51 protein-coding genes and 3 tRNA genes (1 of these 54 running past the window's edge) are annotated in these 54755 nt (G+C 65.0%); 33 read left to right on the top strand and 21 right to left on the bottom strand.

Annotated features, from left to right (window positions below):
* The 4 genes in view from AC27GT_RS11860 to AC27GT_RS11845 are tightly spaced (at most 36 nt apart) and all read left to right on the top strand, a layout consistent with a single transcriptional unit that may run on beyond the window.
* Positions 1 to 1312, top strand: partial view of a molybdopterin oxidoreductase family protein gene (locus tag AC27GT_RS11860; protein ID WP_487224197.1) — the 3' portion only. 698 nt of this gene lie to the left of the window's left edge; only the last 1312 of its 2010 coding nucleotides appear in the window; the start codon falls outside the window, past its left edge; it ends in the stop codon at positions 1310 to 1312.
* A 36-nt stretch (positions 1313 to 1348) separates the two neighbouring features.
* Entirely contained in the window at positions 1349 to 1777 is a 429-nt protein-coding gene (locus AC27GT_RS11855) for an NUDIX hydrolase (protein ID WP_487224196.1), read from the top strand.
* A gap of 2 nt (positions 1778 to 1779) precedes the next feature.
* Positions 1780 to 3009 (top strand): tRNA uracil 4-sulfurtransferase ThiI, encoded by a 1230-nt coding sequence (gene thiI, locus AC27GT_RS11850; protein WP_487224195.1) that lies wholly within the window; start codon positions 1780 to 1782, stop codon positions 3007 to 3009.
* On the top strand, positions 2990 to 4294 hold the full coding sequence (locus AC27GT_RS11845; RefSeq protein WP_487224194.1) for an amidase: 1305 nt from the start codon (positions 2990 to 2992) through the stop codon (positions 4292 to 4294). The genes thiI and AC27GT_RS11845 overlap by 20 nt, the downstream gene beginning before the upstream one ends.
* Before the next feature lie 56 nt (positions 4295 to 4350).
* Here AC27GT_RS11845 and AC27GT_RS11840 read toward each other — a convergent pair whose 3' ends face one another.
* Genes AC27GT_RS11840 through AC27GT_RS11825 form a run of 4 tightly spaced genes read right to left on the bottom strand, consistent with a single transcriptional unit; the run spans position 4351 to position 10098 of the window.
* Positions 4351 to 7386: an SBBP repeat-containing protein gene (locus tag AC27GT_RS11840; RefSeq protein ID WP_487224193.1), complete on the bottom strand. Its 3036-nt coding sequence runs from the start codon at positions 7384 to 7386 to the stop codon at positions 4351 to 4353.
* A 26-nt stretch (positions 7387 to 7412) separates the two neighbouring features.
* Positions 7413 to 8282, bottom strand: a complete 870-nt coding sequence (locus AC27GT_RS11835; RefSeq protein ID WP_487224192.1) for a hypothetical protein — start codon at positions 8280 to 8282, stop codon at positions 7413 to 7415.
* A gap of 57 nt (positions 8283 to 8339) precedes the next feature.
* Complete coding sequence (locus AC27GT_RS11830; protein ID WP_487224191.1) at positions 8340 to 9542, bottom strand: SLC13 family permease; 1203 nt, start codon at positions 9540 to 9542, stop codon at positions 8340 to 8342.
* Positions 9508 to 10098 carry a GNAT family N-acetyltransferase gene (locus AC27GT_RS11825; protein ID WP_487224190.1) on the bottom strand — a complete coding sequence of 197 codons (591 nt, stop codon included), beginning with the start codon at positions 10096 to 10098 and terminating at the stop codon, positions 9508 to 9510. Before AC27GT_RS11825 ends, AC27GT_RS11830 begins: the two co-directional genes overlap by 35 nt.
* Before the next feature lie 9 nt (positions 10099 to 10107).
* Between AC27GT_RS11825 and AC27GT_RS11820 the strand changes: the two genes are divergently transcribed.
* Genes AC27GT_RS11820 through AC27GT_RS11810 form a run of 3 tightly spaced genes read left to right on the top strand, consistent with a single transcriptional unit; the run spans position 10108 to position 12790 of the window.
* A complete protein-coding gene (locus AC27GT_RS11820) occupies positions 10108 to 11169 on the top strand; it encodes a M28 family peptidase (RefSeq protein WP_015716065.1) in 1062 nt (353 codons plus the stop codon).
* Positions 11170 to 11172: 3 nt separating this feature from the next.
* Positions 11173 to 11667: a MogA/MoaB family molybdenum cofactor biosynthesis protein gene (locus AC27GT_RS11815; protein WP_015716064.1), complete on the top strand. Its 495-nt coding sequence runs from the start codon at positions 11173 to 11175 to the stop codon at positions 11665 to 11667.
* Positions 11660 to 12790, top strand: a complete 1131-nt coding sequence (locus AC27GT_RS11810) for an aminotransferase class I/II-fold pyridoxal phosphate-dependent enzyme (protein WP_015716063.1) — start codon at positions 11660 to 11662, stop codon at positions 12788 to 12790. The genes AC27GT_RS11815 and AC27GT_RS11810 overlap by 8 nt, the downstream gene beginning before the upstream one ends.
* 27 nt (positions 12791 to 12817) lie before the next feature.
* On the opposite strand, the gene AC27GT_RS11805 is transcribed toward AC27GT_RS11810, so the two are convergent.
* The 5 genes from AC27GT_RS11805 to aceE are packed head-to-tail and all read right to left on the bottom strand — an operon-like array spanning position 12818 to position 19410.
* Positions 12818 to 14059: a bifunctional folylpolyglutamate synthase/dihydrofolate synthase gene (locus AC27GT_RS11805; RefSeq protein WP_015716062.1), complete on the bottom strand. Its 1242-nt coding sequence runs from the start codon at positions 14057 to 14059 to the stop codon at positions 12818 to 12820.
* A 22-nt stretch (positions 14060 to 14081) separates the two neighbouring features.
* Positions 14082 to 14477 carry a manganese-dependent transcriptional regulator PerR gene (perR, locus tag AC27GT_RS11800; protein WP_015716061.1) on the bottom strand — a complete coding sequence of 132 codons (396 nt, stop codon included), beginning with the start codon at positions 14475 to 14477 and terminating at the stop codon, positions 14082 to 14084.
* A gap of 42 nt (positions 14478 to 14519) precedes the next feature.
* The gene (hemC, locus tag AC27GT_RS11795; protein ID WP_038070927.1) at positions 14520 to 15425 is read right to left on the bottom strand and encodes a hydroxymethylbilane synthase; all 906 of its coding nucleotides are present in this window, start codon (positions 15423 to 15425) and stop codon (positions 14520 to 14522) included.
* Between the two features lie 40 nt (positions 15426 to 15465).
* Positions 15466 to 16722: a 2-oxo acid dehydrogenase subunit E2 gene (locus AC27GT_RS11790; protein WP_015716059.1), complete on the bottom strand. Its 1257-nt coding sequence runs from the start codon at positions 16720 to 16722 to the stop codon at positions 15466 to 15468.
* Between the two features lie 21 nt (positions 16723 to 16743).
* Positions 16744 to 19410, bottom strand: coding sequence for a pyruvate dehydrogenase (acetyl-transferring), homodimeric type (gene aceE, locus AC27GT_RS11785; protein ID WP_049775656.1), 2667 nt, complete (start codon positions 19408 to 19410; stop codon positions 16744 to 16746).
* 174 nt (positions 19411 to 19584) lie between these two features.
* Between aceE and AC27GT_RS11780 the strand changes: the two genes are divergently transcribed.
* Positions 19585 to 20442 carry a LysR family transcriptional regulator gene (locus AC27GT_RS11780; protein ID WP_015716057.1) on the top strand — a complete coding sequence of 286 codons (858 nt, stop codon included), beginning with the start codon at positions 19585 to 19587 and terminating at the stop codon, positions 20440 to 20442.
* Here AC27GT_RS11780 and AC27GT_RS11775 read toward each other — a convergent pair.
* Positions 20439 to 20696 carry a hypothetical protein gene (locus AC27GT_RS11775; RefSeq protein WP_015716056.1) on the bottom strand — a complete coding sequence of 86 codons (258 nt, stop codon included), beginning with the start codon at positions 20694 to 20696 and terminating at the stop codon, positions 20439 to 20441. The two genes, AC27GT_RS11780 and AC27GT_RS11775, sit on opposite strands and share 4 nt — an antisense overlap.
* Positions 20693 to 21007 carry an FtsB family cell division protein gene (locus AC27GT_RS11770; protein ID WP_015716055.1) on the bottom strand — a complete coding sequence of 105 codons (315 nt, stop codon included), beginning with the start codon at positions 21005 to 21007 and terminating at the stop codon, positions 20693 to 20695. Before AC27GT_RS11770 ends, AC27GT_RS11775 begins: the two co-directional genes overlap by 4 nt.
* 156 nt (positions 21008 to 21163) lie before the next feature.
* On the opposite strand from AC27GT_RS11770, the gene AC27GT_RS11765 reads away from it, so the two are divergent.
* On the top strand, positions 21164 to 21607 hold the full coding sequence (locus tag AC27GT_RS11765; RefSeq protein ID WP_015716054.1) for a Fur family transcriptional regulator: 444 nt from the start codon (positions 21164 to 21166) through the stop codon (positions 21605 to 21607).
* Between the two features lie 45 nt (positions 21608 to 21652).
* On the opposite strand, the gene AC27GT_RS11760 is transcribed toward AC27GT_RS11765, so the two are convergent.
* The gene (locus tag AC27GT_RS11760; RefSeq protein ID WP_015716053.1) at positions 21653 to 23050 is read right to left on the bottom strand and encodes a leucyl aminopeptidase; all 1398 of its coding nucleotides are present in this window, start codon (positions 23048 to 23050) and stop codon (positions 21653 to 21655) included.
* 39 nt (positions 23051 to 23089) lie between these two features.
* Here AC27GT_RS11760 and AC27GT_RS11755 point away from each other — a divergent pair, with 39 nt between their 5' ends.
* From AC27GT_RS11755 to AC27GT_RS11705, 11 genes are all read left to right on the top strand, one after another.
* A complete protein-coding gene (locus AC27GT_RS11755; RefSeq protein ID WP_015716052.1) occupies positions 23090 to 23974 on the top strand; it encodes a DUF1385 domain-containing protein in 885 nt (294 codons plus the stop codon).
* Positions 23971 to 24264, top strand: a complete 294-nt coding sequence (locus AC27GT_RS11750; protein WP_015716051.1) for a nucleotidyltransferase family protein — start codon at positions 23971 to 23973, stop codon at positions 24262 to 24264. Before AC27GT_RS11755 ends, AC27GT_RS11750 begins: the two co-directional genes overlap by 4 nt.
* Complete coding sequence (locus tag AC27GT_RS11745) at positions 24257 to 24613, top strand: HepT-like ribonuclease domain-containing protein (protein WP_015716050.1); 357 nt, start codon at positions 24257 to 24259, stop codon at positions 24611 to 24613. Before AC27GT_RS11750 ends, AC27GT_RS11745 begins: the two co-directional genes overlap by 8 nt.
* Entirely contained in the window at positions 24606 to 25724 is a 1119-nt protein-coding gene (mnmA, locus tag AC27GT_RS11740; protein ID WP_015716049.1) for a tRNA 2-thiouridine(34) synthase MnmA, read from the top strand. The genes AC27GT_RS11745 and mnmA overlap by 8 nt, the downstream gene beginning before the upstream one ends.
* A 35-nt stretch (positions 25725 to 25759) precedes the next feature.
* On the top strand, positions 25760 to 26839 hold the full coding sequence (pstS, locus tag AC27GT_RS11735; RefSeq protein ID WP_054391637.1) for a phosphate ABC transporter substrate-binding protein PstS: 1080 nt from the start codon (positions 25760 to 25762) through the stop codon (positions 26837 to 26839).
* A gap of 64 nt (positions 26840 to 26903) precedes the next feature.
* Entirely contained in the window at positions 26904 to 27851 is a 948-nt protein-coding gene (pstC, locus tag AC27GT_RS11730; RefSeq protein WP_224065403.1) for a phosphate ABC transporter permease subunit PstC, read from the top strand.
* The gene (gene pstA, locus AC27GT_RS11725; protein ID WP_487224189.1) at positions 27851 to 28720 is read left to right on the top strand and encodes a phosphate ABC transporter permease PstA; all 870 of its coding nucleotides are present in this window, start codon (positions 27851 to 27853) and stop codon (positions 28718 to 28720) included. Before pstC ends, pstA begins: the two co-directional genes overlap by 1 nt.
* The gene (pstB, locus tag AC27GT_RS11720; RefSeq protein WP_081892760.1) at positions 28721 to 29512 is read left to right on the top strand and encodes a phosphate ABC transporter ATP-binding protein PstB; all 792 of its coding nucleotides are present in this window, start codon (positions 28721 to 28723) and stop codon (positions 29510 to 29512) included.
* Positions 29513 to 29522: 10 nt separating this feature from the next.
* Complete coding sequence (locus AC27GT_RS11715) at positions 29523 to 30695, top strand: MFS transporter (RefSeq protein ID WP_015716044.1); 1173 nt, start codon at positions 29523 to 29525, stop codon at positions 30693 to 30695.
* Positions 30696 to 31718 (top strand): DNA replication/repair protein RecF, encoded by a 1023-nt coding sequence (gene recF, locus AC27GT_RS11710; RefSeq protein ID WP_487224188.1) that lies wholly within the window; start codon positions 30696 to 30698, stop codon positions 31716 to 31718. It abuts the gene before it with no gap.
* A 19-nt stretch (positions 31719 to 31737) separates the two neighbouring features.
* Complete coding sequence (locus AC27GT_RS11705) at positions 31738 to 32499, top strand: DciA family protein (RefSeq protein ID WP_487224187.1); 762 nt, start codon at positions 31738 to 31740, stop codon at positions 32497 to 32499.
* A 70-nt stretch (positions 32500 to 32569) separates the two neighbouring features.
* On the opposite strand, the gene AC27GT_RS11700 is transcribed toward AC27GT_RS11705, so the two are convergent.
* The 3 genes from AC27GT_RS11700 to AC27GT_RS11690 form a co-directional block, all read right to left on the bottom strand.
* A tRNA-Val gene (locus AC27GT_RS11700) sits at positions 32570 to 32646 on the bottom strand.
* 1 nt (position 32647) lies between these two features.
* A tRNA-Glu gene (locus AC27GT_RS11695) sits at positions 32648 to 32722 on the bottom strand.
* A 6-nt stretch (positions 32723 to 32728) separates the two neighbouring features.
* Positions 32729 to 32804: transfer RNA gene (locus tag AC27GT_RS11690), tRNA-Lys, on the bottom strand.
* A 124-nt stretch (positions 32805 to 32928) separates the two neighbouring features.
* Between AC27GT_RS11690 and AC27GT_RS11685 the strand changes: the two genes are divergently transcribed.
* The 6 genes from AC27GT_RS11685 to AC27GT_RS11660 are packed head-to-tail and all read left to right on the top strand — an operon-like array spanning position 32929 to position 37240.
* Positions 32929 to 33723, top strand: a complete 795-nt coding sequence (locus tag AC27GT_RS11685; RefSeq protein ID WP_015716041.1) for a cytochrome c oxidase subunit II — start codon at positions 32929 to 32931, stop codon at positions 33721 to 33723.
* 9 nt (positions 33724 to 33732) lie between these two features.
* Positions 33733 to 35493 carry a cytochrome c oxidase subunit I gene (locus AC27GT_RS11680; protein ID WP_015716040.1) on the top strand — a complete coding sequence of 587 codons (1761 nt, stop codon included), beginning with the start codon at positions 33733 to 33735 and terminating at the stop codon, positions 35491 to 35493.
* A complete protein-coding gene (locus tag AC27GT_RS11675) occupies positions 35468 to 36055 on the top strand; it encodes a cytochrome c oxidase subunit 3 family protein (protein ID WP_015716039.1) in 588 nt (195 codons plus the stop codon). The genes AC27GT_RS11680 and AC27GT_RS11675 overlap by 26 nt, the downstream gene beginning before the upstream one ends.
* Positions 36056 to 36067: 12 nt before the next feature.
* Positions 36068 to 36742: a cytochrome c oxidase subunit 3 gene (locus AC27GT_RS11670; RefSeq protein WP_015716038.1), complete on the top strand. Its 675-nt coding sequence runs from the start codon at positions 36068 to 36070 to the stop codon at positions 36740 to 36742.
* Positions 36743 to 36750: 8 nt separating this feature from the next.
* Positions 36751 to 37089 carry a cytochrome C oxidase subunit IV family protein gene (locus AC27GT_RS11665; RefSeq protein ID WP_015716037.1) on the top strand — a complete coding sequence of 113 codons (339 nt, stop codon included), beginning with the start codon at positions 36751 to 36753 and terminating at the stop codon, positions 37087 to 37089.
* Positions 37079 to 37240, top strand: coding sequence for a hypothetical protein (locus tag AC27GT_RS11660; RefSeq protein WP_015716036.1), 162 nt, complete (start codon positions 37079 to 37081; stop codon positions 37238 to 37240). The genes AC27GT_RS11665 and AC27GT_RS11660 overlap by 11 nt, the downstream gene beginning before the upstream one ends.
* A 9-nt stretch (positions 37241 to 37249) precedes the next feature.
* Here AC27GT_RS11660 and AC27GT_RS11655 read toward each other — a convergent pair whose 3' ends face one another.
* From AC27GT_RS11655 to pgi, 6 genes are all read right to left on the bottom strand, one after another.
* Positions 37250 to 37951: a hypothetical protein gene (locus AC27GT_RS11655; protein ID WP_038031788.1), complete on the bottom strand. Its 702-nt coding sequence runs from the start codon at positions 37949 to 37951 to the stop codon at positions 37250 to 37252.
* 58 nt (positions 37952 to 38009) lie between these two features.
* Positions 38010 to 40385: a cytochrome c oxidase subunit I gene (gene ctaD, locus AC27GT_RS11650; protein WP_054391635.1), complete on the bottom strand. Its 2376-nt coding sequence runs from the start codon at positions 40383 to 40385 to the stop codon at positions 38010 to 38012.
* 14 nt (positions 40386 to 40399) lie between these two features.
* Entirely contained in the window at positions 40400 to 41413 is a 1014-nt protein-coding gene (gene coxB, locus AC27GT_RS11645) for a cytochrome c oxidase subunit II (RefSeq protein ID WP_038070895.1), read from the bottom strand.
* A gap of 12 nt (positions 41414 to 41425) precedes the next feature.
* Complete coding sequence (locus AC27GT_RS11640; RefSeq protein ID WP_054391634.1) at positions 41426 to 43249, bottom strand: heme o synthase; 1824 nt, start codon at positions 43247 to 43249, stop codon at positions 41426 to 41428.
* A gap of 167 nt (positions 43250 to 43416) precedes the next feature.
* Entirely contained in the window at positions 43417 to 45006 is a 1590-nt protein-coding gene (gene pckA, locus AC27GT_RS11635) for a phosphoenolpyruvate carboxykinase (ATP) (RefSeq protein ID WP_487224186.1), read from the bottom strand.
* A gap of 52 nt (positions 45007 to 45058) precedes the next feature.
* The gene (gene pgi, locus AC27GT_RS11630) at positions 45059 to 46324 is read right to left on the bottom strand and encodes a glucose-6-phosphate isomerase (protein ID WP_015716030.1); all 1266 of its coding nucleotides are present in this window, start codon (positions 46322 to 46324) and stop codon (positions 45059 to 45061) included.
* Positions 46325 to 46356: 32 nt separating this feature from the next.
* Between pgi and AC27GT_RS11625 the strand changes: the two genes are divergently transcribed.
* The 7 genes from AC27GT_RS11625 (at position 46357) to groL (ending at position 54719) form a co-directional block, all read left to right on the top strand.
* Positions 46357 to 48654, top strand: coding sequence for a GNAT family N-acetyltransferase (locus AC27GT_RS11625; protein WP_487224185.1), 2298 nt, complete (start codon positions 46357 to 46359; stop codon positions 48652 to 48654).
* Positions 48632 to 49405, top strand: a complete 774-nt coding sequence (locus AC27GT_RS11620) for a TrmH family RNA methyltransferase (RefSeq protein WP_126164613.1) — start codon at positions 48632 to 48634, stop codon at positions 49403 to 49405. Before AC27GT_RS11625 ends, AC27GT_RS11620 begins: the two co-directional genes overlap by 23 nt.
* Positions 49402 to 50721, top strand: a complete 1320-nt coding sequence (locus AC27GT_RS11615; RefSeq protein ID WP_038031776.1) for a DUF4129 domain-containing protein — start codon at positions 49402 to 49404, stop codon at positions 50719 to 50721. Before AC27GT_RS11620 ends, AC27GT_RS11615 begins: the two co-directional genes overlap by 4 nt.
* Positions 50673 to 51587: an AAA family ATPase gene (locus AC27GT_RS11610; RefSeq protein WP_015716025.1), complete on the top strand. Its 915-nt coding sequence runs from the start codon at positions 50673 to 50675 to the stop codon at positions 51585 to 51587. Before AC27GT_RS11615 ends, AC27GT_RS11610 begins: the two co-directional genes overlap by 49 nt.
* 11 nt (positions 51588 to 51598) lie before the next feature.
* Complete coding sequence (locus tag AC27GT_RS11605; protein WP_487224184.1) at positions 51599 to 52675, top strand: DUF58 domain-containing protein; 1077 nt, start codon at positions 51599 to 51601, stop codon at positions 52673 to 52675.
* 97 nt (positions 52676 to 52772) lie between these two features.
* Complete coding sequence (gene groES, locus AC27GT_RS11600; protein WP_015716023.1) at positions 52773 to 53078, top strand: co-chaperone GroES; 306 nt, start codon at positions 52773 to 52775, stop codon at positions 53076 to 53078.
* A gap of 12 nt (positions 53079 to 53090) precedes the next feature.
* The gene (gene groL, locus AC27GT_RS11595) at positions 53091 to 54719 is read left to right on the top strand and encodes a chaperonin GroEL (protein ID WP_015716022.1); all 1629 of its coding nucleotides are present in this window, start codon (positions 53091 to 53093) and stop codon (positions 54717 to 54719) included.
* Positions 54720 to 54755 lie beyond the last annotated feature (36 nt).

The following is a 54755-nucleotide window of genomic DNA, read 5'->3' as shown; positions in this document are numbered from 1 at the left end:
GGACTGGGAATACCTCAAGGAGTCCGCCACGGGGTTGGAAGCCTTCCAGGAGGAGGCCCGGAAGTGGCCCCCAGAAAGGGCCGAGGCCCTCACCGGGATGCCCAAGGAGGCCATAGAGCGGCTGGCCCGGGAACTGGGGGAAGCCAAACAGGTCTTCCTCCGGGTGGGCTACGGGATGACCCGGCACCCGGGCGGGGGGAATGCCCTAAGGGCAGCGATCCTCCTTCCCGCCCTTGTAGGGGCCTGGCGCTACCCAGGATGCGGGGCCCTTCTTTCCACCAGCGGGGCCTTCCCCCTCAACAAGCGCTTCCTGGGGGGAAGGCATCTTCTGGAAGGATCCCACCCCCATGAGGGCTACTTCCGTCCCAACCCCAGGGTACGCCGGATCAACATGAACCAGCTGGCCAGCGCCCTCACCCGGCTTGCCCCCCCCATCCGGGCCCTCTTCGTCTTCAACTCCAACCCCCTGGTGGTGGCCCCGGACACGGGAAGGGTCAAGGAAGGGCTTTTGCGGGAGGACCTCCTCACCGTGGTCCTGGAGCAGGTCCTGACGGAAACCGCCCTCTACGCCGACTACCTCCTCCCCGCCACCTTCTTTTACGAGCACCCCGACCTTTACACCAGCTACGGCCACTACTACCTCTCCTGGAACGAGCCCCTAACCGAGCCCGAAGGGGAGGCCAGGCCCAACACCTGGGTCTTCCGGGAACTGGGGAGGAGGCTTGGCCTAAAGGAACCCACCCTCCATTGGACCGCGGAGGAGGTGGCAGAAAGCCTCCTGGATGTGGACCACCCCTACCTTGCGGGCATCAACCTGAAGAGGCTTAAGGAGGAGGGGTTTGTGAAGCTCAACCTCCCCAAGCCCTTCCTGCCCTTCAGAAACGGCCCCGTGCGCTTTAGCCCACCCCCTGAGGTCATCCCCACCCAGACCCTCCCCGGCTACCCCTTGATCCTCCTCACCCCCCCGGCCCACCGCTTCCTGAACACCACCTACGGGAACGTCCAGGCCCTGGTGGAGGCGGAAGGAGGCGAGCCCAGGCTTCTCATCCACCCCAAGGACGCCGAGGAGCGGGGGATCACCGAGGGCATGCTGGTCTACATCCACTCCCCCCAAGGCAGGGTGGTGCGCAAGGCCAAGGTGACGGAGGCCCCCATGCCGGGGACGGTGGTCCTCGAGGGCACCTGGTGGGAAAAGTGGGCCCCGGACGGCAAGGGCATTAACCATCTCACCGCGGAAACCCTCACCGACTTAGGGGGCGGAAGCACCTTCCACAGCACCCCGGTGGAGGTGGAGCCCCTCCGCCTGGCCTGATTTGCGCCTGGGCTAGGGTTTTGCTAGGCTGGTTGGGTGCAGACGGCCAAGCCCCTTAAGCGCGCGGTGGCCCTGGCCGCCTGGAGCGAGGAAGGGCTTCTCTTGGTGAAGCGGCCCGAGGAGGACCCCGAGTTCGGCGGGGCCTGGGGCCTGCCGGCGGTGAGCCTTGGGAATGGGGAAGGCCCGGAGGAAGGGGCCCTAAGGGTAGGCCGGGAGAAGCTGGGAGCCGGGGTGGAGGTCCTTCGGCCCGTGGCCTTCGGGGTGGAGGAGCGGACCGCGTACACCCTGGAGCTTTGGGTGGTGGAGGCCAGGCTTCTCGCCAGGCCTGAGCTTCCCGAGCCCAAGCCCGGCAAGACCTACTACCGGGCCTACCGCTTTGGCCGGCCCGAGGAGCTCAGGGAAGCCGCCCGGCAAGGCTCCTTATGCAGCCGCCTTTACCTGGCGGTGAAAGGTCTCTGCCCGTGACCATGGAAACCCTGGTTCTGGTCAACCTGTTCCACGAGCTGGCCCTGAAAGGGGAAAACCGCCCCTTTTTCCTGAGGAAAGCCAAGGCCCATGTAAAGGAGGCCCTTAAGGGCACGGCGGCCCGGTTGGAGGCGGAGTGGCCCATGGCCCTCCTCTTCCGCCTGCCCCAGGAAGCCTGGCTCGAGGCCAGGGAACGCCTGAAGGACACCCTGGGGGTGGAGGGCTTTGCCCGGGTCCTGCGCACTCCCCCGGATCTAAAGGCCCTCGAGGCCGCCCTGGAGGAAACCCTTGCGAGGGAACGCTTCGAAAGCTTCCGCATCACCGCCAAGCGCTCCGACAAGACCTTCCCCCTCACCTCTCCCGAGATCGAGCGCCTTCTTGGAGCCTTCGTGAAGGAGAAGACGGGAGCCAGGGTACAGCTCAAGGGAGCGGAAAGGGAGTTGGTGGTGCGCATCCTGCCCAACGCCGCCCTTTTGGAGGTGGAGCGCCACCCGGGACCGGGAGGGCTTCCCCCCGGGGTTTCCGGAAAGGTGGTGGCCCTCCTTTCCGGGGGGATTGACTCCCCCGTGGCCGCCTACCGTCTCATGCGCCGGGGAGCGGAGGTGGCCTTAGTGCACTTCCACCCCTTCCCCCTTCTCTCGGGCCAGAGCCGGGAAAAGGCCAAGGCCATCGCCGAGCGCCTGGCCCGCTTCCAGCACCGCATCACCCTCCACCTGGTTCCCTTCAGCGAGGTGCAGCGGCAGATCATCCTCGAGGCCCCCAAGGCCTACCGGGTGGTCCTCTACCGCCGCTACATGCTCCGCATCGCCGAGGCCATCGCCAAGGAGGAAGGGGCCCTGGCCTTGGCCACCGGGGACAGCCTGGGCCAGGTGGCCTCGCAGACCCTGGAGAACCTCCATGTGGTCAACCAGGCGGCCACCCTTCCCGTCTTCCGGCCCTTGATCGGCTTTGACAAGGTGGAGATCAAGGCGGAGGCGGAGCGCATCGGCACCTACGCCATCTCCATCCTCCCCGACGAGGAGTGCTGCACCCTTTTCGCCCCCAAGCACCCCGTGACCCGGGCCCGGCTTTCCGTGGCCTTGGAAACGGAAAGCCGTTTGGATACGGAAAGGCTCATCGCCTTGGCCCTCGAGGGCCGGGAGGTGGTGCGCTACACCTGGCCGGGGCAAAAACCCCTACCAGAGGCTCAGGAGAAGGCCCCTATAATGGAGCATGGACCTCTTGACGGCTAAAGCCCTCCTGGAAAGGGGCGAAACCACTCCCCTGGCCCTTTTGGAGGAAGCCCTGGAAAGGGCCCGGGCCTTCCAGGACCGCAACGCCTTGGCCTACCTGGACGAGGAGGGAGCCAAGGAGGAAGCCCAGCGCCTTACGGAGGAGCTAAGGCAGGGGTACATCCGCGGACCCCTACACGGCATCCCCCTCACGGTAAAGGACCTCTTCCCGGTCAAGGGCATGCCCACCCGGGCAGGAACCCGGGCCCCCCTCCCTCCCCTTCCCGAGGAGGCCCAGGCGGTAAGGCGCCTGAGGGAAGCCGGAGCCCTCCTCTTCGCCAAAACCAACATGCACGAGGTGGCCCTGGGCATCACCGGGGAAAACCCCTGGACGGGCCCGGTGCGCAACGCCTTAGACGCAAGCCGCCAAGCCGGGGGAAGCAGCAGCGGAAGCGCCGTGGCCGTGGCCTTGGGGATCGGCCTCGCCTCCCTGGGCTCGGACACGGGAGGGTCCATCCGCATCCCTGCCGCCTTCAACGGGGTGGTGGGCTTCAAGCCCTCCTACGGCCGGGTAAGCCTGGAAGGCGCCTTGCCCCTCTCCCGCTCCACCGACCATGCGGGGCCCATCGCCAAGACGGTGCGGGACGCCCACTTCCTCACGGAGATCCTGGCCGGGGAAAGCATCCCCCTCGAGGGCCCGCAAAACCCCACCTTCGGCGTGCCCCTGGACTTCCTGGAGGGCCGTTTGGGGGTGGAGGTGCGCAGGGCCTTCCAGAGGCTTCTAGAGGAACTCCCCTCCTTGAGGGCTAAGGTAAGGGAGGTATCCTTACCCCTACCCAGGGTCTATGAGGTCTACACCCGCCTGGTGCGCTACGAGGCAGCCCGTATCCACGAAAAAGCCTTAAGGGAACATCCAGAAGGCTTCTCTCCCCAGGTGCGGGAGGCCCTTATGGCCGGGCTTTCCCTCACGGAGAAGGATTACCGGGATGCGGTGGCGGAAAGGGAGGCCCTGCGCCTCCAGTTGGTGAAGGCCTTAAGGGGGGTGGACGCCCTCCTTCTCCCCGCCCAGCCCCTTCCTGCCCCCCCCTTGGGCACGGAGGAGGTGGAGCTAGAATCGGGCAGGAGGAGCCACCGGGAGGCCTTCATCACCCTCACCCTGCCCTTCAGCCTCCTCGGGGTGCCCACCCTAACCCTCCCCTTCGCCCGGGTGGAGGGGATGCCCGTGGGGCTCCAGGTGGTGGGGCCCTACGCGGAGGATGGCCGGGTGCTGGCCATTGGAGGCTGGCTCGAGGCCCGGCTTGCCTAACCGCCCCCCTAGACGGCAGGGCTCCGAGGTTTGCCCCGGAGCCCTTGGTACCAAGGCTACCTGGGAATGTAGGCAGGCAAGGGCGTCTTGGCCTTCATGAGGAAGGCCAGGCTCCCGGTGGTGCCCACCACATACACCTCTCCCTTGGGACCCACGGCCAGGGCGTAGGTCAGGTTATCGTCATCGGTGCCCGACTGCAAAACCGACTTCAGCTCGCCCTTGGGGGTGTATTCCAACACGAAGACATCCGCTCCGCCAGCTCCTATAAAGCCAGGCAGGTTACCCGAGGCGGAATCCGCCAGGTACACGTTCCCCCCCGGGGCCACCGCCACGTAAGCGGAGCTCACAATCGAATCCTCTTCCTCCACCACTCCTACGCCAAACTCCTGCACCCAAAGCTGGCTTCCCCGGACGTCCAGCTTCATGAGGAAGGCTTTGGTGCCCAGGCCCCCGCCCCGGAAGCTCCCCTTGGTGGTGCCGCCCACATACACCCCCGAGGCATCCGCAGCCACCGACTGGCCCCGGTCATCCTGTTCCGTCCCGTACTGTCGGGCAAAAGCCTGGTTCCCCCGGGTATCCCACTTCACCAGGAAGAAGTCCTCGCCTCCATAGGTCTTTTGGCCGGGAAGGACACCATCCGTGGTGCCCACCTGGTAGATGGACCCATCCGGCCCCACCGCCAGGCTCAGCGCCACCTCACCGCCCCTCGAGCCCCCCTGGCGAGCCCAAAGGAGGTTCCCGTTGCTATCCAGCTTGGCCACAAAGTAGTCCCGGTCCCCGGCGTTCCGCTGGCCCGGGAAAGCCCCGTAGGTGAAGCCACCCACGTAGAGGTTGCCCTGGCGGTCCAGGCCAAGACCCGTGACCTTATCCCACCGGCTGGTGCCGTACTGCTTGAGGAAGACCCTTTTGCCCTCGGGGGTGTACTTGGCCACAAAGAAGTCCCAGTCCCCCCGGTTGGGCCCACCCAAGGACCCCAGGGTGTGCCCCGTTGCGTAGATGTTCCCAGCCTTATCCACCGCCACCCCGAAAACGCCTTCACCGGAGGACGTACCAAACTGCCTCAGCCAAAGGAGCTTTCCGGAAGGATCAAACTTGGCCAGGAAGGCATCCTCCCCGCCCTGATGAAGCTGACCGGGCAAGGCTCCCGAGGTATACCCTCCCACATAGACAAAGCCCTTTCCGTCCACCGCAACCGCCAAGGCATCGGTAGATGGGATGAAGAAGAAGGAGGGCTGAGCGCTCCAGGTCTTGACCCAGTAGGTGCCGTACCATCCCCTGGCGGGAGCAGGTGGCGGCGGCGGCGGGGGCGGGGGCGAGGGCGGGGCCACCACCTGGGCCAAGTAGTTGAGGATGAGGCCCAGAAGGACCAGGGTGCCGCCGTCCCCCACCTGGACCAGGTAGACCCCCTCGGGTCCCAGGCCATACACATAACCGCCAAAGAGGAAGAGGTAGGCCCAAAGGATGCCGGCCTGGTGGGTGACCACCACGGGGGAGCCGGGATCCGTCAGGTCCAACACGTAAAGCCCTGACTCGGCGAGGGCATAGAGGTAGCCGCTGCTCAGGAGGAGGTGCCAGACGGCAAAGCCAGGCAGGGTGTTGAGGTAGGCCAGCTTTAAAGGCCCCTCGAGGCGGTAGACCCACACCCCATTCGCCCCACCCAGGTACAGGTAGTCCTGCCGGAACACCAGGGTAAAGACCGGCTCCTCCCAGAGGATGCGTAGCGCCTCAGGCCCACGGCCCAGCTCCAGGGCAAAAAGGCCACCGGCTCCCGCCCCATAGAGGTAGCCCTGCCTCTCCTCGAGGGCATAGATGGCCCCGCCTTTGGCCTGCCAGCGCACTGCCAGGGTAGCCCCCTGCCAGACCACCGCCACCAGTCCCTCCTCGGTGCCCAGGTAAAGGACATCCCGTACGAACCAGAGCGCATATATGGGCTTTTCCTTCAGGTAAACCCTTTGCTCCAGGCTACCCGGCCCCTTCACCCGAAACACCCGCAAACCATCCGCGCACCCCACATAAAGCAAGTCCCCCACCAGGTGCACCGAGTAAGCCACAAACCCCTTGACCTGGCCGATGAGGCGGGGGGTTTTGGGATCGGTTAGGTCCATGACCTTGAGGCCATCCCGGGTGGCCAGATAGGCCAGCTTCCCCGAAACCACCGAGGCATAGGCCCCATTCCGCTGGGAAAACCGCGGGTTGGCCACGGCGGTCGCCTTCTGGGGCTTCTCCGTGGAGGCCAAAAGGGGTAGTTCGGGAACCCGCAGGGCGTAGGTGTACACCCCTAAGGGAGAGGTAACCCAAAGGGTATCCCCCAGGGCATAGAGGCCCGTGTAGGCCAGGGCCTGGCGGCTCACCTTTAGGGTGGGTTGGCGGGGATCCTCGAGGCCATAGATGCGAAGCCCACCCAGGCCCACACTGATGAGCAAGCCCTCCCGCACCACCAAACGGTACGCCCGAAAGCCGGCAATGCGCCCCACTTCCTTCCAGACACCGTTTTCTTCAGCAAGAACCACAAGCCCTTGGGCGGTGCTCAGATAGAGAACCCCCTGCCAGTAGGCCAAGGCGTAGGCGGGGCCCAAGGGTACCTCCGCCACCACCTTAGGCACCTGGGGAGAAGAGAGGTCCAGCACCACCAACCCCTTGTCCGTGGCCAGGAAGACCCGCTCCTGAGCTGGATGAATGGCCCAGACCGAAAACCCACCCAACCGGCTTACAGCCTTGGCCTCTCCCCCGGCCACCTCCGCCACCAGAAACCCACCCGGCCCACCCAGATACACCCTTTGGCCCTCCACCGCCAGGGCCCGGGCTGGGAAATCCCGCAACCGGGCCTGTACCTGGGGGCTCGCGCCCAAGGAAAGCACAAAAAGCCCGTAGTCGCTGGCGGCAAAGAGCCTCTGGCCATCCCCAGCCAGGGCGTAGGCGGGAAAGCCCCCCAGGAAGCCAGCCTCCTTAAGGTTCCCATCCAGCACCCGCACCCCTTCGCCCGTGGCCAGATAGGCCAACCCGTCCTGCACCCAAACATCCCAGATGGTGCGCTCCTCCTGGGCCCAGGCCAAAAGGCCCAGGAGGAGGAGGGCACTGAGCAACCTTACCATGCCTCCTCCTCCCCCCTACGCCTTCCCTAGCGCAAGAACCGGTTCAGGTAGACGTTGCGGAAGAGCCGCTTATCTTGGTTCAAGGAGATCTCAAGGAGAGGAAGCTTGTTCTTAAACTGGTGGTACGCGTTATCCCATTGTATCCACAAGTGGCACATCACCGACATATCCTTAAGGAGCTTCGGCGGCGTGGCTCCCTCGCACGCCCAATAAAGCCTTGGGACTATCTCCGCCCCCGGAATGTAGTAGCGGAAGCGCCAGTCAGCTTGGAAGGTGGCCTCTGGTCCGGTGTTCGTAACTCGGAAGCGCAGTCCAGCGTGGTCACAACAGCCCTTAACTACATCAACAAACTCCACCCTAAACTGCCCCACCTGGAAGCTGAGGGCCTCTGGGCCAATATAGCTGGCTACCAGGAGGTCTTCGGAAGGGAGCTTATCCGCCACCGGCACCGCATCAAAGGTGAAGGTGCCCGCCTTAACGGCACTAAGGGTCTTCACCCCGGTGGGAACAGGGAAGTCTGCTAGCACAAGGGTGGGCATCGCCTCCAAAGAGAGATCATGCTTGATCCCCTGGTCCGCCGTGTCGGCCACGGTCAGCATCCGGGCGCGAACGGTCTGCGGCTCCGCCTGGGTGGTGCTTCCTGGAGAGCTGGGCACGTAAGTGACAGTTAGGTCTGCGGTGCGGAGGGTCAGGAAAGGGTTCAGGTTGGTCCAGGCAGCGGAGAAGGCAAAGCCGCAACGTACCGCCCCTTCATGCTGCCAGCACCCGCGAAGCTCCACAGCCACCGTGTCGTTCACAATGCGCCGCACACCTTCCAGCTTTGCGTCCGTGAGCGTGCGCTGCCCAAGCCCCATAGAAACCAAAAGCAGAAAAACACCCAGCAAGGCCTTTTTCATACTTTTCCCCCTTTATGCCTTCACATGGGAAAAGCTACAGGCTTAACCCCCAGGCTGTCAAGATACCCAAAAGAAAACTAAAGCCAAGGTTAAGATCGCAAGGGGCAACCCCAGCCGAAGGTGCTCCATGAATCCTATCCTCACCCCTTCCCTTCCCGCCCCCTCGGCCACGATGAGGTTGGCCACGCTGGCCAAGAGGGTCAGGTTCCCCGCCAGGGTGCTTCCCCCAGCCAGAAGAAGCCAGTCCCTGGGCTCCTGTACCAGGGGCGCCAGGAGCAACACCGCAGGCACATTGGAGATGAGAAGGGAAAGGAGGGTGGCGGCCAGAAGAAGCCCCAAAGGCGTGGTGGCCAAGGGCACAAGAAACTCCGCCAGGCCCAGCCTTCGCACCCCCTCGGTGACCATGAAGAGGGCGGCGAACATCACCAGTAGCTCCCAGTCCACCCGCAAGAAGTAGCGCTCGGAGCGTAGGCGGCGGGTGAAGAGGAGGATTCCCGCGGCCACCAAGGCTCCCTGGGCCATGGGGTAGCCCAGGAGGAAGGCCAGGAAAAGCCCAAAGGCCACCCAAAGCCCCTTGGCCAACAGGGGACCGTGCAGGCGGTAGCGCAAGGGGGGGATGGGGGGAAGGGGCTTTAAGGAGCGTACCTCGGGGTAGAGGAGGGCCAGGAGAACCACCTGGAGCCCCAGGCCCAGCAGGGCCACGGGCCAGAGGGCCGAAACAAACCCCAGGTAGGAGATGCCGGATAGGCTCGCCACCACGATGTTCTGGGGGTTCCCCGTGGGGGTCATGAGGCTTCCCGTGTTCACCGCCGCCATGAGGGCAAGGAGGTAGGGCACGGGGTTCAGGCCCAGGCTCCGGGTTAGGGAGAGGACCAAGGGGGTGAGGAGAAGGGCCATGGTGTCGTTCAGGAAAAGGGCGGAAAGGAACCCGCTTCCAAAGGTAAGAAGGAGGAGAAGGGCCAAGGGAGTCCTGGCCAGACCCAAAAGCCTCTCCGCCGCAAGGCCAAAGAAGCCCGCATAGCCCAGATGGGCGTTCAGGACCATGATGCCGAAGAGGAAGGTGAGGGTTTGGGCGTCCAGGGCCTGCCAGGCCTCCCGGAGGTCCAAGACCCCGAGGAGCACCAGAAAGCTCACCCCCACCAGGGCCACCCCCGCCCGGTTCATGCGGTAGCCGGGAAGCCCTCCCAGGGCCAGGCCCAGGTAGGTGAGGAGGAGTACCAGGAGGCTAAGCCCCTCCCGTATTTCCTGGGAAAGCTCCATACAGTTTCTCCTCCAGCCGGGCCTTCACACGAGGCCACTCCTCCCGCAGGATGCTGTAGACCACGTCGTCGCGGAAGCGGCCATCCGAGAGAAGGCGGTTCCGCCGCAAGATCCCTTCCCGCACCGCCCCCAAGGACTCCAAGGCCCTTTGGCTTCGCAGGTTCAAGGGGTCCACCTTAAACTGCACCCTTTCCGCGAGGAGCACCTCGAAGGCGTGGCGCAGGAGGAGGTACTTGGCCTCCTTGTTGGCGGGGCTTCCCCAGAAGGGTTTGAAGATGAGGGTACCGATCTCCAGCTTGCGGTTTTGCGGATCCGGGGCGATGACGGAGATCCGCCCAGCCAGCTCCCCTTTCAGGAAAACGGCCCAGTTAACCCGGCCAGGCTCGGAAAGAAGGGCCTCGAGGTGAGCCCTTAGGTCCTCCGGCCCCCTTACCCTATGGCTCATGTGGCGGTAGACCTCGGAGTCGAACTGGGCTTGGAAGCCCGGAAGGTGGGAGAGGGTTAGGGGCTCCAAGCGGACATACCGGCCCTCGAGGCTCTGGGGAAAGGACCACATAGGCTCATTATGCTGGGGTTTGTGGAAACCCTGAAGGAGCTTCTTTCCCTCCTCCACCTTCCCCACCGGGGAAGCGCTACCCCCCTCGAGGCCGAAGCCTTCCGCCGCTTGCGCACCTTTTTGGAAGAGCGGGGCCACCGGGTCCAAACCCTTCCTTTCCGGGGGGTCAGAAGCTACGGGTGGGAACTTCTCGGCATCAGCCTCCTCCTTGCCTTGGCTCCCCTTTCCCCTTGGCCACCCCTTCTGGGAGCCTTGGCCTTTTTCCTTTACTTCAACGGGTTTAGGCCTTGGAGCTTCCTTCTAGACCGGCATCCCTCGCAAAACCTCCTCGCCTGGAAGGGGCAAGGGGAAAAAGCCCTTCTCCTTATGGCCCACGTGGACACCGCCAAGACCTTTTTCCTCTACCACCCGCAAAGGGTTCGCCGCTTCCGGGAAAGCTTCCTCCTGAACGCCCTACTCGCCTTCCTGTCCCCTCTTCTCGCCCTCACCCCCCTCAGGTGGCCCATAGGCCTCTACTTCCTCATCCAGGCTGCCCTCCTCCTCCACCGGGAGCTAGGGGCTCCTTACGTGGAGGGGGGAAACGACAACGGAAGCGGGGTAGCGGTGGCCACGGCCCTTTTCCTGGAAACCAAGCCCCCAGAGGGCTGGCGGCTCGGCCTCGCCCTCACGGGTTGCGAGGAGGTGGGGGCCCTTGGGGCCAAGGCCCTGATCCCGCATCTTCCCCCAGGCACCCTGGTCCTTAACCTGGACAACGTGGGCCGGGGAGAGCTTTTCTATGCGGAAGGGGAAGGCATGCTCCTTTATGTTCCCTACCGTGGAGCGCTCTTGGATGCGGCCCGAAAAACCCCAGGAGCCCGTCCCCTCCGCTACCGCCTGGCCTACTTCGACACCCTGCCCCTGGCGCAAAGGGGCTTTCCCTGCCTTTCCCTGATACGGCTGGAACAGGGGGTGCCTCCCGAGTGGCACTGGCCCACGGATACCTTTGCCCGTTTGGACCAGGGAGCCCTCGAGGGCACCCTGCGCTACACCCGCACCCTTTTGCAAAGGGTCTTCCACGGGGTAAGCTCTTGACAAATGTTCCGCGTGGGCATCCTGACCGTATCCGATAAGGGCTCGAGGGGGGAACGGGAGGACACCACCCACCTGGCCATCCGCGAGGCCCTAAAGGAAGGGCCCTTCGAGGTGGCGGCTTACGAGATCGTCCCCGACGAGCCTCCCCTGATCAAGAAGGTCATCCGGCTCTGGGCCGACCGGGAGGGCCTGGACCTCATCCTCACCAACGGGGGCACGGGCCTGGCCCCCCGGGACAAGACCCCCGAGGCCACCCGGGAGCTACTGGACAAGGAGGTGCCGGGCCTTGCCGAGCTCATGCGCCTTAAGGGCCTGGAGAAAACCCCCATGGCTGCCCTTTCCCGGGGCCTCGCGGGGGTAAGGGGAAAAAGCCTCATCCTGAACCTGCCAGGAAGCCCCAAGGGAGCCCGGGAATCCCTAGAGGCGGTGCTTCCCGTCCTGCCCCATGCCCTAAGCCTCATCACCGGCAAGGCCTGGCGGGAGGGGCACCATGAGTAGGGTTCCTGAAGCCTCGGTCTTCCTGGTGGTGGATGAGGCCAAGAGAAAGGCCCGGGAGAAGGGGATCCGCCTCATCGACCTCTCCATCGGCTCCACCGACCTCCTGCCCCCTTCCGAGCCCCTTCAGGCCCTGCGGGAAGCCCTTTCTGACCCCAGCACTTACGGCTACTGCCTGAAAAGCTGCACCCTTCCCTTTTTGGAGGAAGCCTCCCGCTGGTACCAAGGCCGCTATGGGGTACGCCTGGACCCCAGGCGGGAAGCCCTGGCCTTGATCGGCAGCCAGGAGGGCCTGGCCCACCTTCTTCTGGCCCTCACCGAGCCCCAAGACCTCCTCCTCCTGCCCGAGGTGGCCTACCCCAGCTACTTCGGCGCTGCCCGGGTGGCCTCCCTAAGGACCCACCTCATCCCCTTGCGGGAAGACGGCCTGGCGGATCTCTCCCGGGTGCCGGAAAGCATCTGGAAGGAAGCCAAGGTCCTCCTCCTCAACTACCCCAACAACCCCACGGGGGCCCTGGCGGACTGGGGCTACTTTGAGGAGGCCTTGGCCCTGGCGGAAAGGCATGGGCTTTGGCTGGTCCACGACAACCCCTATGTGGACCAGGTCTACCAGGGGGAGGCCCCCTCCCCCCTGGCCCTTCCCGGGGCCAAGGAACGGGTGGTGGAGCTCTTTAGCCTCTCCAAAAGCTACAACCTGGCAGGCTTCCGCCTGGGCTTCGCCCTGGGGAACGAGGAGGCCATAGCCCGGCTGGAAAGGGTGAAGGGGGTCATGGACTTCAACCAGTATGCTGGAATCCTGCGCATGGGGATCGCTGCCCTCAAGACCCCTAGGGAGGTGACCCGGGGCTTCGCCCAGGTCTACCAAAAGCGGGCCCTGGGAATGGCGGAAGCTCTTAAGGGGGCCCTGGACCTCCTTCCCCCCAAGGCCACCATGTACCTCTGGGGGAAGCTTCCCCAGGGGGTGGATGACCTGGAGTTCACCCTAAGCGTGGTGGAGCGGGGCGTGGCCGTGGCCCCGGGGAGGGGGTTCGGCCCTGGGGGAAGGGGACACGTGCGGATCGCCCTGGTGCAACCCATGGAGATGCTACAGGAAGCCGCCCGCATCCTGCGGGAGGCCCTGGACTGATACCACCCCGGCTTCGCCCGGTGGTGTTTACTGCCACCTTTCCTCCGGGGGAAGCCCCAAAAGGGCCCGCTTCACCTCCCCTACCAGGTACAGGCTTCCCGCCACCACCACCCGGTTCTCCAGGGTGAAGGCCCTTTCCACGGCCTTTAAGGGTTCTTCCTCCACCAGGGCCCCCGGGAAGAGGGGGAGGAGGGCCCTGGGGTCCTGGCTTCTGGGAGAGGCGTAGCGGGTAAGGACCACCGGCCCCAACCCCTTAAGGGCCTCGGCCATGGCCCGGTGGTCCTTCTCCCGGCTGAAGCCCAGGACCAAGGCGGCAGGCAGAAGCCCGTGGAAGCGAAGGGCTTGCCGCAAGGCCCAGGCCCCTTCCGGGTTGTGGGCCCCATCCAGGAGGAGCTTCTTCCCCCCGGGCCAAGGAAGGCGCTCCAGCCGCCCCGGGTTCTCCGCCCGAAGGAGGCCCTTTTCCACCGCCTCCCAACCCGCCCCAAGGAGCCTTCCCGATACCGCCGCCAGGGCCAGGTTTTCCGCCTGGTGGGGGCCGAGAAGCCGCGTGCGGAAGGTCCTCTCCTCCCCCCGGATCCGCAGGCGGAAGGCCAGGCCCTCCCCCAAAGCCTCCACCCCAAGAAGGGAAAACTCCTCCCCCAAAACCCAAAGGGGGGTGCCCATAGCCCGGGCCCGCTCCCGAAGCTCCTCCAGCCCCTCCCCCCTGGCGGCGGTGAGGGCCGGCACCCCCTTGCGGAAAATCCCCGCCTTCTCCCGGGCCACATCCCTCAGGGTGGGGCCCAGGATCTCCAGGTGGTCGTGGCCGATGTTGGTCACCACGGAAAGCTGGGGCTCCGCGGCGTTGGTGGCGTCAAAGCGCCCGCCCAGGCCCACCTCGAGGACCGCAAACTCCACTCCCTCCCGGGCAAAGTGGAGGAGGGCGAGGGCGGTGGCCACCTCAAAGAAGGTGGCCTCCAGGGATTCAGCCTGGGGGCGGATCTCCTCCAGAAGGGAAAGAACCGCCTCCTGGCTTATGGGCTGGCCCTGGATGGCCACGCGCTCCCGGAAGTCCACCAGGTGGGGGCTGGTGTAAAGCCCCACCCTCAAGCCCGCCTCCTCCAGGATGGCCGCCAGGGCCCGGGCCACGGTCCCCTTACCGTTGGTTCCCCCAACGAGGGCCACAGGGTAAGCCTCCTGGGGATTCCCCAGGCGGGCAAGGAGAACCCGGATGCGCTCCAGCCCCGGCTTCACCCAGCCCTGCCGGGCGTAAAGCCAGGCCAAGGGCTCCATCAAGCTGGCCCTCCGGGCCGACCTAGCCCTTAAGGGCTGCCTTGCAGGTGGGGCAGAGGCCCTTGTAGGTGACCTCCACCTCCCTTACCTCCAGCTGGGGGTAAGCCTCCTGGACGGGGGTGAGGAGGTCGGGAAGATCCACCTCCAGGTCCACGATGGCCCCGCACCCCTGGCAGACCAGGTGCAGGTGGGGGTGCAGGTTGGCGTCGTAACGGGTGGCCTCCCCCGCCTTGGTGATGGGGATGAGGTAGCCCTCCTCCACCAGGGCCTCGAGGGTGCGGTAGATGGTCCCCAGGCTCACCTTGGGCACCACCTTGCGCACCTCCTGGTAGATCCAGGCGGCGTCGGGGTGGTTGTGGGCCCTCTTCACCACCTCCAAAACAGCCTTACGCTGGCGGGTCAAGCGCTTAAGCGCCATCTACCCCACTATACCCTAGGCCGGGGGAAAACTCCAGCAAACCTATCGGCTTTGGGCAAGAATCTCCCGCCCTCCCTGCTCCAACACGTCCTGGGCCAGCTCCAACCCCAGCTCCTCGGCCTCGGAGGCGTCGCCCTCGATCTCCGCCCGGATGAAGCTCTTGCCGTCGGGGGTGAGGACCATCCCCTCGAGGAGGAGGGTGCCGTCCTCCGCCACCTGGGCCAAGGCCCCCACCGGGGCCAGGCACCCAGCCCCAAGGCCCTTCAAAAAGGCCCGCTCCGCCCGTACCCGGTCGTGGGAAGGGTGGTGGTGAAGGGCATAGCAGAGCTCCTCCGCCAGATCGTCCCCCTGGCGCACCTCCAGGGCCAAGGCCCCTTGGCCGGGAGCGGGAAGCATCACCTCAGGCTCCAGGAACTGGTCGATGCGGTTGCGCAGATCCAGCCGGATGAGCCCCGCCGCCGCCAGGATGATCCCGTCATACTCCCCATTCCCCAAGGCAGCCAGGCGGGTGTCCACGTTGCCCCTCAGGTCCTTCACCACCAGGTCCGGACGGTGGGCCAGAAGCTGGGCCTTGCGCCTTATGGAGCTCGTTCCCACCACAGCGCCTTCAGGGAGGTCCTCGAGGCGCTTATACACCTTGCCCAAGAAGGCGTCCCGGGGGTCCTGCCTGCGGGGTATGGCGGCGATCTTGAGCCCCGGGGGTTCCTCCGTGGGGAGGTCCTTCAGGGAGTGGACGGCGATGTCGATTTCCCGGGAAAGAAGCGCCTCCTGAAGCTCTTTAACGAAGATGGCCTGCTCCATGGGGTTCGCCCCCTGGTCCCCCCGGGTCTTGATGGTCTTCACCTTGAACTCCGCCTCGGGCCAGCTTTCCTTAAGACGCTCCACCACAAAGCGGGTCTGGGCCAGGGCCAAGGCGCTGCCCCGGGTTCCCACCACGATGACGCGCATACTTTCCCATACTACACGAGAACCCGGGGCCGGGCACCCCCTATTCCAAGGCCAGGCCTAAAGGATCCTCCAGAAGCTGGGCCAGATGGCGGCAGAAGCGGGCTGCCTCGGCCCCGTCTATAAGCCGGTGATCGTAGGTGAGGCTGTAGGGCATGACGAGCCGGGGCTGGAAGGCTTCCTTCTCCGGATCCCACACGGGCTTCATCTGGGAACGGGAAACCCCTAAAATGGCCACCTCCGGCCAGTTCACGATGGGGGTGAATCCGGTGCCGCCAATCCCCCCCAGGTTGGAGAGGCTGAAGGTGCCTCCCTGCATCTCCTCCGGGGTGAGCTTCCGCTCCCGGGCCCGTTCGGAAACTTCCTGAAGCTCCTTGGCCAGGCGCAGAACCCCCTTTTGGTCCACATTCCGGATCACCGGCACCAGGAGGCCATGGGGGGTGTCCACCGCCACCCCGATGTGCACGTAATCCTTGTAGATGATCTCTCCCTTTTCCGCATCGATGGAGGCGTTGAACTTGGGGAAGGCCTTCAGGGTCAAGGCCAGGGCCTTGAGGAGGAAGGCGGTGAGGGTGAGCCGAAAGCCCCTTTCCTCCGCCCGCTTGGCGTAGCGCTTTCTTAAGCCCTCCAGCTCGGTGATGTCCGCCTCGTCAAAGTGGGTGACCATGGGCACCTGGGCCCAGGCCTGGGCCATGGCCCTCGATGTGGCCTTGCGCACCCCGCTCATGGGCTCGGTACGCACCGGGCCCCAGCGGCTGAAATCGGGGAGCCTGGAAGTCGGGAGGGGGCTTATGGCCTCCGCCGGCAGGGAAGGGGGAACCTGGCCCGCAGCCCGCCTCACGTCCTCGGCGGTGATGCGCCCCGCAAGGCCCGTACCCCTCACCTGGCGGATGTCCACCCCGAGCTCCCTCGCCAACCGCCGCACCGAGGGAGCCGCCGGGATGAGCCGGCCTTCCTCCTGCCCTGCCGGGGCCGGCGAAGGGCTGGGGGCTTTTGAAGGAGGTGCTGCCTGGACCTTCTCCTCCCTGGGTGGAGGGGGCACCTCCTGGGGCGAGGGAACCTCCGCCTCCCCAGCCTCCAGCTCCAGGAAGGGTTGCCCGGGACGCACCTCATCCCCCACCTTCACCAGAACCCGCTTCACCACCCCGCCCGCCTCGGCGGGGACCTCCATCACCGCCTTGTCGGTTTCCAGCTCCAAGAGGGGGTCCCCCGGGGCCACCCGGTCCCCCTCCTTCACCAGCACCCCCACCACCGTGGCGGCGCTCACGTTATCGCCCAGTTCGGGAAGCTTCAGCTCCATCTTGCCCTCCAGAATACCCCCTTACCTCCTGTGGGGCGGGGTTTCCCAAAGCTCGAGCCCAAGCTCCTTCCGGGCCTTGGCCAGGGTCTTAGCCGGCACCTTGCCCTCCTCGGCCAAAAGGGCAAGGGCCGCGTAGGCGATGTGCCGGGCATCCACCTCAAAGAAGTCCCTCAGGGCCTCCCGGGTATCCGAGCGGCCAAAGCCATCCGTGCCCAGGGCGCAGAAGGGCCGGTCCAGATACCCCCTTATGAGGTTGGGCAGGGCCTTGAGGTAGTCGCTGGCGGCCACCACGGGGCCCTCGTGACCCTCCAAAACCTCGGCCACATAGGGCTTGCGGGCCTTCCCCAAAAGCCTCCGCTCCCTTTCCGCCTCTATGGCATCCACGTAGAGGGCCTTGTAGCTGGTGGCGCTCCACACATCCGCCACCACCCCGTAGCCCTGAAGGAGCTCCTGGGCCTTCACCGCCTGGGGCAGGATGGGCCCCGAGCCCAGAAGCTGCACCCTGGGGCCCTCCCCCTCTCCCGGACGGAAGAGGTAAAGGCCCTTGAGAATCCCCTCCTTCACCTTCTCCCTGGGCTCGGGCATGGGAGGGTGGGGGTAGTTCTCGTTCTCGATGGTGATGTAGTAGAAGACATCCTCCCCCTGGGCGTACATGCGCCTAAGGCCGTCCTCGAGGATCACGGCGAACTCGTAGGCAAAGGCGGGGTCGTAGGCCAAGAGGTTGGGGGCGGCCAGGGCGTAGATGTGGCTCTGCCCGTCCTGGTGCTGCAAACCCTCCCCCTCCAGGGTGGTCCGCCCGGCGGTGGCCCCAAGGAGGAAGCCCCGGGTACGCTGGTCGGCCGCCGCCCAGACCAGGTCCCCGATGCGCTGGAGGCCGAACATGGAGTAGGTGATGAGGAAGGGAATGGTGGGGATGCCCCAGTGGGCGTAGGCGGTACCGGCGGCGATGAAGTCCGCCATGGCCCCCGCCTCGGTGATGCCCTCCTCCAGGATCTGGCCCTCCTTGCTCTCCTTGTAGGCGGTGAGGGTGCCGGCGTCCACGGGGATGTAAAGCTGCCCCTGGGGGGAGTAGATGCCCACCTGGGCGATCAGGGCCTCCATGCCGAAGGTGCGGGCCTCGTCGGGCACGATGGGGACGATGAGCTTGCCGATCTTGGGATGTCGGAGAAGCTTGGCCAGGATGCGCACGAAGGCCATGGTGGTGGAGATCTCCCGCCCCCCCGTGCCCTCGTAGAACTCCTGGAAGAACTCCTCCCCCGGCACCTCGAGGCCCCCGGTAAACCGCACCCGGCGCTCAGGGACAAAGCCCCCCAGGGCCTTCCTGCGCTCCAGGAGGTACCTCACCTCGGGGGAGTCCGGCCCCGGGTGGTAATAGGGAAGCTCGGAAAGCTTCTCCTCCGGAACGGGAATGCCCAAGAAGGCCCGGGCCTCCTTCAGGTCCTCCTCGGTGAGCTTCTTCACCTGGTGGGCCACGTTCTTGGCCATGGCCGTGGGCCCCATGCCGTAGCCCTTGATGGTGCGGGCCAGGATGACCACGGGGCTTCCCCGGTGCTCCACCGCCGCCTTGTAGGCGGCATGGATCTTCACCAGGTCGTGCCCACCCCGGCTCCGGGTTAGCTCATCCAGCTCCTCGTCGCTCATGCCCTCGATGAGCTGCTTGAGCTCGGGGGTGTTGAAGAAGCGCTCCTTGAGCTCCTTGGCCCCGAAGGCGGCGTACCGCTGGGACTCCCCGTCCACCAGGGCCTCAAACCGCCTCAGGAGGTGGCCCTCCTTATCCTTGGCCAAAAGCCGGTCCCAGGCGGAGCCCCAGACGATCTTGATCACCCGCCAGCCCGCACCCCTATAGAGCCTTTCCAGCTCCTGGATGATCTTGGAGTTGCCCCGCACCGGCCCGTCCAGACGCTGCAGGTTGGCGTTCACCACGAAGATGAGGTTGTCCAGGTTCTCCCGGGCCGCCAGGTGCAAGGCCCCCACGGTTTCCGGCTCGTCGTGCTCCCCGTCCCCCAAGAAGGCCCAGACCTTGGCGCTGCTCCTGGGCTTCAGACCCCGGTCCTCCAGGTAACGCATGAAGCGGGCCTGGTAGATGGCCTGGATGGGGCCAAGGCCCATGGAAACCGTGGGGAACTCCCAGAAATCCGGCATCAACCAGGGATGGGGGTAGCTGGAAAGCCCCCGGCCCCCCGGAACCGGAGGGTGCACCTCCCGGCGGAAGTTCTCCAGGTCCGCCTCGCTTAGCCTTCCCTCCAGAAAGGCCCTGGCGTAGATGCCGGGGGAGGAGTGGCCCTGGAAGAAGACCAGGTCCCGGTCCAGCCCCGCCTCGGGCCCGCGGAAGAAGTGGTTGAACCCCACCTCGTACAGCTCGGCGATGGAGGCGTAGGTGGAGATATGCCCCCCGATCCCCTCCGCCTTCTTGTTGGCCCGGGTGACCATCATGGCTGCGTTCCAGCGCAGGATGTTGACGATGCGCCTCTCCAGCTCGAGGTCCCCGGGATAAGGGGGTTCCTGCTCCTTGGGGATGGTGTTCAGGTAGGGGGTGGAGAGGCGGTTTGGAGGGGAGAAGCCCTGTAGGTAAAGGTACTCGTCCAGAAGGCGCAAAAGCTCCTCCACCCGGGCAAAGCCCTCCACCCGGAGCACGTACTCCAAGGACTCCCGCCACTCCCGGTTTTCCTCCTCCCTGAACCGGGCCATTTCCTCTGGGGAAAGGGCCTCTAGGGCCTGCTTGAGCGCATCCGCATTCACTGCCGTCAACCTCCCCCCTTTTGCGCAAAACTACACTACACCGACTCCTCATCCCAGTCTGGGGCAGATGGAGCCCTTTGTCCAATAGAAAAGCCTGGGTCGTGGTGATAAGCTAACCTTATCATGGACCTGCGCCGCCTGCGGCTTTTCCTTCTTCTGGCCGAGGAGAAGAACTTCCACCGGGCGGCGGAGAAGGCCTACCTCTCCCAGCCCGCCCTTTCCCAGCAGATCCAGGCCCTCGAGCAGGAACTCGGGGTGAGGCTCCTGGAACGCAGGCCCTTCCGCCTCACCCCGGCGGGGGAGGTGCTGGTGCGGGAGGGCCGACAACTTCTGCAGGAGGTGGAGGCCTTAAAGGCCCGGGTGCGGCGGGCCAATCGGGAGGAACTCCGCTTCGGGGTGCCGGAAAACCTCCTTCCCGACCTCATGCCCCTTCTGGACCACCTGCGCCGGGGCTTGGGCCAGCCGGTGGAGATCCTGGAGATGCACACCCCTGAGCAGGTAAAGGCCCTCAAGGAAGGCCAGCTGGACTACGGCCTGGCGGGGCTTCGGGTGGAGGACCCCATCATCGGCCAAGAACCCCTCCTACAGGTGCCCATCGTGGTGGCCCTGCCCGAGGGGCATCCCCTGGCCTCGAGGGAACGGGTACCCCTTAAGGCCCTCAAGGAGGAGCCCTTCCTCCTCCTCCCCAAGGAAACCCTGCCCCCCCTTTACGAGGCCTTCATGGAGGTGTTCCGCCGGGCGGGTTTCACGCCCCGGGTGGCCCGGGAGGTGGCCCGGTTTTCCCAGGCGGTGAGCCTGGTAGCCGCCGGGGTAGGGGTCTACCTCACCCTGGCCCCTTACCGGGTCTTTCCCCACCCCGGGGTGGTGCTCAAGCCCCTGGAGGAGGAGGCCGCCTTACAGGTTTCCCTCATCTACCGCCTCACTCCCCCGCCCCCCAGGCTTCTGGAGGTGCGGGAACTCCTCAAAGCCCTGGTCTTCTAGGCCTGCAGGCCAGGGGCATCCGCCTCCCCCCAGGCCAGCTCCACCAGGCCGATAAGCTCCTCCACCGGCAGGCCGTAGTCGCGGGAAAGGCGCGTGATCTCGTGCCCCAGCCTTCTCAGATGGGCCAGCTGGGAGGGGCTGGCCTCCCGCGCCAGGTCCAAAAGCCAGGAAAGAAGGGTTTCCGCTTCCTCATCGGTGAGGCCGTCGGTGAGGGCCTCATCCTCCAGAAAGAGTGCCGCCGGGTCTTCCCTCATCGCCTCCTTAGTATCTCCTCTTGCCGCACAAAACCCAACCTGCGGACCAGGGCTTCCAGGTAAGCGGGATCCTTGACCGCCTTCACCTCGGCCTCGAGGCGGGCCACCCGGGCCTCCGCCTGGCGCAGGGCTTCCTCCAGCCTAGCCCGCTCCCGAGCGAGCTCATACGCCCTGACCCCCTCCTGCCCCAAAAGGAAAAGGGCATGGGCCAAACCCAGGGCGAAGACCAGGTGCAGGATGCGGTAGACGGGCCGCTCCAAGATGGGTCCATTATACCGCGGACAACCCGTGGCCTTGGAAGGGTATGGCATAATGGAAGAACCTGGAACTTTACCTAAACTTGGGGAACACTCCCTGAGAAAAACCCTTCCCAAAAAGAGAGGGAAAGTCTATACCACCTTTTACCCAATTTGGTGTTGCATTTGCACATGGCCTGTGTATACTGGAATTGAAAGGAAGGAGGAGCTATGCCAAGGATGAGGGAAAAGGAAAACTACCGGGCGCGGCTAAAGGCGGTTGGGCTCAGGCACACCCTGCCCCGCGAGCGGATCCTAAGCTACCTGGATCGCAAGAACGTCCACCCTACCCCCGAGGAGCTCTACAACGGCCTTAAGAAGCGGGGCTACGACATCGGCCTTTCCACCGTATACCTGAACCTACACGTCCTGCGGGAACACGGCCTCATCTACGAGTTCCGCGACCCCAAGGGCCTGACCCGTTACGACGGCTACAACGAGCCCCACGTGCACCTGGTCTGCACCTCCTGCGGGAAGGTGGAGGACCTCCTCTTGAAGAACCTGCCGGAGCTGGACCTCTCCCAGGCGCAAAAGGCTGCCGCCGAAAAGTCCGGCTGGGCTCTGGAGAACTTCCGGCTGGAGTTCCGGGGGCTTTGCCCCAACTGCCAGGAGTAAGGATTCTATAGGCTCCCACCCTGCCCGGAGGCAGGGTGGGGCTTTTTAACCTTCGCTCAGCCCTTGGGCCACTTTGAGGACCGTCCTCACCCCAAACCCCGTGCCCCCCTCAGGACCTAAGGCGTGAGCCTTTTTGGCAAAGGCCGGCCCGGCGATATCCAGGTGCACCAAAGGCACCGAAACGAACTCCGTCAGGAAAAGGGCCGCGGTGATGGCCCCGCCGTTCCGGTCCCCCACGTTCTTAAGATCGGCCACGGGGCTTTTCAGCTTCTCCCGGTAGGCCTTCTCCAGGGGCAGGGGCCAGACCTTCTCCCCTGCCTTCTTCGCCGCCTCCTCCACCTGCTTCCCCCAGGTTTCCTCCGTGGCGAAGAGAGCGGCCACCTCCTCCCCCAGAGCCACCACCGCCGAGCCCGTGAGGGTGGAAAGCTCCAGGATCCGCTTGGCTTCCTGGCGTTCCGCATAGGCCAGGGCATCCGCCAGGGTGAGCCTTCCTTCGGCGTCGGTGTTCATCACCTCCACCGTCTTCCCGGAAAGGGTCTTGAGCACATCCCCAAGCCGGTAGGCCCGGCCCGAAACCATGTTCTCGCAGGCGGCGATGTAGCCCCGGATCTCCACGGGAAGGCCCAGGAGGGCGGCGCTCTTCATGGCCCCGAGGACCGCCGCCCCTCCCGCCATGTCCCCCTTCATGGTGGCCATGCCCTCCGTGGGCTTGAGGGAGTAGCCCCCGGAGTCAAAGGTGAGCCCCTTGCCCACCAGGTCCAGCCTCTCCCGGGCGCCTTCGGGAGCGTAGCGCAGGGCGATGAAACGGGGGGGGTTCTCCGACCCCTGGGCCACCGCCAGGAAGGCCCCCATGCCCAAAGCCTGGATGGCCTCCTCGTCCAGAACCTCCACCTCTACCCCGAAGGCCTTAAGGGAAAGGGCCGCCTCCGCCAGGGCCTCCGGGGTGAGGACGTTGGGAGGCTCGTTCACCAGGTCACGGGCCCAGTAAACGCCTTCCGCCACCTTCTTCGCCCTTTCCACCTCCTCCGGGTTAGCTCCGGAAAGCTGGATGGCCACGGGCTTCTCCTCCCTGGAGCCCTTGTAGCGGTCAAAGCGGTACGCCCCCAAGAGAATCCCTTCCGCCAGGGGATAGGCCTCGAGGGCCTCCACCAGAACCTCGGGGAAGGATAGCTTGGCGAGCGCCTGGGCCAGCTTTCCCCCCGTGGCCCGCGGATCCTCGTCCAGGCCGAAGAGGAGGAAATGCCCCTCGGGGGTGGAAAGCAAGAGGTTCTCCCCCGCCTCCCCCTTGAACCCCGCCCCGGCCATAGCCTGGCGGAGAAGCCCTCCCAGGCGGACGTCCAAGGCCTCCCCTTGAGGGGTAAGCTCCCCCTTCTTCACCCACACCACCTTCAAAGGAGCCTTCCCCTCCGCCAACGTGGCCTCTAAAGCATGCAAGGTGATCACGCCTGGAAGATACCACGCCCCCATGGCAGAATGGGAGGGATGCGGTTTCTCTTGCTCGCCAAGCAGGTGGCCCTAGGGGGTTCGGCGGCCCTCGAGGGGGTGATGATGAAGGCTCCCTGGGCCTGGGCCCTGGCGGTACGCCTTCCCGACGGCCAAATCCACGTGGAGCGCCACGAGGAGCCCGCCCTAAGCCAGCGCTACCCCTGGGCCAAGCTCCCCCTGATCCGGGGGGTGGTGGCCCTTTGGGATGCCCTTTCCGTGAGCTACCGAGCCCTCGCCCGCAGCGCCGAGCTGGTGGGGGGCGAAGAGGAAGTGCCCAAGGGGGCCCTGTGGGGCACGGTGGCGGTGAGCCTCCTTCTGGGCATCGCCCTCTTCATCGTGCTGCCCGGGTTCCTGGCCGGCCTCCTCCTGGATGCTGCCCGCTTCCCCCTCCTCTACAACCTCCTGGCCGGCCTCCTCAAGGTGGGCATCCTGGTGGGCTACCTCCGCTTCATCGGACGTCTGCCGGAGATCAAGCGCTTCTTCATGTACCACGGGGCGGAGCACAAGGCCATCCACGCCTTTGAAAAGGGGCTTCCCCTCACCGTGGAAAACGTCATGGCCCAGCCCCGCTTCCACCCCCGGTGCGGCACCACCTTCCTCGCCTTCGTCATCGTGGTCTCCATCCTGGTCTACAGCTTCATCCCCGCCCCGGAGGTGCTCTGGTGGCGGCTACTGGCCCGGGTCCTCTTCCTGCCAGTGGTGGCGGCCTTGGCCTTTGAGCTCCTCTACTTCTCCGCCCGGCACAACGATCCCGTTTCCCTGGTCTTGAGGGAGCTAGGCTTCCGCTTCCAGGCCCTCACCGTGGCCGAGCCCACCCCCGAGATGGCGGAGGTGGCCATAAGGAGCACGGAGGCCGCCCTGGGCGAACGGGTGGTGGCATGAGCCTTACGGAAATCCTCACCCTCCTCGAGGCTCACCGCGAAGAGCTCCACAGGCGCTTTGGGGTTAAGGGCATCGCCGTCTTTGGCTCGTACGCCCGGGGTGAGGAAAGACCCGGGAGCGACCTAGACCTCTTGGTGGAGCTGGAGCGGCCCCTGGGGTGGGAGCTGGTGGACCTTAAGGCCTACCTGGAAGGGATTCTGGGCATTCCCGTGGACCTCTTGACCACGGGCGCCTTAAGGCAAAATCCCCTCCTTCGGGAAGCCGTAGAAGGAGACCTGGTGTATGTCTAAGCGCCAGCTCCGCCTTTACCTGACGGATATGCTTCAGGCCATAGGTCGCATAGAGCGCTATCTGTCTGGCCTGGACTGGGACGCTTTTTTGGAAAGCGACCTCCACCTGGATGCGGTAACGCGCAATCTGGAAATCCTGGGCGAAGCGGCCCGCCACCTTCCCGAAGAGATCAAGAGCCGCTACCCGGAGATTCCCTGGCGCCGGGTGGTGGGTTTGCGCAACGTGGTGGCCCACCAGTACTTCGCCGTGGATCCCGAGGTGGTCTGGACCATCGCCAAGGAACAAGTACCCACGCTGAAGGAAACCCTTCAGCGTATGCTGAGGGAGGTAGATGAGCGTAATGCCTAAGGTCTTGGTGGCCATGTCCGGGGGCGTGGACTCCTCCGTCTCCGCCTACCTCCTGAAGGAGGCGGGGTACGAGGTGGTGGGGGCCATGATGCGCTTCTGGCCCGAGGAGCCCCCAAGGCCCACCCTGGATATCCCCCACAAGGGGCGGGCCTGGGAAAGCTGCTGCACCCCCGAGGCCGCCTACGAGGCCCGCAGGGTGGCGGAGATCCTGGATATCCCCTTCTATCTCTTGGATTACCGGGAGACCTTTGAGGAGGAGATCATCCAGCCCTTCCTGAAGGACTACGCCCAAGGCCGCACCCCCAACCCCTGCGCCCGCTGCAACACCTTCGTCAAGTTCGGGGCCCTCCTCAAGCAGGCCCAGCGCCTGGGCCTGGACTATGTGGCCACGGGGCACTACGTGCGCCGGGAGGGGGAAAGCCTTCTCCGGGGAATAGACCCCCTGAAGGACCAGAGCTACTTCCTCTGGGGAACCCCCAAGGAGGCCCTTCCCCACCTCCTCTTCCCCGTGGGGGGGATGACCAAGGCTGAGGTGCGGGCCCTGGCGGAAAGGGCCGGGCTTCCCACCGCCAGGAAGCCGGAAAGCCAGAACCTCTGCTTCGTGGCCGGGGACCTGAAGGAGTTCCTGAGGGAAAGGCTCGAGGTCCGCCCCGGTCCCCTGGTGGACGCCCTCACCGGGGAGGTGGTGGGAGAGCACCAAGGAGCAAGCCTCTACACCATCGGCCAGCGAAAGGGCCTCGGCCTGTTCAAGCCCCACCTGGAGCGGTACGTGGTGGGTGTGGACCCCCTGGCCAACGTGGTCTACGTGGGGCCCAGGGAGGCTACCCTTTGGCTAGGGCTTGAGGGAGAGGAGGCCAACCTCCTGGCCGAGCTTCCCGAGGAGGTGGAGGTCCAGGTGCGCTACCGCACCCCTCCCGTAAGGGCCAAGGTGGAGTCCTTAAACCCCTTGCGCCTTCGCTTCGCCACCCCGGTCTTCGCCGTGACCCCGGGGCAAAGCGCCGTGTTCTACCAGGGGGAGAGGCTTTTGGGGGGCGCGGTAATCCGCCAGGGGCTTTACAACCTGGCAGGCCTCGAGGGGAAGCCCCAGGCAAACGCCTTGACCTTCTCCTGACAAAGGGCTGCCAGAGTACAGGTGGGAGGTTTCGGATGCGACGGCTAACGGCAACGGTTTTGGGAGCATTGGCACTAGCGGCTTCGGCATGGGCGCAAGAAGTGATCACCCTGGTGGGGGCGGGGGCCACCTTCCCCTACCCCCTGATGGCCAAGTACGGGGACGAGTACACCCGGCTCACCGGGGGCAAGGTGCGCATCAACTACCAGTCCATCGGCTCCGGCGGGGGTATCCGGCAGTTCCTGGAGCAGACGGTGCACTTCGGCGCCAGCGACGCCCCCCTGACCGACCAGGTCATGAAGGATGTACGCACCCGCTTCAAGACCAACGCCCTCAACATCGCTTATGCCCTGGGGGCGGTGGTCCCGGTCTATAACCTTCCTGGGGTGCGGGAACCCCTGCGCTTCACCGGACCCGTGCTGGCGGACATCTACCTGGGCAAGATCAAGACCTGGAACGACCCTGCTCTCCAGGACCTCAACCCCAACGTGAAGCTTCCTCCCCTGCCCATCACCGTGGTGCACCGCTCCGACGGCTCCGGCACCACCTACGTCTGGGTGGATTACCTTTCCAAGGTTTCCCCCGAGTGGGCCAGCAAGGTGGGGCGGGGCACCAGCGTCCAGTGGCCCGTGGGCGTGGGAGGCAAGGGCAACGAGGGCGTGGCCGGGGTGGTCAAACAGACTCCCGGCGCCATCGGCTACGTGGAGGTCACCTACGCCAAGCAGAACAACCTGAGCTACGGGGCGGTGCAGAATAAGTCGGGACGGTTCATCCTGGCGGACCTCCCCAGCATCAAGGCTGCCGCCAACGTACCCCTTCCCGGGGATATGCGGGTTTCCATCACCGACACCTCCGAGCCTGGCGGCTATCCCATCGCCAGCTTCACCTACCTCCTCCTTTACGAGGACCTCTCCGCCAACAAGGCGGTGAAGAGCGAGGCTGAGGCCCGGGCCCTGGTGGAGTTCGTGAAGTGGATCCTCACCGACGGGCAGAAGTACAACGAGCCCCTCACCTACGGGGCCCTGGCCTCCGTGCCCCAACAGCGGGCCCTGGCTCTCCTCTCCCGGGTCACCTACCAGGGCAAGCCCATCGGCAAAGAGATCACGGGGCGCTAGAAACACCCTTGCCCCAGGGGTGGCCTTTTCCGGGGCCACCCCTTATCTTGAAAAGGGGTTATCCATGAAGCGGCTGTACACCCATTTCGGCGACCGGATCTTTGCCTGGGCTCTCCTTCTCCTGGCCCTGGGTGTGGTGGCCTTGGCCGTGCTCATGGCCTACGAGCTCTATCAGGGGGGAAGCCTGGCCCTGAAGCGATTTGGGCTTTTGGGGTTTGCCCTGGGTAGGGAGTGGGACCCTGTGATCCAGAAGTCCTTCGGGGCCTGGCCGTACATCTTGGGCACGGTGATCGTGAGCCTCTCGGCTCTTTTGCTCTCCTTTTTCCCCGCCCTGGCCGCAGCCATCTTCGCCGCCGAGTATGCCCCCAGGTGGCTCGCCCAGGTGATCAACTTTCTCCTGGACCTCATGGCCGCAGTACCCAGCGTGGTCTACGGCCTTTGGGGCATCTTCGTCTTGGCCCCGTGGATCCGGGACCAGGTACAGCTTCCCCTCTACATGTGGGCGGCGGAGCATGCGCCTTGGTTGGTGCCCATCCTGGGGGTACCCACGGGATATGGGCTGATGACCGCCGTTTTGATCCTGGCCTCCATGATCGTCCCCTACACCGCCGCCTTAGCCCGGGATGCCATCGCCCTGGTGCCCAAGGAGCATCGGGAGGCCGCCTACGCCTTGGGGGCGACCCGCTGGGAAGTGATGCGCATGGCCATCCTTCCTTTGGCCCAGGGCGGGATCATCGCCGGGGCCTTTTTGGCCCTGGCCCGGGCGGTGGGGGAAACCATGGCGGTCACCATGGTCATCGGCAACTCCCACAAGCTTCCCTACACCCTCTTCGGCGGGGCGGCCACCATGCCCAGCGTGATCGCCAACGAGTTCACCGAGGCCGTGGAGGACCTGCACCTTTCCGCCTTGATCGCCGTGGGCTTCCTTCTCTTCTGGGTTTCCATGGCGGTGAACTTCGCGGCGGCCTACGTCCTCCGGCGCCAGGAGCGCCTGGTCAAGGGGGTACTGTGATGCTTCCTGCCGGCAACCTGAGGAGCCTGGAAAAAAACCTGGCCCTTAGAGCCCGCTACCGCAAGGAGCGCTTCATGATGACCCTGGTGGGCCTGGGTACGGGGCTTGCCTTCCTCATCCTGCTTTTGGTGCTGGCCTACGCCTTAAGCCAAGGGGCAGGCGCCCTTAACCTGGATTTCTTCCTTAAGGACATGCGCCCCCCCGGGGAAACCGGAGGGGGGCTCAGGCAAGCCATCGTGGGTACCCTGATCGTGGACGGGCTTGGGCTTCTCATCGCCCTGCCCTTTGGCCTGGCCGCCGGGATCCTCCTGGCCGAGTATCCCGACCATCCGGTGAACCCGTACCTCCGCCTCCTCTCCGACACCTTAAACGGCATGCCCGCCATCCTCTTTGGGCTTTTGGCCTTCATCCTCATCGTAAAGCCCATGGGGGGGTTTTCGGGTCTCTCGGGAGCCTTCGCCTTGGGCTTCCTCATGATCCCCATCCTGGCCCGGAGCACCGAGGGGGTGCTCAGCCTGGTGCCCAAGGAGATCCGTGAAGCCGGCCTGGCCCTGGGGCTTCCCCGCTGGCGGGTGATCCTTTCCCTGGTCCTGCCCACGGCCCGGGCCGGGCTCATCACGGGGGTTCTTCTGGCCTTCGCCCGGGCGGCGGGGGAAGCAGCGCCCCTCCTCTTCACCGCCTTTGGCAGTCCTCTCTTGGAGCTAAACCCCCTTAAGCCCATGGACACCCTTCCCCTGCGGCTTTTCGCCTTTGCCATCAGCCCCTACGAGGACTGGCACCGCCAGGCCTGGGCTGCGGGGCTGGTGCTCTTTGGGCTCATCACCCTGACGAGCCTGCTGGCCCGCTGGGCCTCGAGGAGGAGGTTCTAAATGTTACCGGAAACCAAGGAAACCGTGGGCACCCACATGGAATCCAAAGGGCTAGTGGTCCGCTACGGAAACCGGGTGGGCGTGGGGGTCGGGGGCGGGGTAAACCTCCCCATCTACCGCCACCGGATCACCGCCCTCATCGGGCCCTCCGGATGCGGCAAGACCACATTCCTAAGGGCCCTAAACCGCATGCACGACCTCACCCCCATCGCCCGGGTGGAAGGGGAGGTCCTCCTGGACGGGGAAAACATCTACGCCCCCGGGGTGGACCCGGTTCTGGTGCGGAGGCGGGTGGGGATGGTCTTCCAAAAACCCACAGCCTTCCCCACCATGTCCATCTACGACAACGTGGCGGCGGGTCTTAAGCTGGTGGGCATAAGGGACAAGCGCCGCCTGGACGAGGCGGTGGAAAGGGCCCTGCGGGGCGCTGCCCTGTGGGACGAGGTCAAGGATCGCCTGCGCACCCCGGCGAGCGGCCTTTCCGGAGGACAGCAACAACGCCTCACCATCGCCCGGGCCCTGGCGGTGGAGCCGGAGGTCCTGCTTATGGACGAGCCCACCGCCAGCCTGGATCCCATCTCCACCCAGGCCATAGAGGACCTCCTCCTCTCCCTGAAGGAGCAGGTGACCATCGTCATCGTGACCCACAACATGCAACAGGCCGCCCGGGTTTCCGACTACACCGCCTTCTTCCTCAACGGGGAGATGGTGGAGTTCGGCCCCACCGAGTCCATCTTCACCAAACCCAAGGACCCTCGCACCGAGGCCTACATCACCGGCCGCTTCGGATAAACTCTAGGGCATGTCCCCTGTAGGCCTCCTCTTCCTGACCCTTTTCAACAGCATCCTGGGGCTTTCCATCCTCTTCCCCATCCTGGGGCCTTTGGGCCGGGAGCTCGGGCTCACCGAGGTCCAGGTGGGTCTTTTCTCCACTGGCTACGCCCTCATGCAGTTCCTCCTTTCGCCTCTCTGGGGAAGGCTGAGCGAGAAGGGCAGGAAGCCCATCCTCCTCCTGGGCATCCTGGGCTTTGCCGTGAGTTTCCTCCTCTTTGGCCTCTTTGCCCTTTTGGGCCAAAGGGGGCTGGTTTCCGCGGGACTCCTCTTCCCTCTCCTCCTCCTGGCCCGGCTTCTTGGCGGGGCCTTCAGCTCCGCCACCCTACCCACCGCCCAGGCCTACGTGGCCGATATCACCGGGCGGGAACACCGCACCGCAGGCATGGCCCTCTTGGGGGCTGCCTTCGGCCTGGCGGTCATCCTGGGGCCCGCCTTGGGGGCGGGGCTTGCCGCATGGTTTGGCCTCCTGGCCCCGGTGTTTTTCTCCTCCGGCATCGCCTTCCTCAACGCCCTTTTCGTGGCCCTGGTCCTGCCGGAATCCAGGCCCCAGGGATCGCAGGAGGCGGGGCACCTTTCCCCCTGGGATGGAAGGGTCTTCCCCCTTCTCCTCCTGGGGTTTTCCCTGAACCTTTCCGGGGTGGCCCTCGAGCAGACCATCGCCTTCTACTTCCAAGACCGCCTCGGGCTTTCGGGGGTGGAAACCGCCAGGAGCGTGGGGCTTGCCCTGGTGCTTTACGGCTTTGTGGCGGTCTTCATCCAGGGTTTCCTGGTGCGGCGCTTCTCCTGGCCGCCTAGGACCCTCCTCCTCCTGGGGCTACCCGTGGGCATCCTGGGCTTCCTCCTTTTGGTGGTGGCCCATGGCTTTCCCCTTTTGGCCCTGGGCCTGGCCCTGCAGGGGGCGGGGACGGCCCTGGCGGGGCCGGGGGTCACCGCCGCCCTCTCCCTGGCCGTGGGGGAAGGGGAACAAGGTCTGGTGGCAGGCTTGAACGCCTCCGCCCAGGCCCTAGGCCGGATGCTCGGGCCTGTTCTGGGTACAGGCCTCTACCGCCTTTCCCCTGAGGCCCCCTACCTCCTGGGGGCTATCCTCCTCCTCGTGGCCCTCCTGGCCCTTCCCTTTCTCTTTCGCCGGGCAAGGATCTAGATGCGTCTCCTCGTCTTCCGCCAGAGAAACTTCCGCAACCTGGCCCTCTCGGCCTTCCAGCCCCCTCAGGGCCTTTTCGCCCTGGTGGGAGGGAACGCCCAGGGGAAGACCAGCCTCCTCCTCGGCATCCACCTGGCCCTTGGAGGCGAGGTCCGGGCTTCCTTGGCCGACCTGATCCGTTTCGGAGAGGAGGAAGCCTGGCTGCAGGCGGAGGTGGAAACCGAGCTGGGTCTATACCGGATCGAGCAACGGCTGAGGCCGGAGGGAAGGGAGATCGTGCTGAACGAGAAGGCGGTGAGCCTAAGGGCTCTTCACGAGCTTCCGGGCTCGGTCCTGGTCCTGCCTGAGGACGTGGAGGTGGTGCTGGGAAGCCGGGAGGAGAGGCGGACCTTTCTGGATCGCCTGATCGGGCGCTTCTCCCGCCGGTACGCCGCCCTTCTTTCCGCCTACGAAAAGGCCCTGCGCCAGCGAAACGTCCTTTTGAAGGCTGGGGGGAACGGGCTTTCCGTATGGGATCAGGAGCTGGCCCGCTACGGCACGGAGATCATGGCTTTTAGAAGGCGTTTCTTAAAGCGATTCTTGCCCATATTCCAATCCGTCCACCGGAGCCTGGCCCCGGGGGAGGTGGGGCTTCTTCTGGAGGAAACCGCCCCGGGGGATCTCCTCGAGGCCCTAAGGACCCGGAGGGAGGAGGAGCTGGCCCGGGGGCAGACCCTGGTGGGCCCCCACCGCGACGACCTGGTCTTCCTGCTCTCAGGACGGCCGGTCCACCGCTTTGGAAGCCGGGGGGAAGCCAAAGGGGTGGCCCTGGCCCTGCGCCTGGCCGAGCACCGCCTGCTTTCCGAGCACCATGGGGAAGCCCCCCTTCTCCTGGTGGACGAGTGGAGCGAGGAGCTGGACGAGGGCAAACGGCAGGCGGTTCTGGCCTATACCCGCACCCTACCCCAGGCCATCCTGGCGGGGCTTTGGGCCCCCGAGGGGGTGCCGGTATGCTGGGTGGAAGGAGGGGTGGTCCTATGCTGACCCTCCCGGGAGGGTGGGCATGCCCTGGCGGCTTAAGGAGGTGATCCCCGAGGCCCTCAAGAAGGCCGGGGGGAAGGAAAAGCTGAAGCGGGGTCTGGTGCTGGCCGCCTGGCGGGAGGTGGTGGGCAGGGAGCTTGCCCAGCTCAGCGAGCCCCTGGCCCTCGAGGGGGGTGCCCTCACCGTGCGGGTGGCGGACCCCGTCACCGCCCACCAGCTCACCTATAGCCGTCTGGCCCTTTTGCGACGCTACGAGGAGCAGTTTCCAGGGGTGGTGAAGGAGATCCGCTTTGTGGTGGGGCCCCTGGAAAAGGAGCCAGAGACCCCCAAAACCCCGGAAAACCCCGAGCGCCTCCTATGGGCAAGCCGCCGGGCGTTGGAGCTTTCGGAAAAAGCCCCCCTGGAGCTACGGGAAAAGGTAGCCCGGGCCGCCCTGGCCCTTTTGCAAAAGGATCGAGGCGAGCCCTGCCCCATCTGCGGAAGCCCCAGCCCCAAGCATCCCTGCCCCACCTGCCGCCGCCTTCTGGAAAGCCCCTGGGTGCGCAAGGAGGTGGAGCGCCTCAAGCGGGGCCGGCCCACGGGCCTCGAGGGGGAAGCCCTCCTGGTGGCTCGGCACGTGGCCAGACAATCCCTTCTCAGCGAGATGGAAGCCCTTTACCCCCAGGCCTTACGGGACGAAACCCTACGTCCTCTGCTCCGGGACCTGGCCCAGCGCTTTCGGACCCTCTTTCCCGGGGAAACCCTCCCCGAGGCGGTGCGGAGCCTCCTCGCCAAGGAAGCCTAAAGCCCTCAAACAAGCCCTCAAAGCATCTTCCCCCCTCGCTACCGAGGGGGGAAGTTTTGTGTTTCCATCGTGGTGGGCGGCAGAGGATTTGAACCTCTGACCTCTCGCTTGTAAGGCGAGCGCTCTGACCAGCTGAGCTAGCCGCCCGTGGTGACCCCAGGGGGAATCGAACCCCCGTTTCGGCCTTGAGAGGGCCGCGTCCTGACCGCTAGACGATGGGGCCCTGGCTTGGTGGGCCGTGCAGGATTCGAACCTGCGACCTACCGATTAAAAGTCGGTTGCTCTGCCAGCTGAGCTAACGGCCCAACAGCCTTAGTGATTATAGGGGAAGGATAAAGGCTTGTCCAGGTGAGGGGACCAAAGGGGTGGGACATTTGTCCCTTTCCCCTATGATAGACTTGGGTGTTAAGCTAAAGGAGGGAACCCCTTATGCAGCGGGCCTTTCTGGTTGTGGCCCTGGTAGCGATGGTGGCGGGCGCCGTTGGGCTTGCGCTCCTTCGGCCCTGGTGGTTTACGCCCCTGGCCTCCAACTGGGGTTCCATAGATCAGATCATCCTTCTTTCCCTTCTTCTTACCGGTTTGGCCTACGCTGGCGTCAACCTCTTTTTGGCCTACAGCATCCATCGCTACCACAAGGAGCCCGCAAAGTACCTCCCGGAGGAACCGAGGCTGGAGCGGAAGCTAATCTGGCTCACCACCCTGGGCATCGTGGTCCTTCTGGCCCCAGGACTTTACTTCTACAACCACCTGGTCCACCCCCCAAAGGAAACCTTCACGGTAGAAGTCCTTGCCCAGCAGTGGCTCTGGAGCTACCGTTATCCGGGACCGGACGGGAAGCTAGGAAGGACGTCCATCCAGAAAGCTTCTCCCGCCAATCCCTTTGGCTTGGACCTCGAGGATCCCCCCGCCCGGGACGACATCCTGGTCATCGGGGGTCCCTTGCGGCTCCCTTTGGGAGAACCCGTTCTACTCCTCCTCCGGGCCAACGACGTCATCCACAGCTTCTACGTTCCCGAGTTCCGGATCAAGATGGACGTGGTCCCGGGTATGGTAACCCGCATCTGGTTCACCCCCACCGCCCTCGGCCAGTTCCAGGTGGTCTGCGCCGAGTACTGCGGCATAGGCCATGCCCGCATGCTGGGCCAGGTCCTGGTGATGAAGCCTGAAGAGTTCCAGGCCTGGATTAAAGCCCAGCCCAGCGTGGCCCAGTCCCTGGGCCGGTAAGGAGGAGCCATGGAGTTTCCCGGTTACCATGACCACCGCATTGGCCCGGAGCCCCGAAGCTTCTGGAGCCGGTACGTCTTCAGCCAGGACCACAAGGTGATCGCCATCCAGTACACGCTCACCGCCCTTCTGGTGGGGGCCATCGGCATGGCCCTCTCCTGGGCCATGCGCCTCGAGCTGGCTTTCCCAGGTGTCCTGGATGCGGGAAGGTACTACCAGGCCATGACCCTCCACGGCATGATCATGGTCATCTATCTGCTCACCGCCCTGCTCCTGGGGGGGTTCGGCAACTTCCTCATCCCCCTCATGCTGGGAGCGCGGGACATGGCCTACCCCTTTGTCAACATGCTGTCCTACTGGGTCTACCTGCTTTCCGTCCTGGTGCTTCTGGCCTCCTTCTTCGTGCCGGGAGGGCCCACCGGGGCAGGCTGGACCCTCTACCCACCCCAGGCCATCACCCGGGGCACCCCCGGGTACGACTGGGGGATCGTCCTCATGCTGGTCTCCCTCCTGCTCTTCATCGTGGCCGCCACCATGGGCGGGCTCAACTACGTGACCACCGTGCTCCAGCTCCGCACCAAGGGAATGACCCTGATGCGGATGCCCCTGGCGGTCTGGGGGATCTTTATCGCCTCCATCATGGCCCTCCTCGCCTTCCCTGCCCTCTTCGTGGGCGGGGTCATGCTGCTTTTGGACCGCACCCTGCACACCAGCTTCTTCATGCCCGCGGTGCTGCAGTTTGGCCAACGCCTGCCCTACGAGGGAGGAAGCCCCCTTCTTTGGCAACACCTCTTCTGGTACTTTGGCCATCCCGAGGTCTACATCGTCATCCTCCCCGCCATGGGGCTTATCTCCGAGCTGGTTTCGGTACACGCCCGCAAGCCCATCTTTGGCTACGGAATGATGGTCTTCTCCCTGGTGGCCATCGCCGCCATCTCCTTCGTGGTCTGGGCCCACCACATGTACACCAGCGGCATGAACCCCTATTTTGGCTTCTTCTTTGCCACCACCACCCTGATCGTGGCCATTCCCTCGGCCATCAAAACCTACAACTGGCTTCTCACCCTGTGGCGGGGAAAGATCCAGCTCACCGTGCCCATGCTCTTCGCCATCGCCTTCCTCAACACCTTCGTGGTGGGAGGGCTTACGGGGCTCTTCCTGGGCAACGTCATCGTGGACTTCCCCCTTCAGGACACCTACTTCGTGGTGGCCCATTTCCACATGGTCATGGGCGTGGCCGCCATCGTGGCCATCTTCGGGGGCATCTACCACTGGTACCCCAAGGCCACGGGTCGGATGCTCAACGAGACCCTGGGGAGAATCCACTTCTGGGCCACCTTCGTGGGCACCTACCTGATCTTCTTCCCCATGCACTTCCTGGGCCTTCTGGGGGTACCGAGGCGGTACAACACCTTTGAAGGGCTTTCCTTCCTGCCCCCCTCCGTGCGCCCCTTGAACGAGTTCATCACCGTGGTGGCTCTCCTGGTGGGCCTAGCCCAGCTCCTTTTCGGCTTCAACCTGGTCTACTCCTACTTCCGCGGGAAGAAGGCCCCAGACAACCCCTGGCGGGCGACCACCTTGGAGTGGCAGGCCCCCACACCCCCACCCCACGGCAACTGGGGGCACGAGCCCCCTCCCGTGGTGTACCGCTGGGCCTACGAGTACAGCCCCCCAGGGGCTAAAGAGGACTTTATCCCGCAAAACGCTCCCCCGGTGGTGGCGGGAGGCAGTGGAGGGGAAGATCATGCCCAAGGTGGAGGAAAGGCCTAAGCTTCCTCCAAAAGGGCCCCCGGGCCGAGAGCTCGGCGGAGGAGAGGGGCCAGAAGACGCCTTTTCCCTTCCCCCAGGGCAGGTGGGCCTTCTCGTCCCGCTCGCCGCCATCACCAGCCTCTTTGCCGCTTTGGTGAGCGCCTACCTGGTGCGCATGGGCCTTCCCGACTGGCAGGCCCTGCCCAAGCCTCCCCTTCTCTGGCTCAACACCCTTGTGCTCCTTCTGGCCAGCCTGGCCCTGGAACGAGCGGCCCGCCTCGAGGCCTGGCCCCAGGCAAGACCCTGGGCCCTGGGCGGCGGGCTTTTGGGAACGGGCTTCATCCTGGGCCAGCTCCTGGCCTGGCGGCTCCTTCTGAGCCTGGGCTATGCCCCAGCGGGCAATCCCGCCAGCGCCTTCTTCTACCTGATCACCGCCCTCCACGGCCTGCACCTCCTGGGGGGAGGGCTGGCCCTGGCCTGGGTCTTTGTCCGGGAAGGGAAGGGCCTTCGGCCTTGCGCATGGTACTGGCACTACCTCTTGGGCGTCTGGCTGGTGCTTTACGCCCTGTTTCTCTGGACCTAAGGAGGGGGGAGTATGGAGGAGAAAACCCTACGCCTGCCGCACTTCCTAAGGGCGCTGGCCGGGGACTGGGGAAGCGACCTTTCCGCCTTCAAGGTGGTCTGGGCCAAGGCCATGATGTGGATTTTCCTCCTCTCCGACACCTTCATCTTCGGCTGCTTCCTCACGGGCTATGCAGCCGCCCGCCTCTCCGCCACCCTGCCCTGGCCCGACCCTGGCAAGGTCTTCGCCCTCCACATCGGCGAGCGCGAGATTCCCCTCCTTCTCATCGCCATCATGACCGTGATCCTGATCAGCTCCAGCGGCACCATGGCCATCGCCGTGTACCACGCCTATAACCGCAACAAGCCCCGCACTGCCCTTTTCCTAGCCCTGACCGCCCTTTTGGGCCTCAGCTTCGTGAGCATGCAGGCCTACGAGTGGACCCACCTCATCCGGGATCTGGGCTTCCGCCCCTGGGGCAATCCCATGGGGGCTCCCCAGTTTGGCTCCTCCTTCTTCATGCTCACCGGCTTCCACGGCCTCCACGTCACCGCCGGGGTTATCTACCTCACGGCCGTGGCCATAAGGGTCCTGAAAGGGGTTTACGACCGGGCGGGAAGCTACGTGGGGGTGGAGGTGGCGGGGCTTTACTGGCACTTCGTGGATTTGGTCTGGGTTTTCATCTTTGCCTTCTTTTACCTGTTCTAGGAGGCAGCATGAACCACGGCACGGAGATCCATCGGGGGGAACAGCACCAGCCCATCGGCACCTATCTAGTGGTCTGGGGACTCCTCTTTCTCCTCAGCACCCTGTCCTACCTCCTGGACTACTTCAAGGTGGAACCTCTGGGTTTACGGCGCTTCCTCATCACCGCCTTTGCCCTCCTCAAAGCGGGGCTTATCGTGGCCTACTTCATGCACCTGCGCTTTGAGCGGGTGGGCCTGGTCTACGCCATCCTTTTGCCTCCCCTTCTCCTCCTGGCCCTGGTGTCCATTTTGCTCCCCGAGGGGCAGTATGTGGCGACGGTGCGGCATTTCTTCTTTGGTGGCCCTTAGCCTGGCCCTGGCCCACCACACCGAAACCCGCCCCAGCGACCTGGGGCCAAGCTGGTGGGGGATTTTGGTGATGGCCCCGGTTCCCTTCCTCCTGGTGGGGGGTGTGGCCTGGTACCTCTGGCGCCGGCGCTCGAGGCCCAGGAAGCCTTGAGCCCAAAGACTACCTCAAGCCCCTGAGCCGCTCCAGGAAGGCCAGCCCAAAAGCCTCCTCCCGCACCCTGCGCCTTAGGCCCTCGAGGTCGAATGGCCTCCGCGCCACCGCCTCCAGGGCCACCTTGGGCAGGGGAGCCGCCTCCAAGAAGGCGAAAAAGGCCTCGTCGGCCCAAGGGGGGACCCAGGCCCCGCTGCGGCAGAGGAACACCCGCTGGAAGATACCTTCCACCGGCCCCCCAGGATCCTTGACCCTCTCCACAGGAACCACAGGCGCGGGCTCCAGGGAAGGATCGCGCCAGGAAGGGTAGAAAACCCTAAGCCTGGCCCCTTGGCGGGCGTAATAGACCATCCAGTCGTCGCAGGCGGGTTCCTCGCCCAAAGGGCGGTAGCCCGCATCGTGATGGGCATCAAAGAGCACCACCTCCCGCACTCCCTGGCGCACCTCTGGATGGAAGGCCAAGGCGTTGGAATCCGCATAGTAAAGGCGGGCCTCCGGGGCGAAGGCAAAGCGCTCCCAGAATCCCTCCCATCCCCGGGCCTGGGGCAGGGGAAGCCCCCTTAGGAGGAAGGCCAAAGCCCGTTCCTCCCAAACCTCCCCCAGGTAGTAAGGGGTTTCAAAGTGGGCCCAGGCGTAAAGGGGGGCCATAGGGTCCTCAGGGTCTTGGGGCACGGGGAAAAAGTAATCAAAATCCACTACCAAAAGGCGCATCCCTTCCCATAGATAGCAAAGCCCCCGCCTCCTGGGCGGGGGCCAAGATCCAAAGGGATCACCAGACGTAGAAGATGGTCACGATCACCAGCCAGACCGCATCCACCAGGTGCCAGTACATGCTGGCCGCCTCGAGGGTGCCGTGGTGGTGCTGGGTAACCTTGCCCCTAAGGGCCTGGAGGTAGGCCAGGATGAGGCCAAAGCCCCCGATGACCACGTGCAGGCCGTGGAGGCCCACGATGGTGAAGAAGGTGGCGGTCCAAAGGTTCTCCTGCCAGCTGGAGGCGTGGTGGAAGTGGTAGAACTCGTAGGACTGGACCAGGAAGAAGAGGACACCCAGGATGATGGTGACGAGAAGGCCAAAGCGGAAGGGGCTGAAGCGGCCACGCCTCAGGTCGTGGTGGGCGAAGTGCACGGTGAAGGAGGAGCTCACCAGGAAGAAGGTGTTGAGGAGGGCAAGACCGAGAGCAGGCCGTTCCTCCGGGGGTACCGCCGCCCCGGTGAGGCGGAGATAAAGGTAGCCGGCGATGAGGATGGCGAAGAGGCCCACTTCCGAAACGATGAACCAGGCCATCCCCATCCAGGCGTTGGACTTACCCGAAAGGGTGTGGTGCTCCACCGGGTGGCTGTACTCGTCCTCGAGGGCCCACCTGATCAGGCCGTAGGCGAAGAGGGCCAGGAAGACCCACATCCACACGTTGGGCACGGGCAAGGCCGCCACGGAAACGAAGAAGGCGAAGAGGGTGGCGGCGGAGTAGAAAGGCCAGAAGGAGCTATTGGGCAGGTGGATGTGGCTGGGGTCTTCGGGCTTCAGCTCCACCCCCTTCTTGGCCCAGTCGTAGAGAGGTCGCTCGGAGGGGAACTCCTTGGGCAGGGCCACGTCAAAGTTATGGGCCTTGGGCGGGGAGCTGGTGAGCCACTCCAGGGTGTAGCCACCCCAGGGGTTATCCGGAGCCTTCTCCCCGGAGCGCAGGCTCTTCCACATGGCGTAAATCCAGACCAATCCCCCGAGGCCCAGGATGAAGGCCCCGATGGTGGAGATCAGGTTAAGCTCCGGCCAGCCGGCGATGTCCGCATTGTAGGTGTAGTACCGGCGGGGCATCCCCAGGAAGCCCAGGGCGTACTGGGGCAGGAAGACCGTCAGGTAGCCCACCAGGAAGAGCCAGAAGTGGAGCCGCCCCAGGCGCTCGTCGTACATGCGGCCCGTCATCTTGGGCCACCAGTAGTAAAGCCCGGCGAAGGCCCCGAAGCCCGACCCCGCCATCAAGACGTTGTGGAAGTGGGCCACCACGAAGTAGGAGTCCTGGAAGTGGTAGTCCAAGGGGGTCATGGAGAGCATGACCCCGGTGATGCCGCCCAGGAGGAAGTTGAAGATGAAGCCCAGCACCCAAAGGAGGGGGGTCTTCATCTGCAGGTGCCCAGCCCAAAGGGTACCGATCAAGTTGAAAAGCTTCACCCCGGTGGGCACGGCGATGAGGGCGGTAAAGAAGGCGAAGGCGATCTGGAAGATGGTGGACTCCCCCACGGTAAACATGTGGTGGGCCCAGACCATGGTCCCCAGCACCACGATGCCCATCTGAGCCCAGACCATCTGCTTGTAGCCGAAAAGGGGCTTGCGGGAAAAGGTAGAGGCCACCTCCGCCAGGATGCCCAGATAGGGCAGAAGCATCACGTACACCGTGGGGTGGGAGTAGAACCAGAAGAACTGCTGGAACAGGACCGGGTCTCCACCAACATCAGGATTGAACCAGGAAAGCCCGATCTTCCGCTCCAAAAGCACCAAGAGGGTAGCCGAGGTCAGGCCCGCCAGGCTGAAAAGGTTTAGAACGCTGGCGGCAAAGACGCTCCACACGTACATGGGCATCTTCCACATGCTCATCCCTTGGGCCCTGAGGTTGTAGATGGTGGCGATGAAGTTGGCGTTGCCCAAGAGGCTGGAGAAGCCCAGGAGCAGGATGGCGACCATGTAGAAGTTCACCCCGCTACCCGACTGCACGGAGAAGGGGTAGTAGAAGGTCCAGCCCACGCTGGGAGCCCCTCCGGGGAAGAGGTAGCTCATCAGGGCCAGAATGATGGCACCCAGAAAAGCCCAGTAGCTGAAGGCGTTCACCCGGGGCAGGGCCACATCCCTGGCCCCCAGCATCAGGGGCACCACGAAGTTCCCAAAGCCGGTGAGCCCGGCCTGGATGATGAAGAAGAAGAGCATGGTAGCCCCATGCAGGGTGAGGATCTGGTTGTACTGCTCCCCCGTGAGGAGGTGGTTGTTGGGCACCGCCAGCTGCGCCCGGATCAGGAGGGAAAATACCCCGGCCAAAGCGAAGGCGAAGAAGGCGGTGGCCGTGTACAAGAGCCCGATCTTCTTATGGTCTACCGTGGTCAGGAGATCCCAAAGGATCGCCCAGAAACCGGCTTTTGGCTTGGTTGCGATGGCCATCTGCCCATACCTCCTTAGAACTTAGGCAACGCCTTGAAGTCAAAACCCTCCACCTTAAGCCCATCCAGGTAGCGGACCAAAGCGTTCAGGTCCTCCTCGGAAAGCTGGGGGAAGCCCGGCATCTTGCTCCCCGGCTTCATGGAGGCGGGATCCTTGATCCAGGCCTTCAGGTGCTCAGGCGTGTAGTCCACGATCCCCGCAGCCAGGCTCACCCGATTGCCCACGAAACCCAGCTCCGGCCCGATGACCGCAGGAGGCATCTTGGCCTGCACCGAGTGGCAGGCCATGCAGTTCTGCTGGAAGACCTGCTGGCCCTGGGCATCGGCCACAGGAGGCGTGTAGTTCTTGGCCGCGGCCACAAACCGATCAAACTCTTCTTTGGGCACCACGATGGCCCGGAAGAGCATGCGGGAGTGGCTGGGGCCGCAGAGCTCGGCACAGAAGCCGTAGTAGTTGCCCGGTTTTTCCGGTGTAAAGGAGAGAAGGGTCTTTTGTCCCGGAATGGCGTCCCTTTTTCCTGCAAGCCCCGGCACCCAGAAGGAGTGGATCACGTCCTTGGAGGTAACCTCCAGCACCACCGGCACCCCTGCGGGCAGGATGATCTCGTTGGAGGTGCGGAAGCCCAGCTCAGGATAGTTAAAGTCCCACCAGAACTGGTAGCCCGTCACCTCCACCTTCAAGGCTCCGGCAGGAAGCTGGTTCACCTGGATGAGGCTCCGGGCTGTCAGGCCGAAGAGAACGAAGATGATCAGGATGGGGATCACCGTCCAGACCACTTCCAACCGGTCATTGCCGTGGAACTGAGGTGGCTCCCCTTCCTGACCGGGTTTGGCCCGGAACTTCCAGGTGATGTAGGCCAGAGCCCCGGCCACCACCCCGAAGATCAAAACGGAGAAGACCAAGACCCAGATGAGGAGGAAGTTGGTCTCCCGGTTGAAGGGGGAGACGGGGTGGGTAATGGCCACCCGGTGGCCCTCCTGGGCCAGGGCCAAACCTAAAAGACTGAGCGCCGCTACAACTCTTCTCATCCGCTTCCCTCCCTAAAGCACCCGATCCACCGCCATGGCCACGAACAAGAGGGCCAGGTAGAGCATGGAGTATTTATACAGCGAAACCGCCGTCCTCCGCTCGGGCTGGCGGTAGAGGGCAAGGCTCTTAAGGATAAGCAAAGCATTAAGCGTGAGGCTGAAGAAGAAGTAAACGAGGCCGAGTTCCCCCAAAAGGAGGGGCATGAGGGAAATCAAGGCAGTGAGCACGGCATAAAGGGCGATCTGCATCACCGTCACCCTTTCCCCCAACACCACGGGCAGCATGGGCACCCCCACGGCCCGGTAGTCGTCCTGGATCATGAGGGCCAAGGCCCAGAAGTGCACCGGGGTCCAGAAGAAGATGAGGGCGAAGAGGTACCAGGCGAAGAGGCTTAGCTCGCCCGTCACCGCCGCCCAGCCCACCAGGGGGGGAAAGGCCCCCGCCGCCCCACCGATGACGATGTTCTGCCAGGTGCGCCGCTTCAGGTAGAGGGTGTAGACCAGCACGTACCAGATAAGGCCCATGAGGGCCAGGGTGGCGGAAAGGAGGTTCGCCCCCCACCAGAGGAGAAGAAAGGCGAAAAGGGCAAGGCCAAAGGCGAAGAGAAGGGCATCCCGGCTGGAAATGCGCTGGGTCACGGTGGGGCGCTTGGCGGTGCGGCGCATGCGGGCGTCGATATCCCGGTCCACCACCATGTTGATGGCGTTGGCCGCTCCGGCCATCATGTAGCCTCCCAGGGCCACCACCAGGAAGAGGCCCGTGCCAGGCCAGCCCTTGGCGGCGATGAGCATGGCCAAAAGGGTGGTGAAGAGAAGGAGGCTGATCACCCGGGGTTTGGTGAGGGCCAGGTAGTCCTTCCAGGTGGCTCCCCCAGTGCCCCGGTGCACCTGCCCCGCCTCGGCACCCTCCCCCAGCTCCACCCGCCTAGCCCCCTGGGCCAACGCCGCCGCCGAAAGCAGGATGAAAAGAAGCCACACGGCGTAGGCCAAGAGAAGGTGCAGGATCTGCATCCAGACCGGGGCCTTGAGCCACACGTTCACCAGGCCCACGAGAAGCTGCACTCCATAGAGGTACGCGAGGGCATGGGCGAAGCGGCGGGTATGGGAGGAAGGCCGCAGATGGGCCACCAGGTAGCCCGCAAAAACCACATAAAGCCCCACGCTCACGGCGATGAGGGGGTGGAGCACCCTGAGGCGCACCAGGAAGTGCTCGCCCGGGGTCAGGGAGCGCTCCAGGGCCTCGAGGGTGTTCCGGACGGGGAAGAGAAGGTCGCCCAAAGCGGTCACTGCGCCGCTCATCCCCAGGAAGAGCAAGGCGAGAAGCCCCAGGAGCAAGGCCGCCCCCACCGCACCCTGCCCCCTAAGCCGCAAGGGAGCACCCCCAGAGGCCCACCAGGCGGTGAGGACCAGGGAGGCCAGGAGGAAATAGGTGTTGGCCAGGTGCACCATCTGCACCACGGCCCTGGCAGCGCTCACGTTATGGGCTGTCCAGCCGAACAGGACCAGGGAAGCCCCCACCAGGCTCTCGGTGATCATGAAGAGAAAGGCCAGCCCGGAGCCCAGCCGCGCCGGGTGGCCCTTGGGAAAGAGGCGGAAGGCGAGAAGGGTCAAAAAAAGCACGGAAAGAAAGGCGAGACCCGAGGTGGCCCGGTGGGTGAACTCGATGAGGGTCTCCACCTGTGGGCTTCTGGGGATGATCTCCCCTTTGCAGGTGGGCCAGTGGGAGCCGCACCCTGCCCCCGACCCGGTGGCCCGCACGTAAGCCCCCCAGAGGGCCACCAGGATGTTCCACACCAAGACTCCCCAGGCGTAACGGCTAAACCAAGCTTGGCTCATAGGACACCCGTCCCCCAGACGGTAGTGCTTTCCATTCTGCCAGAAGACCTTGTCCAGGGGTGAAGTACATTTGTCCCTTCCATTACCTGCCACCTAGGAGACTAATACCCCCGGGCCCTACTTGGCAAGGGGCTGGGCAGAAGGCCCAGCCCCACAAAGGATAAGGACTACCCCACCTTTGGCCCTGCCCGGCGTATAGCTTCCTCCACCCCGTCCGCGTACTTCTGGAAGTTTTCCTGGAACAAGGTAGCCAGCTTCCTGGCCTGGCGATCGTAGGCCTCCTTGTCCTCCCAGGTTTCTCGCGGGTCCAAAAGCTCCTTGGGCACCCCGGGAACCTCCAGGGGGACCTCAAAGCCGAAGACGGGATCCTGGCGGTAGGGAACCCCCTCGAGGGCCCCGTTTAGCGCCGCCTGCAAAAGGGCCCGGGTCACGGGCAGGGGAAAACGCCGGCCCACCCCGTAAGGCCCCCCGGTCCAGCCGGTGTTCACCAGGTACACCCTGGGGCCATGCTTCCTGATTTTCTCCCCCAGCATGCGGGCATAGACCCCGGGATGGAGGGGAAGAAAGGGCGCCCCGAAGCAGGCGGAGAAGGTGGCCTTGGGCTCGGTGACACCCCTTTCCGTGCCCGCCACCCGGGCGGTGTAGCCGGAGAGGAAGTAATACATGGCTTGCTCCGGGGAAAGGCGGGCGATGGGGGGCAAGACCCCGTAGGCGTCGGCGGAGAGGAAGAAGATGGCCCTGGGGTGTCCGGCCACGCCAGACTCCACCACGTTTTCCAGGTGGCCCAAGGGGTAGGAGGCGCGGGTATTTTCCGTCTTGGTGTCGTCGTCCCACTCCACCCGGCGGCTTTCCGGGTTCACCACCACGTTCTCCAGGATGGCCTCAAACTGATTGGACGCCTTATAGATAAGGGGCTCATACTCCGGAGAAAGGCGGATGACCTTGGCGTAACACCCCCCTTCAAAGTTGAACACCCCCTCCTCGCTCCAACCGTGCTCGTCGTCACCGATAAGAGGCCTCTCCGGATCGGTAGAAAGGGTAGTCTTCCCAGTCCCCGACAGGCCAAAGAAAATGGCCACATCCCCTTCTTTCCCCACATTGGCCGAGGCATGCATGGGGAAAACCCCCTGTTTGGGCATGAGGTAGTTCATCACGGTGAAGATGCTCTTCTTGATCTCCCCCGCATACCTGGTACCCACGATGAGGACCATCCTCCTCTGGAAGCTGATGCCCACGAAGACCTCGCTCCGGGTGCCGTCCCGCTCCGGGTCGGCCAGGAAGTAGGGAGCGTGGACCACGGTAAAGCCTGGGGAAAAGGGCTCCACCTCGTCGTCCTCGGGGAACCGGCGGGGAAGGATAAACATATTGCGGGCAAAAAGGGCATGCCAGGGGCTTTCCGTAATCACCCTTACCGCCAGACGGTAGCGTTTATCGGCTCCGGCATAAAGGTCCTGAACATACAGGTCCCGCTCGGAAAGGTAGGCGACCACCCTTTCCCAAAGGGCCTGGAAGGCCTCCGGGGCGAAGGGCTGGTTCACCTCACCCCACCAGACCTCCTCCTCTACCCCCGGCTCCCGCACCACGAACTTGTCGCGGGGGCTTCTCCCGGTGTAGGGGGTGGTGTCCACCACCAAGGACCCTTTGTGGGCCAGAATCCCCTCGCCCCGGGCCAGGGTGTGCTCCACCAGGATGGGAGAAACCGTGTTCCAGAAAACCTGTTTCCTCGGTTTGATGCCCAAAGGCTCCAGTCGGTCCATAGAGACCCCCTTATGCCTAGGGCATCATACACTTATTTCCACGCTTCCAAGGTTAGGAGCCATACCCGGGACGCCCAAGAAGGGCAAAGGTCAAGCGCTTGCCCAGCTCCACCCCGGGCTGGTCAAAGGCGTTCACCCTCCAGAGCTCCCCCAGGAAGGCGGTTTGCCACATGAGGTGCTGCAAGAGCCAGCCCACGGCGTAAGGGGAAACCTCCGAGAGGTAGAGGGTATAGACCCTCTGTCCCGCTTCGGCCAAGGCCTGGTAGGTGGCCTCGGCCTCGGCCTTCAAGAGCTGGAACAAGCCCTTGCCGAAGAGGTAACCTGCCTCCCCCTCGAGGCCTTCCACCTGGGGCAGGAGGAGGTCCTCCGTGGCCCTTTCCGGCACCACCAGAACGATGAGCTTGTCCAGGGGGCCTTCCCGGAAGAGCTGCACCTGGGCGTGCTGGTCCTGGGGACCCAAAGCGGGCACGGCGGTGGTGCCCACCCGGTTGCCCTCCCCATCCCGCTTGCCCAAGGACTCGTCGTGGAGCTGGACAAACCAGGCGGGAAGGTATTTCAGCCTTTCCGAGTACACCATAAAGACCGTGATGGGCAGGTGGCGGTGGAGGTGCTGGAGGAAGGCGGTTTTCAGGGGGAGGTTTTCCTCCAACGGGGCCAGGGCCAGCTCGTTCGCCTTCCTTGCCCCCATGAGGAGGGCCTCCAGGTCCATCCCGGCAAAGGCCAAGGGAAGGAGCCCCACCGGGGAGAGCACGGAGAAGCGCCCTCCCACGTTTTCGGGAATGGAAAAGGCCTCGAGGCCCTCCTTTTCCGCCAAGGCCCTTAGCGCCCCCCGCCTGGGGTCGGTGGTGAGAACCAGATGCCGCCGCCACTCCTCCCCCAGGTTCTCCCGAAGCCAGTTCAGAAAAACCAGAAGAGCGGCCAGGGTTTCCGCGGTGGCCCCCGACTTGGAAACCGCGTTCACCAGGGTCTTCCGGGGGTCTAGGCCCCGAAGGAGCCGAAGCACGGGCTCCGGCTCCACGTGGTCCACATAGTGGAAGCGCACGCCGCTTTCGTTGAAGGCACTCTCCAGGGCCTTAGGCCCCAAGGCGCTTCCCCCGATGCCCAGAAGGACGAAGTCCTCCACCCAAGGGTTAGCCTCCCGGTAGCGGCGGATCCGCCTCAGGGTTTCCGTGTCCTCGGGGAGGTCCATCCAGCCCAGCATGCTTTGGAGATCCTTCCGCTTGGCCAAAAGAGCCTCCCGGGCTTGAAGAAGGAGGGGCCCGTGCTCCTTAAAAGCCTGGGGGAAATCCGGGAGGAAGCGGGTATCCAGGCGCAGCATACCCCCATGCTACCCGGATGTAGGCTAAAGGCATGGGCTACGTGCCCCCACCCACGCCCCAGCACGGCCTCGAGGAGGGTCCCATCCTCCTCAAGGACGGGCGCACCGCCTTCCTGAGGCGGGCAGGCCCCAAGGACCTTCCCCTTTTCGTGGAGTTCCTGAGGCGGCTATCCCCGGAGTCCTTGCGCATGCGCTTCTTCTCCCCCATCTCCCCGGAAAAGGCGGCGGAGCTTCTCCTTTCCGCCAAACCGGAAGAGGAAAAGGTGATCCTCATGGTCCTGGCGGGAGACCCCCCCAGGATGGTGGCCACGGGGGAGTACGTGCGCCTGAAGGGGGAGGGCACCGCCGAGGTGGCCTTTTTGGTGGACGATGCCTTCCAGGGCAAGGGCCTGGGCACCCTCCTTCTGGAGCGCCTGGCCTTGATCGCCGCCAAGCGGGGGGTAAGGCGGTTTCAGGCCTTCGTCCTGGCGGAGAACCAGAAAATGCTCAACGTCTTCATGGAAAGCGGCTTCCAGGTACGGGCCCGCAGGGATAGCGGGGAGGTGGAGGTGGAGTTTGAGATCCTCCTGGAGGAGAAGGCGGCGGAGCGGTTTGAGTGGCGGGAAAAGGTTTCCACCCTTGCGAGCCTTCACCCCTTCTTCTTTCCCCGGGGCGTGGCGGTGGTGGGAGCAAGCCGCGACCCGGAAAGCATCGGCTACCGGGCCCTGGAAAACCTCATCTTTGGCCGCTTCCAAGGCCCCGTCTACCCGGTGAACGAGGCCATCGGCAAGGAAGGAGGTACGGTGGGGCCCCTCCTCGCCTACCCCAGGGTGGAGAGCATTCCCGGCCCCGTGGACCTGGCGGTGATCGCCGTGCCCAAGGAGCGGGTTTGGGAGGCCCTCGAGGCCTCGGGAAGACGGGGGGTGCGAGCCAGCGTGGTCCTCACCACCGGCTTCCAGGACCAAGAGGCCAAAGAGCTGGCCGACAAGGCCAGGCGCCTGGGGATGCGCCTTCTGGGCCCGGGTTCCTTGGGCCTGGTCCACACCCACCCCGAGGTGCGCCTGGCGGCGGGCCTGGCCCCCCTCCCCAAACCCGGACCCCTGGCCATCTCCAGCCAGTCCGGCACCCTGGGCCGGGCGGTGATGGCCTATGCGGAGGGTATGGGACTGGGCATCTCCTCCTTCGTCTCCTTGGGGGCCAAGGCGGACATCTCCTCCAACGACCTTTTGCAGTTCTGGGAAGAGGACGAGCGAACCCGGGTGATCCTCCTTTACCTGGAGAGCTTCGGCAACCCCCGGCGCTTCTCCCGCCTAGCCCGCAGGATCGGCAAGAAAAAGCCCATCCTGGCGGTGCATCCCTCCCGGGATCCCTTGGTGCGCACCCTCTTCGCCCAGGCCGGGGTGATCCGGGCCAACAGCCTGGAGGAAGCCTTTGACGTGGCCGCCCTTCTGGCCCTGGGGCGCCTTCCGGAAAACAACCGGGTGCGACTCATCTCCAACGCCTCCGGTCCCTCCAACCTGGCCCTCGAGGCCCTCAGGGAAGGAGGGCTTTTCGTGGAGCACGTGGACCTGGGCTCCACCGCCAAGGCGGAGGAGTTCGCCCGCGCCCTGGAAGAAGCCCTGGAAGGCGAGGCGGGAAGCGTGTTTCTCCTCTTCGTGCCCATGGGCTTTACCAGCGAGGAGGAGTTCCTGGCTCTTTTGGAGAAGGCAGAAGGGAACAAGCTCCTTTTGGCCTGCGTGATGGGCTCCCCGGGAGCGCGGGCCCGGGTTATGGGCCAGGTGGCCCTCTACCGCTTCCCCGAATCCGCGGCCATCGCCTTGAGCCGGGCCTGGGCTTACAAGGCCTGGCGGGAAGAGCCCCTCCACTTCCCCGACTTTCCCGACCTGCGCCTGGAGGAGGCGAGGAAGCTCCTAGAAGGGAAAGAGACCCTGAGCCAGGCGGAGGGGGCCGCCCTCTTGGAGTGCTTCGGCCTGCCCTTGGGGAAGGGGGAAGGGCTTTCCCTCAAGCTCACCGCCAAGCCCCACCCCCTCTTCGGCCCCGTCCTCACCCTGGTCCTGCCCACCCCCCTGGGGGACCAGGTGCTGGGCCAGCGGCTTTCCCCCCTCACCCAGAAGGACGCCCAGGAGCTGGTAAGACCCCTAAGCCACGGGCAAAGCCCGGATCTTTCGGGTCCTCTCGACCCCGCCCCCTACCAGGAAATCGTCCTCAGGCTTTCCCGGCTTCTGGAGGAACTGCCTAAGGTGGAGGAAGTTTCCCTGGAGCTTTCCGGACCCCGGATCGCCAGCTTTGAAGTGCGCCTCGGGGGAAACCCCGAACCGAGGAACCGCCATGCGCATTCAAAGCCCCGCTAACCCCAAGGTGAAGGCCTTGGCCGCCCTGAAGGAACGAAGGGAGCGGGAAAGGACTGGCCTTTTCCTGGTGGAAGGCCGGCGGGAGGTGGAAAGGGCCCTAAGGGCTGGCCTCCAGTTAGAAACCCTCCTCCGCGGCCCCAAGGCCACCCCGGAGGACCAAACCCTGGCGGGATCGGCCCCCACCCTGGAGCTTTCCCAGGAGGCGATGGAGCGGGTTTCCGTAAGGGAGAACCCGCCTCCCGTCATCGGGGTCTTCCGCCTGCCCCACAAAACCCTAAAGGAGGTCCGGCTCCCGCAAAACCCCCTGGTCCTGGTCCTTCTGGGCCTGGAAAAACCCGGCAACCTGGGGGCCATTCTGCGCTCGGCGGATGGGGCGGGGGTGGATCTGATCCTGGTGGCGGAAGGGGTGGACCTCTATAGCCCCCAGGTGATCCGGAACTCCACGGGGGTGGTCTTCTCCCTGCCCGTCTTCCCCGTGGCCGAGGAGGAAGCCGCCCGCTTCCTGGAGGAAAAAGGGCTTTTTTTGGTGGCCGCCACCCCCAGAGGGGAAAAGGTTTACTGGGAAGAGAACTACCAAAGGGGAGTGGCCTTCCTCCTGGGCACCGAGGACGAAGGCCTTTCCGAGGCCTGGCTGGCCCGGGCGGGGGTGAGGGTGCGCATCCCCATGCGGGGGGTGGCGGATAGCCTCAACGTTTCCGTGAGCGCTGCCCTCCTCCTCTACGAGGCCCTGCGCCAAAGGGGCGGAGGATGAGGTTTCCCCTCACCCCCTTGCTGGCCCTGGGGCTTTTTCTTTCCCTGCCCGTGTGGGCGCTCCCTTCGGCCCTGGGGATCCTCCTCCTCCACCTGGGCAAGCGGTTCTACCCCGGCGCCTTCCTATGGGGAGCCTTCCTTCCCGGTCTCCTCCATGCCTTTACCCTCCCTTTCCCCACCTGGCTCCAGGGATGGGCCCTGACCTCCGGGCTTCTCCTCCTCTACGGCTTTTTCCTGGCCGCCAAGGCCAGGCCCCTTTCCAGCCTCTTCCTCCTCCCCTTGGCCCTTGGGCTTGGGCCATGGGGCCTCTTCCTCCTGGGCCTCCTGCACGGAATCAGCCTTCTGGAGGAGGCCCATGGGCGGGCCCAGGAACGGGGGGAATGGTTTTGGACCCCCCCTTCCACCCTATGGATCCCAGGGATCCTGGGCCTTTTGCTGGCAGGCCTGGCCTTTCTTCCCCTCCATCTTCCCGCCCTTCCCCTACCGGCCCTGGCTCCCCCTAGCCTTCAGGCTTCCCCGGAAGCGAAATCCCAGCCGGGAGAGGAAGCAGCCTACCAGGCCCCCGAGGAAGGGTTTTCCCCCTGGGTGGCCTTCCTCAACCGGGCCTTGGCCCATGCCCAGCCCCTGGCCCTCCTTCTTCTCCTCCTGGCGCTTCTGCCCCTTTTGGACCGGGGGGAGAGGCTTCCCTACCGGGGGCTTCACCTCTTGCCCCTCTTGCTGGCCCTTTTGGCCGGGGGCCTTTTCCTCCTCTACCTGGGTACCCTGGGGGGTGGGGAAAGCGCATGGGGAACCAGCCCCTCAGCCTCCATGCCCACCCCTTCCCAGGAGAGCGGCCCCAAAGAGGCTGTACCGGGACCCAGGCGGTTAGGCGAGGTGGGCATGGCCCTGGCGGGGCTTTCCGCCCTTTTCACCCTGGGGCTTCTCTCCCTCCTGGCCTTCCTGGTTTGGCGCCACCGGGACCGGGAAGAGCAGGAGGCCGCCCAGGGCATACCGGCCAGGAGTTCCAAGCGCTTTCAAGAAACCCTCCCCCAAGACCGGGTGCGGCGGGCCTATCTCCAGACCCTTAAAGCCCTAAAGGCCCTGGGCCTTCCCCGGCTGGCCTCCGAGGGGCCCCTGGAGTACCTGGAGAGGGTTTCCCTCCCCCTTCCCGGGTTGAGAGAACCCTTGGAGGGGCTCACCCGGCTTTACCTGCCCGCGCGCTACGGCGGAAGGACCGGGGAGGAGGAAGCGGAAAGGGCGGAAGCCCTCTTGGGGGATATCCTTAGGCTATGTTCCTCGCCCGCATCCAAAGGGCCCTTTCGGGCCGGGTCCTCCTGAGGGAGGAAACCCTAAGGCTTTCCCTGGCCACCCTCCTTTCCGGGGGGCACCTTCTTCTGGAGGACGTGCCCGGCACGGGGAAGACCACCTTCGCCAAGGCCTTGGCCCGGGTCCTGGGCCTTTCCTTTAGCCGCATCCAGATGACCCCCGACCTCCTGCCCCAGGACCTCACCGGCGTCTACCTCTACCGGGAAGGAAGCCTCCTTTGGCAGAAGGGACCCGTCTTCGCCCAGGTGCTCTTGGTGGACGAGCTCAACCGGGCCACCCCCAGGACCCAGTCCGCCCTCCTCGAGGCCATGGGGGAAGGCCAGGTGACCCTGGAGGGGAAAACCCATCCTTTGCCCGAGCCCTTTTTCGTCCTGGCCACGCAAAACCCCGTGGAGGAGGAGGGCACGTACCCCCTGCCCGTGGCCCAGCGGGACCGGTTCACCGCCCGGCTATCCCTGGGCTACCCCGACGAAAAGGCCCTCCTCCAGGCCCTGAAGGAGAGGGAACCCCTAGAGGGCCTGGAGGCGGTCACCCAAGGGGAGGAGATCCTGGCCCTTCGCCAGGAGGTGCGCCGGGTGCGGGTGGCCGAGGAGGTGCTGGACTACCTCCTGGCCTTGGCGGGCTGGCTCAGGAGCCGGGAGGAGGTGCGGCTTGGCCCCTCCCCCAGGGCTCTTTTGCAGGTGGAGCGCCTGGCCCAGGCCCTGGCCCTCTTGCAGGGACGGACCTTCACCGTGCCCGAGGACATCAAGGAGGCCTTCCGGGCCGCCATCCCCCACCGCCTTCTCCTACGGCTGGAGGCGGAGCTTTCCGGAGCCAGCCCGGAAGGGCTGGTGGCGGAAGCCCTCAAGGCGGTCCCCGCCCCGGTGGAAAGGGCCTAGGGAAGGACGTCATGGAAGGGGTTTTGGGCCTTCTATCCCTCCTTCTCCTCCTCGCCCTTTGGCGGGCACCCCGATTGGCCCGGATCCGGGTGCAAACCCCGGACCTGGCTCCAGGCTTCCCCGGGCAGGTGCGGCTTGGGCAGGTGGCGGTGGAGGTCTGGGCTCCCCTTCCCCTTTTCTTCCGCCTGGAAAACCTCCCCTCGGCCCCCTTGGGCTTGGAACCCCGGGGCCTTTCCGGGATGGCCTGGGGGAAGATCCGGTTGGCCCTGCCTCTTTCCTGCCGCTACCGCCGGCGGGGAGAGCATACCCTCCGCCTTACCCTACGCTTCACCAGCCCCCTGGGCCTGGGGGAGAGGCTTCTCAGCCTGGAGGCGGGGAGGGTCTTGGTCTACCCCGCCTTGCGGCCCCTACCGCCCTTTGAGCCCGCCCCCAGCTTCTTCCTGGAGGGCAAAACCGAGCCCTTCGGCCTTCCCGATCCCCTCGAGGCCAAGGGCCTCCGCCCCTACCAGCCCGGGGATTCCCTGCGCCTTCTGGCCAAGCCGGCAAGCCTCCGCCAGGGCCGCCCCATCGTGCGGGAAGTGGAAAAAAGCCTTCTGGGAAGCCTCTTCCTTCACCTGGACACCCAAAGCCTCCACCCCGCCTACCTGGACCATGGGGCGAGCCTTGCCGCCTGGCTCCTTCTCCTGGCGGAGAAAAGCGGGGTTTCCTATGGCCTTTCCGCAGGAGAGGTCCTGCCTTTGGGACGGGGAAGGGGCCACCTGGTGAGGGCCCTCTCGCTTCTGGCCCGCCTAGAGTCCACCCAAACCCCCGCCCTCCCGCCCAAGGCCCCTCCCGGAAGCACCTACTTCCTCATCACCCAGGCGGCGGAACAAGCCTTCCTCAAGGCGGCCTTAAGGGGAAGCGCCCAAGCCCGGCAGGGAGTGCTCCTCCTCCTCCCCGAGGGTTATTTCCTTTACCCAGGGGAAAAGGGCCGGCTGGCCTTGGGCAAGACCCCGGGCCTGGAGCGGGCCCTGGCTATGCGGGGCCTTCTCCTAGCCCATGGCCTCGAGCTGAAGGTGGTGCGGGGCCACCAGCCCCTCACCTTATAAAACCCCCCTCAACCCCCTTGACAGGAACACGCGGGGGCAAAATAATAACCCTTGGTTTGACACTCTCGCCCTTTGAGCGTCAAAGGAGGGAGTGAATATGGCTGCGGAGGTGAAGACGGTGATCAAGCCCCTAGGCGACAGGGTTGTGGTGAAACGGATTGAGGAGGAGCCCAAGACCAAGGGCGGCATCGTGCTCCCCGACACCGCCAAGGAGAAGCCCCAGAAGGGTAAGGTGATCGCGGTGGGCTCGGGCCGCATCCTGGACAACGGGCAGAAGGTGCCCCTCGAGGTCAAGGAGGGGGACATCGTGGTCTTCGCCAAGTACGGCGGCACCGAGATCGAGATCGACGGCGAGGAGTACGTGATCCTCTCCGAGCGCGACCTTTTGGCGGTTCTGCAGTAAGGGAGGTGAGGTATGGCGAAGATCCTGGTGTTTGACGAAGCAGCCCGCCGGGCCTTGGAGCGCGGCGTGAACGCGGTAGCCGATGCGGTGAAGGTAACCCTGGGCCCCCGGGGCCGGAACGTGGTCCTGGAGAAGAAGTTCGGCTCCCCCACCATCACCAAGGATGGGGTGACGGTGGCCAAGGAGATCGAGCTGGAGAACCACCTGGAGAACATCGGGGCCCAGCTCCTCAAGGAGGTGGCCTCCAAGACCAACGACGTGGCCGGTGACGGTACCACCACCGCCACCGTCTTGGCCCAGGCCATCGTGCGGGAGGGCCTGAAGAACGTGGCCGCCGGCGCCAACCCCCTGGCCCTCAAGCGGGGCATCGAGAAGGCGGTGGAGGCGGCGGTGGAGAAGATCCGCTCCCTGGCCATCCCCGTGGAGGACCGCAAGGCCATCGAGGAGGTGGCCACCATCTCCGCCAACGACCCTGACGTGGGCAAGCTGATCGCCGACGCCATGGAGAAGGTGGGGAAGGAGGGGATCATCACCGTCGAGGAGTCCAAGAGCCTGGAGACCGAGCTGAAGTTCGTGGAGGGGTACCAGTTTGACAAGGGGTACATCTCCCCCTACTTCATCACCAACCCCGACGCCATGGAGGCGGTCCTCGAGGACGCCTTCATCCTCATCGTGGAGAAGAAGGTCTCCAACGTGCGGGAACTCCTCCCCATCCTGGAGCAGGTGGCCCAGACGGGTAAGCCCCTCCTCCTGATCGCCGAGGACGTGGAGGGCGAGGCCCTGGCCACCCTGGTGGTCAACAAGCTCCGGGGCACCCTGAACGTGGCTGCGGTGAAGGCTCCCGGCTTCGGTGACCGCCGCAAGGAGATGCTCAAGGACATCGCCGCCGTCACCGGTGGTACCGTCATCTCCGAGGAGCTTGGCTTCAAGCTGGAGAACGCCACCCTCTCCATGCTGGGCCGGGCCGAGCGGGTGAAGATCACCAAGGACGAGACCACCATTGTGGGCGGCAAGGGCAAGAAGGAGGACATCGAGGCCCGCATCAACGGCATCAAGAAGGAGCTGGAGACCACGGACAGCGAGTACGCCAAGGAGAAGCTCCAGGAGCGCCTGGCCAAGCTGGCGGGGGGCGTGGCGGTGATCCGGGTGGGGGCCGCCACCGAAACCGAGCTCAAGGAGAAGAAGCACCGCTTTGAGGACGCCCTGAACGCCACCCGGGCCGCGGTGGAAGAGGGCATCGTCCCGGGCGGTGGCGTGGCGCTCCTCAGGGCCATCAGCGCCGTGGACGAGCTCCTTAAGAAGCTGGAGGGGGACGAGGCCACCGGGGCCAAGATCGTGCGTCGGGCCTTGGAGGAGCCTGCCCGTCAGATCGCCGAGAACGCCGGCTACGAGGGCTCCGTGGTGGTCCAGAGGATCCTCTCCGAGACCAAGAACCTCCGCCTGGGCTTCAACGCCGCCACCGGGGAGTACGTGGACATGGTGGAGGCAGGCATCGTGGACCCCGCCAAGGTAACCCGCTCCGCCCTGCAGAACGCCGCCTCCATCGGCTCCCTCATCCTCACCACCGAGGCGGTGGTGGCCGAGAAACCCGAGAAGAAGGAGTCCACCCCCGCTCCCACGGGCGGCGACATGGACTTCTAAAGCCACCCCAACCTGGCTTCGCCAGGTTGGGGCCCC

Source organism: Thermus sp. KWY1 (assembly GCF_057547025.1).
The sequence above is the reverse complement of the archived record's forward strand: the minus strand, read 5'-3'. Positions and strand labels throughout refer to the sequence as shown.

Excerpts from the sequence above, each read along its gene's own strand:
- thiI (WP_487224195.1), top strand. The coding sequence starts at position 1,780 with ATGGAAACCCTGGTTCTGGTCAACCTGTTCCACGAGCTGGCCCTGAAA.
- AC27GT_RS11845 (WP_487224194.1), top strand. The coding sequence starts at position 2,990 with ATGGACCTCTTGACGGCTAAAGCCCTCCTGGAAAGGGGCGAAACCACT.
- AC27GT_RS11840 (WP_487224193.1), bottom strand. The coding sequence starts at position 7,386 with ATGGTAAGGTTGCTCAGTGCCCTCCTCCTCCTGGGCCTTTTGGCCTGG.
- AC27GT_RS11835 (WP_487224192.1), bottom strand. The coding sequence starts at position 8,282 with ATGAAAAAGGCCTTGCTGGGTGTTTTTCTGCTTTTGGTTTCTATGGGG.
- AC27GT_RS11830 (WP_487224191.1), bottom strand. The coding sequence starts at position 9,542 with ATGGAGCTTTCCCAGGAAATACGGGAGGGGCTTAGCCTCCTGGTACTC.
- AC27GT_RS11825 (WP_487224190.1), bottom strand. The coding sequence starts at position 10,098 with ATGTGGTCCTTTCCCCAGAGCCTCGAGGGCCGGTATGTCCGCTTGGAG.
- AC27GT_RS11820 (WP_015716065.1), top strand. The coding sequence starts at position 10,108 with ATGCTGGGGTTTGTGGAAACCCTGAAGGAGCTTCTTTCCCTCCTCCAC.
- AC27GT_RS11815 (WP_015716064.1), top strand. The coding sequence starts at position 11,173 with ATGTTCCGCGTGGGCATCCTGACCGTATCCGATAAGGGCTCGAGGGGG.
- AC27GT_RS11810 (WP_015716063.1), top strand. The coding sequence starts at position 11,660 with ATGAGTAGGGTTCCTGAAGCCTCGGTCTTCCTGGTGGTGGATGAGGCC.
- AC27GT_RS11805 (WP_015716062.1), bottom strand. The coding sequence starts at position 14,059 with ATGGAGCCCTTGGCCTGGCTTTACGCCCGGCAGGGCTGGGTGAAGCCG.
- perR (WP_015716061.1), bottom strand. The coding sequence starts at position 14,477 with ATGGCGCTTAAGCGCTTGACCCGCCAGCGTAAGGCTGTTTTGGAGGTG.
- hemC (WP_038070927.1), bottom strand. The coding sequence starts at position 15,425 with ATGCGCGTCATCGTGGTGGGAACCCGGGGCAGCGCCTTGGCCCTGGCC.
- AC27GT_RS11790 (WP_015716059.1), bottom strand. The coding sequence starts at position 16,722 with ATGGAGCTGAAGCTTCCCGAACTGGGCGATAACGTGAGCGCCGCCACG.
- aceE (WP_049775656.1), bottom strand. The coding sequence starts at position 19,410 with ATGGCCCGGTTCAGGGAGGAGGAAAACCGGGAGTGGCGGGAGTCCTTG.
- AC27GT_RS11780 (WP_015716057.1), top strand. The coding sequence starts at position 19,585 with ATGGACCTGCGCCGCCTGCGGCTTTTCCTTCTTCTGGCCGAGGAGAAG.
- AC27GT_RS11775 (WP_015716056.1), bottom strand. The coding sequence starts at position 20,696 with ATGAGGGAAGACCCGGCGGCACTCTTTCTGGAGGATGAGGCCCTCACC.
- AC27GT_RS11770 (WP_015716055.1), bottom strand. The coding sequence starts at position 21,007 with ATGCCATACCCTTCCAAGGCCACGGGTTGTCCGCGGTATAATGGACCC.
- AC27GT_RS11765 (WP_015716054.1), top strand. The coding sequence starts at position 21,164 with ATGCCAAGGATGAGGGAAAAGGAAAACTACCGGGCGCGGCTAAAGGCG.
- AC27GT_RS11755 (WP_015716052.1), top strand. The coding sequence starts at position 23,090 with ATGCGGTTTCTCTTGCTCGCCAAGCAGGTGGCCCTAGGGGGTTCGGCG.
- AC27GT_RS11750 (WP_015716051.1), top strand. The coding sequence starts at position 23,971 with ATGAGCCTTACGGAAATCCTCACCCTCCTCGAGGCTCACCGCGAAGAG.
- AC27GT_RS11745 (WP_015716050.1), top strand. The coding sequence starts at position 24,257 with ATGTCTAAGCGCCAGCTCCGCCTTTACCTGACGGATATGCTTCAGGCC.
- mnmA (WP_015716049.1), top strand. The coding sequence starts at position 24,606 with ATGCCTAAGGTCTTGGTGGCCATGTCCGGGGGCGTGGACTCCTCCGTC.
- pstS (WP_054391637.1), top strand. The coding sequence starts at position 25,760 with ATGCGACGGCTAACGGCAACGGTTTTGGGAGCATTGGCACTAGCGGCT.
- pstC (WP_224065403.1), top strand. The coding sequence starts at position 26,904 with ATGAAGCGGCTGTACACCCATTTCGGCGACCGGATCTTTGCCTGGGCT.
- pstA (WP_487224189.1), top strand. The coding sequence starts at position 27,851 with ATGCTTCCTGCCGGCAACCTGAGGAGCCTGGAAAAAAACCTGGCCCTT.
- pstB (WP_081892760.1), top strand. The coding sequence starts at position 28,721 with ATGTTACCGGAAACCAAGGAAACCGTGGGCACCCACATGGAATCCAAA.
- AC27GT_RS11715 (WP_015716044.1), top strand. The coding sequence starts at position 29,523 with ATGTCCCCTGTAGGCCTCCTCTTCCTGACCCTTTTCAACAGCATCCTG.
- recF (WP_487224188.1), top strand. The coding sequence starts at position 30,696 with ATGCGTCTCCTCGTCTTCCGCCAGAGAAACTTCCGCAACCTGGCCCTC.
- AC27GT_RS11705 (WP_487224187.1), top strand. The coding sequence starts at position 31,738 with ATGCCCTGGCGGCTTAAGGAGGTGATCCCCGAGGCCCTCAAGAAGGCC.
- AC27GT_RS11685 (WP_015716041.1), top strand. The coding sequence starts at position 32,929 with ATGCAGCGGGCCTTTCTGGTTGTGGCCCTGGTAGCGATGGTGGCGGGC.
- AC27GT_RS11680 (WP_015716040.1), top strand. The coding sequence starts at position 33,733 with ATGGAGTTTCCCGGTTACCATGACCACCGCATTGGCCCGGAGCCCCGA.
- AC27GT_RS11675 (WP_015716039.1), top strand. The coding sequence starts at position 35,468 with ATGCCCAAGGTGGAGGAAAGGCCTAAGCTTCCTCCAAAAGGGCCCCCG.
- AC27GT_RS11670 (WP_015716038.1), top strand. The coding sequence starts at position 36,068 with ATGGAGGAGAAAACCCTACGCCTGCCGCACTTCCTAAGGGCGCTGGCC.
- AC27GT_RS11665 (WP_015716037.1), top strand. The coding sequence starts at position 36,751 with ATGAACCACGGCACGGAGATCCATCGGGGGGAACAGCACCAGCCCATC.
- AC27GT_RS11655 (WP_038031788.1), bottom strand. The coding sequence starts at position 37,951 with ATGCGCCTTTTGGTAGTGGATTTTGATTACTTTTTCCCCGTGCCCCAA.
- ctaD (WP_054391635.1), bottom strand. The coding sequence starts at position 40,385 with ATGGCCATCGCAACCAAGCCAAAAGCCGGTTTCTGGGCGATCCTTTGG.
- coxB (WP_038070895.1), bottom strand. The coding sequence starts at position 41,413 with ATGAGAAGAGTTGTAGCGGCGCTCAGTCTTTTAGGTTTGGCCCTGGCC.
- AC27GT_RS11640 (WP_054391634.1), bottom strand. The coding sequence starts at position 43,249 with ATGAGCCAAGCTTGGTTTAGCCGTTACGCCTGGGGAGTCTTGGTGTGG.
- pckA (WP_487224186.1), bottom strand. The coding sequence starts at position 45,006 with ATGGACCGACTGGAGCCTTTGGGCATCAAACCGAGGAAACAGGTTTTC.
- pgi (WP_015716030.1), bottom strand. The coding sequence starts at position 46,324 with ATGCTGCGCCTGGATACCCGCTTCCTCCCGGATTTCCCCCAGGCTTTT.
- AC27GT_RS11625 (WP_487224185.1), top strand. The coding sequence starts at position 46,357 with ATGGGCTACGTGCCCCCACCCACGCCCCAGCACGGCCTCGAGGAGGGT.
- AC27GT_RS11620 (WP_126164613.1), top strand. The coding sequence starts at position 48,632 with ATGCGCATTCAAAGCCCCGCTAACCCCAAGGTGAAGGCCTTGGCCGCC.
- AC27GT_RS11615 (WP_038031776.1), top strand. The coding sequence starts at position 49,402 with ATGAGGTTTCCCCTCACCCCCTTGCTGGCCCTGGGGCTTTTTCTTTCC.
- AC27GT_RS11610 (WP_015716025.1), top strand. The coding sequence starts at position 50,673 with ATGTTCCTCGCCCGCATCCAAAGGGCCCTTTCGGGCCGGGTCCTCCTG.
- AC27GT_RS11605 (WP_487224184.1), top strand. The coding sequence starts at position 51,599 with ATGGAAGGGGTTTTGGGCCTTCTATCCCTCCTTCTCCTCCTCGCCCTT.
- groES (WP_015716023.1), top strand. The coding sequence starts at position 52,773 with ATGGCTGCGGAGGTGAAGACGGTGATCAAGCCCCTAGGCGACAGGGTT.
- groL (WP_015716022.1), top strand. The coding sequence starts at position 53,091 with ATGGCGAAGATCCTGGTGTTTGACGAAGCAGCCCGCCGGGCCTTGGAG.